Annotated in this window: 54 protein-coding genes and 2 tRNA genes; 45 read left to right on the forward strand and 11 right to left on the reverse strand. The window is 67.1% G+C overall.

Going from position 1 to position 57,671, the window contains the following annotated elements; translation table 11 throughout:
• Positions 1 to 132 precede the first annotated feature (132 nt).
• The 13 genes from rpmH to AB2385_RS05360 all read left to right on the forward strand — a co-directional run bounded on the left by rpmH (position 133) and on the right by AB2385_RS05360 (position 14,708).
• Positions 133 to 267: a 50S ribosomal protein L34 gene (gene rpmH, locus AB2385_RS05300; protein ID WP_367653905.1), complete on the forward strand. Its 135-nt coding sequence runs from the start codon at positions 133 to 135 to the stop codon at positions 265 to 267.
• A gap of 85 nt (positions 268 to 352) precedes the next feature.
• The gene (gene rnpA / locus AB2385_RS05305) at positions 353 to 706 is read left to right on the forward strand and encodes a ribonuclease P protein component (RefSeq protein WP_367653906.1); all 354 of its coding nucleotides are present in this window, start codon (positions 353 to 355) and stop codon (positions 704 to 706) included.
• A 6-nt stretch (positions 707 to 712) separates the two neighbouring features.
• Positions 713 to 925, forward strand: coding sequence for a membrane protein insertion efficiency factor YidD (gene yidD, locus AB2385_RS05310; protein WP_367653907.1), 213 nt, complete (start codon positions 713 to 715; stop codon positions 923 to 925).
• Positions 926 to 967: 42 nt separating this feature from the next.
• Positions 968 to 1,633 carry a YidC/Oxa1 family membrane protein insertase gene (locus tag AB2385_RS05315; RefSeq protein WP_367653908.1) on the forward strand — a complete coding sequence of 222 codons (666 nt, stop codon included), beginning with the start codon at positions 968 to 970 and terminating at the stop codon, positions 1,631 to 1,633.
• A gap of 5 nt (positions 1,634 to 1,638) precedes the next feature.
• Entirely contained in the window at positions 1,639 to 2,256 is a 618-nt protein-coding gene (jag, locus tag AB2385_RS05320; protein ID WP_367653909.1) for an RNA-binding cell elongation regulator Jag/EloR, read from the forward strand.
• A 64-nt stretch (positions 2,257 to 2,320) separates the two neighbouring features.
• Positions 2,321 to 3,694: a tRNA uridine-5-carboxymethylaminomethyl(34) synthesis GTPase MnmE gene (gene mnmE, locus AB2385_RS05325; protein ID WP_367653911.1), complete on the forward strand. Its 1,374-nt coding sequence runs from the start codon at positions 2,321 to 2,323 to the stop codon at positions 3,692 to 3,694.
• 5 nt (positions 3,695 to 3,699) lie between these two features.
• Entirely contained in the window at positions 3,700 to 5,604 is a 1,905-nt protein-coding gene (gene mnmG / locus AB2385_RS05330; RefSeq protein ID WP_367653912.1) for a tRNA uridine-5-carboxymethylaminomethyl(34) synthesis enzyme MnmG, read from the forward strand.
• A gap of 3 nt (positions 5,605 to 5,607) precedes the next feature.
• A complete protein-coding gene (gene rsmG, locus AB2385_RS05335; protein ID WP_367653913.1) occupies positions 5,608 to 6,348 on the forward strand; it encodes a 16S rRNA (guanine(527)-N(7))-methyltransferase RsmG in 741 nt (246 codons plus the stop codon).
• A gap of 349 nt (positions 6,349 to 6,697) precedes the next feature.
• Positions 6,698 to 7,474 carry a ParA family protein gene (locus AB2385_RS05340; protein ID WP_367653914.1) on the forward strand — a complete coding sequence of 259 codons (777 nt, stop codon included), beginning with the start codon at positions 6,698 to 6,700 and terminating at the stop codon, positions 7,472 to 7,474.
• On the forward strand, positions 7,452 to 8,348 hold the full coding sequence (locus AB2385_RS05345; RefSeq protein WP_367653915.1) for a ParB/RepB/Spo0J family partition protein: 897 nt from the start codon (positions 7,452 to 7,454) through the stop codon (positions 8,346 to 8,348). Before AB2385_RS05340 ends, AB2385_RS05345 begins: the two co-directional genes overlap by 23 nt.
• A gap of 4,257 nt (positions 8,349 to 12,605) precedes the next feature.
• Complete coding sequence (locus tag AB2385_RS05350; RefSeq protein WP_367653916.1) at positions 12,606 to 13,109, forward strand: DUF4446 family protein; 504 nt, start codon at positions 12,606 to 12,608, stop codon at positions 13,107 to 13,109.
• Between the two features lie 114 nt (positions 13,110 to 13,223).
• Positions 13,224 to 14,282, forward strand: coding sequence for a peptidoglycan DD-metalloendopeptidase family protein (locus AB2385_RS05355; RefSeq protein ID WP_367653917.1), 1,059 nt, complete (start codon positions 13,224 to 13,226; stop codon positions 14,280 to 14,282).
• A 21-nt stretch (positions 14,283 to 14,303) separates the two neighbouring features.
• Complete coding sequence (locus AB2385_RS05360) at positions 14,304 to 14,708, forward strand: polymer-forming cytoskeletal protein (RefSeq protein WP_367653918.1); 405 nt, start codon at positions 14,304 to 14,306, stop codon at positions 14,706 to 14,708.
• A 56-nt stretch (positions 14,709 to 14,764) separates the two neighbouring features.
• Here AB2385_RS05360 and yyaC read toward each other — a convergent pair whose 3' ends face one another.
• Positions 14,765 to 15,301: a spore protease YyaC gene (yyaC, locus tag AB2385_RS05365; RefSeq protein WP_367653919.1), complete on the reverse strand. Its 537-nt coding sequence runs from the start codon at positions 15,299 to 15,301 to the stop codon at positions 14,765 to 14,767.
• A gap of 165 nt (positions 15,302 to 15,466) precedes the next feature.
• On the opposite strand from yyaC, the gene AB2385_RS05370 reads away from it, so the two are divergent.
• The 22 genes from AB2385_RS05370 to rlmH all read left to right on the forward strand — a co-directional run bounded on the left by AB2385_RS05370 (position 15,467) and on the right by rlmH (position 34,854).
• Positions 15,467 to 16,015 (forward strand): tetratricopeptide repeat protein, encoded by a 549-nt coding sequence (locus AB2385_RS05370; protein WP_367653920.1) that lies wholly within the window; start codon positions 15,467 to 15,469, stop codon positions 16,013 to 16,015.
• A 46-nt stretch (positions 16,016 to 16,061) separates the two neighbouring features.
• Complete coding sequence (locus AB2385_RS05375; RefSeq protein ID WP_367653921.1) at positions 16,062 to 16,703, forward strand: CvpA family protein; 642 nt, start codon at positions 16,062 to 16,064, stop codon at positions 16,701 to 16,703.
• Complete coding sequence (locus tag AB2385_RS05380) at positions 16,691 to 16,891, forward strand: DUF951 domain-containing protein (protein WP_367653922.1); 201 nt, start codon at positions 16,691 to 16,693, stop codon at positions 16,889 to 16,891. Before AB2385_RS05375 ends, AB2385_RS05380 begins: the two co-directional genes overlap by 13 nt.
• 153 nt (positions 16,892 to 17,044) lie before the next feature.
• Positions 17,045 to 17,332 carry a 30S ribosomal protein S6 gene (rpsF, locus tag AB2385_RS05385; protein WP_367653923.1) on the forward strand — a complete coding sequence of 96 codons (288 nt, stop codon included), beginning with the start codon at positions 17,045 to 17,047 and terminating at the stop codon, positions 17,330 to 17,332.
• 21 nt (positions 17,333 to 17,353) lie between these two features.
• On the forward strand, positions 17,354 to 17,776 hold the full coding sequence (locus AB2385_RS05390; RefSeq protein ID WP_367653924.1) for a single-stranded DNA-binding protein: 423 nt from the start codon (positions 17,354 to 17,356) through the stop codon (positions 17,774 to 17,776).
• Positions 17,777 to 17,797: 21 nt separating this feature from the next.
• Entirely contained in the window at positions 17,798 to 18,028 is a 231-nt protein-coding gene (gene rpsR, locus AB2385_RS05395; protein ID WP_367653925.1) for a 30S ribosomal protein S18, read from the forward strand.
• A gap of 96 nt (positions 18,029 to 18,124) precedes the next feature.
• Positions 18,125 to 19,171 (forward strand): DUF2232 domain-containing protein, encoded by a 1,047-nt coding sequence (locus AB2385_RS05400; RefSeq protein ID WP_367653926.1) that lies wholly within the window; start codon positions 18,125 to 18,127, stop codon positions 19,169 to 19,171.
• A gap of 14 nt (positions 19,172 to 19,185) precedes the next feature.
• Positions 19,186 to 19,632 (forward strand): 50S ribosomal protein L9, encoded by a 447-nt coding sequence (gene rplI, locus AB2385_RS05405; protein ID WP_367653927.1) that lies wholly within the window; start codon positions 19,186 to 19,188, stop codon positions 19,630 to 19,632.
• A gap of 69 nt (positions 19,633 to 19,701) precedes the next feature.
• Positions 19,702 to 21,669: a Lon family ATP-dependent protease gene (lonC, locus tag AB2385_RS05410; RefSeq protein ID WP_367653928.1), complete on the forward strand. Its 1,968-nt coding sequence runs from the start codon at positions 19,702 to 19,704 to the stop codon at positions 21,667 to 21,669.
• Positions 21,670 to 21,781: 112 nt separating this feature from the next.
• On the forward strand, positions 21,782 to 23,122 hold the full coding sequence (gene dnaB, locus AB2385_RS05415) for a replicative DNA helicase (RefSeq protein ID WP_367653929.1): 1,341 nt from the start codon (positions 21,782 to 21,784) through the stop codon (positions 23,120 to 23,122).
• Positions 23,123 to 23,341: 219 nt separating this feature from the next.
• On the forward strand, positions 23,342 to 24,640 hold the full coding sequence (locus AB2385_RS05420; RefSeq protein WP_367653930.1) for an adenylosuccinate synthase: 1,299 nt from the start codon (positions 23,342 to 23,344) through the stop codon (positions 24,638 to 24,640).
• Positions 24,641 to 24,736: 96 nt separating this feature from the next.
• A tRNA-Gly gene (locus AB2385_RS05425) sits at positions 24,737 to 24,810 on the forward strand.
• Between the two features lie 36 nt (positions 24,811 to 24,846).
• Positions 24,847 to 24,922, forward strand: a tRNA-Thr gene (locus tag AB2385_RS05430).
• 132 nt (positions 24,923 to 25,054) lie between these two features.
• Entirely contained in the window at positions 25,055 to 25,780 is a 726-nt protein-coding gene (locus AB2385_RS05435) for a lytic transglycosylase domain-containing protein (RefSeq protein ID WP_367653931.1), read from the forward strand.
• A 143-nt stretch (positions 25,781 to 25,923) separates the two neighbouring features.
• Positions 25,924 to 27,234, forward strand: coding sequence for a peptidoglycan DD-metalloendopeptidase family protein (locus tag AB2385_RS05440; protein ID WP_367653932.1), 1,311 nt, complete (start codon positions 25,924 to 25,926; stop codon positions 27,232 to 27,234).
• A 209-nt stretch (positions 27,235 to 27,443) separates the two neighbouring features.
• Positions 27,444 to 27,947: a YpiB family protein gene (locus AB2385_RS05445; protein WP_367653933.1), complete on the forward strand. Its 504-nt coding sequence runs from the start codon at positions 27,444 to 27,446 to the stop codon at positions 27,945 to 27,947.
• Positions 27,948 to 28,212: 265 nt separating this feature from the next.
• Positions 28,213 to 28,920 (forward strand): winged helix-turn-helix domain-containing protein, encoded by a 708-nt coding sequence (locus AB2385_RS05450; RefSeq protein ID WP_367653934.1) that lies wholly within the window; start codon positions 28,213 to 28,215, stop codon positions 28,918 to 28,920.
• 18 nt (positions 28,921 to 28,938) lie between these two features.
• Positions 28,939 to 30,717 carry an ATP-binding protein gene (locus tag AB2385_RS05455; protein ID WP_367653935.1) on the forward strand — a complete coding sequence of 593 codons (1,779 nt, stop codon included), beginning with the start codon at positions 28,939 to 28,941 and terminating at the stop codon, positions 30,715 to 30,717.
• Positions 30,714 to 32,078 (forward strand): two-component system activity regulator YycH, encoded by a 1,365-nt coding sequence (yycH, locus tag AB2385_RS05460; RefSeq protein WP_367653936.1) that lies wholly within the window; start codon positions 30,714 to 30,716, stop codon positions 32,076 to 32,078. Before AB2385_RS05455 ends, yycH begins: the two co-directional genes overlap by 4 nt.
• Positions 32,079 to 32,131: 53 nt before the next feature.
• Entirely contained in the window at positions 32,132 to 32,989 is an 858-nt protein-coding gene (locus tag AB2385_RS05465; RefSeq protein WP_367653937.1) for a hypothetical protein, read from the forward strand.
• A 46-nt stretch (positions 32,990 to 33,035) separates the two neighbouring features.
• Positions 33,036 to 34,310: a UDP-N-acetylglucosamine 1-carboxyvinyltransferase gene (murA, locus tag AB2385_RS05470; RefSeq protein ID WP_367653938.1), complete on the forward strand. Its 1,275-nt coding sequence runs from the start codon at positions 33,036 to 33,038 to the stop codon at positions 34,308 to 34,310.
• 58 nt (positions 34,311 to 34,368) lie between these two features.
• The gene (rlmH, locus tag AB2385_RS05475) at positions 34,369 to 34,854 is read left to right on the forward strand and encodes a 23S rRNA (pseudouridine(1915)-N(3))-methyltransferase RlmH (protein ID WP_367653939.1); all 486 of its coding nucleotides are present in this window, start codon (positions 34,369 to 34,371) and stop codon (positions 34,852 to 34,854) included.
• A 206-nt stretch (positions 34,855 to 35,060) separates the two neighbouring features.
• On the opposite strand, the gene AB2385_RS05480 is transcribed toward rlmH, so the two are convergent.
• From AB2385_RS05480 to AB2385_RS05490, 3 genes are all read right to left on the reverse strand, one after another.
• On the reverse strand, positions 35,061 to 35,690 hold the full coding sequence (locus tag AB2385_RS05480) for a hypothetical protein (RefSeq protein WP_367653940.1): 630 nt from the start codon (positions 35,688 to 35,690) through the stop codon (positions 35,061 to 35,063).
• A gap of 198 nt (positions 35,691 to 35,888) precedes the next feature.
• On the reverse strand, positions 35,889 to 36,458 hold the full coding sequence (locus AB2385_RS05485) for an ATP-binding cassette domain-containing protein (RefSeq protein ID WP_367653941.1): 570 nt from the start codon (positions 36,456 to 36,458) through the stop codon (positions 35,889 to 35,891).
• Positions 36,415 to 37,272, reverse strand: coding sequence for an ABC transporter transmembrane domain-containing protein (locus tag AB2385_RS05490; RefSeq protein ID WP_367653942.1), 858 nt, complete (start codon positions 37,270 to 37,272; stop codon positions 36,415 to 36,417). The genes AB2385_RS05485 and AB2385_RS05490 overlap by 44 nt, the downstream gene beginning before the upstream one ends.
• A 449-nt stretch (positions 37,273 to 37,721) precedes the next feature.
• Between AB2385_RS05490 and AB2385_RS05495 the strand changes: the two genes are divergently transcribed.
• From AB2385_RS05495 to AB2385_RS05510, 4 genes are all read left to right on the forward strand, one after another.
• A complete protein-coding gene (locus AB2385_RS05495) occupies positions 37,722 to 38,351 on the forward strand; it encodes a metallophosphoesterase (protein WP_367653943.1) in 630 nt (209 codons plus the stop codon).
• A 101-nt stretch (positions 38,352 to 38,452) separates the two neighbouring features.
• Positions 38,453 to 39,277 (forward strand): crosslink repair DNA glycosylase YcaQ family protein, encoded by an 825-nt coding sequence (locus AB2385_RS05500; protein WP_367653944.1) that lies wholly within the window; start codon positions 38,453 to 38,455, stop codon positions 39,275 to 39,277.
• Complete coding sequence (locus tag AB2385_RS05505) at positions 39,234 to 39,485, forward strand: crosslink repair DNA glycosylase YcaQ family protein (protein WP_367653974.1); 252 nt, start codon at positions 39,234 to 39,236, stop codon at positions 39,483 to 39,485. The genes AB2385_RS05500 and AB2385_RS05505 overlap by 44 nt, the downstream gene beginning before the upstream one ends.
• 231 nt (positions 39,486 to 39,716) lie before the next feature.
• Positions 39,717 to 40,433, forward strand: a complete 717-nt coding sequence (locus AB2385_RS05510; RefSeq protein ID WP_367653945.1) for a TMEM165/GDT1 family protein — start codon at positions 39,717 to 39,719, stop codon at positions 40,431 to 40,433.
• 81 nt (positions 40,434 to 40,514) lie between these two features.
• On the opposite strand, the gene AB2385_RS05515 is transcribed toward AB2385_RS05510, so the two are convergent.
• Positions 40,515 to 40,664 (reverse strand): hypothetical protein, encoded by a 150-nt coding sequence (locus AB2385_RS05515; RefSeq protein WP_367653946.1) that lies wholly within the window; start codon positions 40,662 to 40,664, stop codon positions 40,515 to 40,517.
• A gap of 342 nt (positions 40,665 to 41,006) precedes the next feature.
• Between AB2385_RS05515 and AB2385_RS05520 the strand changes: the two genes are divergently transcribed.
• The 4 genes from AB2385_RS05520 (at position 41,007) to AB2385_RS05535 (ending at position 44,318) form a co-directional block, all read left to right on the forward strand.
• Positions 41,007 to 41,366, forward strand: coding sequence for a YojF family protein (locus tag AB2385_RS05520; protein WP_367653947.1), 360 nt, complete (start codon positions 41,007 to 41,009; stop codon positions 41,364 to 41,366).
• A 13-nt stretch (positions 41,367 to 41,379) separates the two neighbouring features.
• Complete coding sequence (gene bshB2, locus AB2385_RS05525) at positions 41,380 to 42,039, forward strand: bacillithiol biosynthesis deacetylase BshB2 (RefSeq protein WP_367653948.1); 660 nt, start codon at positions 41,380 to 41,382, stop codon at positions 42,037 to 42,039.
• A 182-nt stretch (positions 42,040 to 42,221) separates the two neighbouring features.
• Positions 42,222 to 44,036, forward strand: coding sequence for an aldehyde ferredoxin oxidoreductase family protein (locus AB2385_RS05530; RefSeq protein ID WP_367653949.1), 1,815 nt, complete (start codon positions 42,222 to 42,224; stop codon positions 44,034 to 44,036).
• A gap of 3 nt (positions 44,037 to 44,039) precedes the next feature.
• The gene (locus AB2385_RS05535) at positions 44,040 to 44,318 is read left to right on the forward strand and encodes a ubiquitin-like small modifier protein 1 (protein WP_367653950.1); all 279 of its coding nucleotides are present in this window, start codon (positions 44,040 to 44,042) and stop codon (positions 44,316 to 44,318) included.
• A 63-nt stretch (positions 44,319 to 44,381) separates the two neighbouring features.
• Here the strand turns inward: AB2385_RS05535 and AB2385_RS05540 are convergent, their stop codons facing one another.
• Positions 44,382 to 45,068, reverse strand: a complete 687-nt coding sequence (locus tag AB2385_RS05540) for a B3/4 domain-containing protein (RefSeq protein ID WP_367653951.1) — start codon at positions 45,066 to 45,068, stop codon at positions 44,382 to 44,384.
• Positions 45,069 to 45,196: 128 nt separating this feature from the next.
• Here AB2385_RS05540 and AB2385_RS05545 point away from each other — a divergent pair, with 128 nt between their 5' ends.
• Together AB2385_RS05545 and ptsP are read left to right on the forward strand one after the other, a co-directional pair.
• Positions 45,197 to 45,463 carry an HPr family phosphocarrier protein gene (locus AB2385_RS05545; RefSeq protein WP_367653952.1) on the forward strand — a complete coding sequence of 89 codons (267 nt, stop codon included), beginning with the start codon at positions 45,197 to 45,199 and terminating at the stop codon, positions 45,461 to 45,463.
• Positions 45,456 to 47,159 carry a phosphoenolpyruvate--protein phosphotransferase gene (gene ptsP, locus AB2385_RS05550; protein WP_367653953.1) on the forward strand — a complete coding sequence of 568 codons (1,704 nt, stop codon included), beginning with the start codon at positions 45,456 to 45,458 and terminating at the stop codon, positions 47,157 to 47,159. The genes AB2385_RS05545 and ptsP overlap by 8 nt, the downstream gene beginning before the upstream one ends.
• A gap of 184 nt (positions 47,160 to 47,343) precedes the next feature.
• Here ptsP and AB2385_RS05555 read toward each other — a convergent pair whose 3' ends face one another.
• The 5 genes from AB2385_RS05555 to AB2385_RS05575 form a co-directional block, all read right to left on the reverse strand.
• Positions 47,344 to 49,182: an ABC transporter ATP-binding protein gene (locus AB2385_RS05555; protein WP_367653954.1), complete on the reverse strand. Its 1,839-nt coding sequence runs from the start codon at positions 49,180 to 49,182 to the stop codon at positions 47,344 to 47,346.
• Between the two features lie 21 nt (positions 49,183 to 49,203).
• The gene (locus AB2385_RS05560) at positions 49,204 to 50,979 is read right to left on the reverse strand and encodes an ABC transporter ATP-binding protein (protein ID WP_367653955.1); all 1,776 of its coding nucleotides are present in this window, start codon (positions 50,977 to 50,979) and stop codon (positions 49,204 to 49,206) included.
• A gap of 173 nt (positions 50,980 to 51,152) precedes the next feature.
• Positions 51,153 to 54,239, reverse strand: coding sequence for an efflux RND transporter permease subunit (locus AB2385_RS05565; protein WP_367653956.1), 3,087 nt, complete (start codon positions 54,237 to 54,239; stop codon positions 51,153 to 51,155).
• Positions 54,236 to 55,315 (reverse strand): efflux RND transporter periplasmic adaptor subunit, encoded by a 1,080-nt coding sequence (locus AB2385_RS05570; RefSeq protein ID WP_367653957.1) that lies wholly within the window; start codon positions 55,313 to 55,315, stop codon positions 54,236 to 54,238. The genes AB2385_RS05565 and AB2385_RS05570 overlap by 4 nt, the downstream gene beginning before the upstream one ends.
• A 21-nt stretch (positions 55,316 to 55,336) precedes the next feature.
• The gene (locus tag AB2385_RS05575) at positions 55,337 to 57,667 is read right to left on the reverse strand and encodes a carboxypeptidase regulatory-like domain-containing protein (protein WP_367653958.1); all 2,331 of its coding nucleotides are present in this window, start codon (positions 57,665 to 57,667) and stop codon (positions 55,337 to 55,339) included.
• Between the last annotated feature and the right edge of the window lie 4 nt (positions 57,668 to 57,671).

Genomic DNA, 57,671 nt, shown 5'->3' on the forward strand with positions numbered 1-57,671 from the left:
CCTTTGTGCCCTTGGCTTGGCTGGCGACCGTTCCACACTTCTTGACGTAGAGCCGATCTGGCTTGACGGAGGGTGCCCTCTTCGGTATAATCCGCGTGTGTCTTTTGTCGGACTGGTTAGGGGGTGTTCCCGTTGAAGCGTACGTTCCAGCCGCACAATCGCCAGTACAAGAAGGTACACGGCTTTCGGAGCCGCATGAGCACCCGGGGTGGCCGTAGAGTACTGAAGGCCCGGCGCCTGAAGGGGCGGAAGCGCTTAGCTGTCTAGGCCACGACGCCATTCGTCGTGGCTCTTTTTCCATCAAATCGGGGGAAGGAGAGGGATGTGCCCATCCGCGGCGAATCCCCTCCTGATGGGAATGAAGAAGGCATATCGGCTGAAGTCTCGGCTTGCGTTTCAATCGGTGTATACACACGGTCGCTCGGTGGCCAACCGGGCAGCGGTGCTCCACGCCCTGAAGCAGGAGGCGGGGGCTCCGACGCGTGTGGGTTTCGCGGCCGGGCGGCGGCTGGGCAAGGCCGTCGTCCGGAACCGGGTGAAGCGCCGCTTGCGCGAGTGCGTGCGGCTTCTCTGGCCGCGCGTCCGGCCGGGCTATCACATCGTGGTGATTGGCCGGCAGGCGGCGGTGGAAATGCCGTTTCCCGAGCTTCGGCAGAAGGTTGAAGAATTGTTTGAACGAGCGGGTCTGTTGCAGCGGGAAGGGTAGGCTGCCATGGCAAGGGTGTTGATGGCTGCGGTGCGCTTCTACCAGCGTTACCTGTCACCGCTGAAGGGCCAGCCGACGTGCCGGTTTTACCCGACCTGTTCCCAGTACGCCTACGAGGCGCTGCGCAAGTACGGGGCCCTGAAGGGCTCCTGGCTGGCCCTGCGCCGGGTGCTGCGATGCCATCCGTTTCACCCGGGGGGATATGACCCCGTTCCGTGATTGGGCGGTCGATGCTGAAGCTTGTTTGGGAGGTTCCCGATATTGATCACCTCGTTGCTGGTTCCTGAATGGCTGGTCCATTCGATGACCCACGTGTTGGGCTGGCTGTTGGAGTTCACGGGGAACTACGGCCTGGCGATCATCCTGCTCACGCTGATCGTTCGCATCGTGATCTTGCCGCTGACGGTCTACCAGATGCGTTCGATGAAGAAGATGCAGGAAATTCAGCCCGTGCTGAAGTCGTTGCAGGAGAAGTACAAAGACAACCCGGAAAAGCTGAATCAGGAAATGATGGCGCTCTACCAGAAGGAGCGGGTCAACCCGTTCTCGGGATGCCTGCCCCTGCTGGTGCAGCTGCCCATTCTGTACGCGCTGTTCGCCGTCTTCCGGGAGTTCGACCCCGTGGCCTACGGCTATACCTATCAGTTCCTGTGGGCCGACCTGAGCCAGCGGGACATCCCGCTCGCGATCCTGACCGTGGTGTCGATGCTGCTTCAGCAGTACCTGTCGGGCGTGGCGACGGACCCGAACCAGCGGATGATGACGTGGCTGATGCCCATCATGTTCGGATGGATCGCCTTCACCATGCCCATGTCGAGTCTGGTGCTGTACTGGGTGGTTAGCACGTTCTTCGGGCTGATCCAGCAGGCGATCTACCCGGGGTTCCCCAGGCTCAAGGGCAGCCTCGGCTCGAAAGGGGAAGCGTGACGAATATGAAGAGCGTGGTACGGAGCGGTCGCACCGTCGATGAAGCGGTCATTGCTGCGCTCGAGGAACTGGGCGTTCCGTCTGACCGGGTGACCATTGAGGTGCTGGACGAGGGGAAAGGGGGCTTCCTCGGCATCGGCGCCCGTCCCGCAACGGTGCGGGTGACCCTCAAGGAGAACCGGGCCGAACTTGTGGAGGCCTTCCTCGGTGAGGTCTGCGAGGCGATGGGCGTCGCCGTGCGGATCAAGACCCGCGAGGAGGAAGACTATATCCACGTGGACATCAGCGGCGAGGAAGCCGGCATTCTCATCGGGCACCATGGCCAGACGCTGGACGCGCTGCAGTACCTCTGCAACCTGGTCGCCAGCCGGAGCGGGCGCCAGGGGCCCCGCATCATCCTGGATGTCGAGGGTTACCGGCAGCGCCGGGCCGAGACGCTGACCAGCCTGGCCACGCGGATGGCGGAGCGGGTGGTGAAGAGCGGCCAGCCCGCCGTCCTGGAGCCGATGAGCGCACAGGAACGCAGGGTGATCCACCTGGCCTTGCAGGATTACCCGGGAGTGACGACGAGCAGCGAGGGACAGGAGCCGTTCCGGCGCGTGGTCATACAGAAGAAGGGCTAGTTCTGACAGAGGTGGCCAGGTAGCGCAGCTGCCCGGCCATTTTTCTATTGGAGGTGAGGATGCCGTGGGGGAGGATACGATCGCCGCCATCGCCACGGGGGCGGGCGAGAGCGCGATCGGGATCGTGCGGCTTAGCGGCGCCACGGCACTGGCTGTGGCGGATCGCATCTTCCGGCCGCGGCGGGGCCGGCCGCTGAGAGACCGGCGGTCGCACACCGTGACGTACGGCTGGGTAACGACTCCGGCGGGCGAACGGGTGGACGAGGCGCTGGCCCTGGTGATGCGGGGGCCGCACTCCTATACGGGAGAGGACGTGGTGGAGCTGCAGTGCCACGGCGGCCAATTGGCCGTGCGGCGGGTGCTGGAGCAGGCGCTGCAGGCGGGCGCCCGCCTGGCGGAGCCCGGTGAGTTCACGCGCCGGGCCTTCCTCAACGGGCGCATGGACCTTTCGCAGGCGGAGGCCGTGATCGACCTCATCCGCGCCAAAACCGACAGGGCCATGGCTGCGGCGGTCGCACACCTGGGAGGCAGCCTGCGGGAGAGGGTGAGCGCGGTCCGGGAGCGTCTCCTGGAGATGATGGCCCACCTGGAGGCGGACATCGATTTCCCCGAACTGGAACTGGAGGTGCAGACCCGGGAGGAGGTCTCGGCCGGGTGTGCGGCCGCCCTGGCTGAAGTGGAGCGGCTGCTGGGCGGCGCACGGGCCGGCCGCATCCTGCGGGAGGGGCTGCGGGTGGTGCTGGCCGGACGGCCGAACGTGGGGAAGTCGAGCCTGCTCAACCGCCTGGTGCGGGAAAACCGGGCGATCGTGACCGCCGTCCCAGGCACCACGCGCGACGTGATCGCCGAGTGGGTGAACCTGGGCGGTGTGCCGGTACAGCTCTCGGATACGGCGGGGATCCGGCCCACCGACGATCCGGTGGAGCGGATTGGTGTGCAGCGGACGCGGGAGGCGCTCCGGCAGGCGCATCTGGTGCTGGTGGTGATCGACTGCGGAGCAGGACTCCTGCCGGAGGACGAGGAGTGGATCGCCGAACTGCCGCCGGGCGCGGCCCGCATCGGCGTGGCGAACAAGATCGACCTGAACCCCGGCTTCCCGCTGGAGCAGTTGGCCGGCGCGCTCGGCGGCGCGCCGGTGGTGGCCGTGTCGGCGGAGCAGGGAACGGGGATCGGCGAGCTCGAGATGGCCATCGCCCGGGAGGCGGGGGCCCTCGACGCCAGTGAAGAGCTGCTGGTAAACGCCCGGCAGGCCGACGCGGTCGGGCGGGCGGCCGCCCACCTGCGGGATGCCCAGCAGACGCTGGCCGCGGGGTTCGGCGACGAACTGGTGGCCATTGATCTGCGGGCGGCGTGGATGGCCCTGGGCGAGGTGACCGGGGACACGGCGGACGAGGCCCTGCTGGACGAGATCTTCGGGCGGTTCTGCATCGGGAAGTGAGCGCGATGGGCGTGACAAAGGCGTACGACGTGATCGTGGTGGGGGCGGGCCATGCTGGCATCGAGGCCGCCCTTGCGGCTGCGCGCATGGGCATGCGCACGGCGTGCTTCACGACGAACCTGGACAACATCGGGGCCATGAACTGCAACCCGTCCATCGGGGGTCCGGCCAAGGGCCACCTGGTGCGGGAGATTGACGCCCTGGGTGGGCAAATGGGGCTGACGGCGGACGCGACGTTCCTGCAGATGCGGCTCCTGAACAGCGGGAAGGGGCCGGCCGTGCAGGCCCTGCGGGCCCAGATCGACAAGCGGGCCTACGCGTGGCAGATGCGCCTCACGCTGGAGCAGACGAGGAACCTCGACCTGAAGCAGGGCATGGTGCAGGAGATCGTGGTGGAGGACGGGCGCGTGCGGGGGGTCGTCACCGCCACGGGCCTGTTCTTCGCGGCCGGCGCCGTGGTGCTGAGTACGGGGACCTATCTCCACGGCAAGACGATCATCGGCGAGGTGCAGCGCTCGTCGGGTCCGGGCGGGCTGGCGCCGGCGGTGGGGCTGACGGCCAGCCTCGTGAAGCTGGGCTTTGCCGTGGGGCGGTTCAAGACGGGCACCCCGCCCCGGGTGGACGGGCGGACGGTGGACTTCAGCCGGATGCAGCGACAGGACGGCGACCCCGAGCCTCTCCGATTCAGTTTCATGAGCCTGCGGGAGCCGCGGGAACAGTTGCCCTGCTGGCAGACGGGGACGACCCCGCAGAGCCACGAGCTGATCCGGCGGAACCTGCACCGGGCGCCGCTCTTCACCGGCGCGATCCAGGGCCGGGGGCCCCGGTACTGCCCGTCGGTGGAGGACAAGGTGGTGCGCTTTGCGGATAAGGAGTCGCACCAGGTTTTCCTGGAGCCGGAGTCGCGGGAATCGTGTGAGATGTACGTGCTCGGCCTTTCCACCAGCCTCCCGGAGGAAGTGCAGATCGAACTGGTGCACACGGTGCCGGGGCTGGAAGAGGCCGAGGTCATGCGGGCGGGCTACGCCATCGAGTACGACTACGTAGTCCCCACGCAGCTGAGGCATACGCTGGAAACGAAGTTGGTGCGCGGGCTGTTCTGCGGGGGGCAGATCAACGGCACCTCGGGTTACGAGGAGGCGGCTGCGCAGGGGCTGATCGCGGGCATCAACGCGGCGCTGTACGTGCAGGGGCGTGAGCCGCTGATCATCGACCGGTCCGAGGGCTACATCGGCGTGCTGATTGATGATCTGGTCACGAAGGGAACGCCCGAGCCGTACCGCATGCTGACGTCGCGGGCTGAGTTCCGCATGATGCTCCGGCAGGACAACGCCCATCTGCGGCTCACGGAGAAGGGCCGGCAGGTGGGGCTGGTGGACGATGCGCGCTGGGAAGCCTTCCTGGCCCTGCGGGAGGCGATCGCGGCGGAGCGGGAGCGGCTGCAGCGGACCGTGGTCGCCCCGTCGCCGCAGGTGCAGCAGGTGCTGGCGGCGGCGGGATCGACGCCCCTGCAGAGCGGCACGACCCTGGCGCAGCTGCTGCGGCGGCCGGAGGTGCGTTACCAGCACCTGGTGGCGATGGGCGAGGGCCGCGCGGACCTCGATCCGGCGGTTCGCCAGGAAGTGGAGACGCAGATCAAGTACGAGGGCTACATCGCCAAGGAGCAGCAGCAGGTGGAGCGGATGCGCCGGATGGAGGCGTGGCGCCTGCCGCCTGACCTGGACTACGCGGCGCTGACGGGGCTTTCCATGGAGGCCCGCGAGAAGCTTTCGGCGATCCGGCCGGAGACGTTGGGTCAGGCCAGCCGGATCTCCGGGGTGTCGCCGGCGGACATCGCGGTGCTGATGGTCTACCTGGAGCGGCGCAGGAGGGCCGGGCGCGACGCGAACTGCGGTGCCGGGGAGGCGTGACATGTGGATGCACTTGAAAAGCGAGAACGGCTGACGGGCGGGCTCGCCGCGCTGGGGCTCCTGGCCGAGCCCGCGGCGGTGGATGCGGTGCTGCGCCACCTGGAGATGGTGCGCGAGTGGAACGAGCGGATGAACCTCACGGCCATCACGGCAGATGCAGACATGATCATCAAGCACGCGGTGGACTCGGCGGCCGGCTTGACGGTGGTGAAGCTGGGGGTCGGGCAGCGGGTGCTGGACGTCGGCTCCGGAGCCGGGTTCCCGGGCGTGGTCTGGAAGTGCCTCGTTCCGGGGATCCACCTGGTGCTGCTCGAGAGCCTGAAGAAGCGGTGTGCCTTCCTCGAGGAGGTGGGTGCGGCGCTGTTCGGAGCCGCGGCGGGCGAGGAGGGCTATCAGGTGGTCTGGGGCCGGGCCGAGGACGTGGGCCGGCAACCGGGGCACCGGGAGTCGTACGACGTGGTGACGGCCCGGGCGGTGGCTGAACTGCGGGTGCTGGCCGAGTATTGCCTCCCCTTCGTGAAGGTGGGCGGGTTCTTCCTGGCGATGAAGGGGCCGGCTGTTGCGGAGGAGCTGGCCGCGGCGCAGAACGCGCTGACCAGGCTGGGGGGAGAGGTCGCGGAGGTGCGGCAACTGGAGTTGCCCCAGGATGGGGGGCGGCGGACGCTGGTGCTGGTGCGAAAGGCGCGCTCCACCCCTCCGGGTTACCCGCGCAAGGCGGGGGTTCCCGAACGGAGGCCGCTGTAAGACGGATCAGCGAGGCTCACAGGGGGCTTAGCAGGGATTTTCGCCGCGGGCGGCAGGCAGGTATGGGGTGGGGGCAAAGTCGGATCAGCGGGGCTGTAAGCGGTTCGGAATATTTCAACATAGGCCGGGTCTTCGGGCGTGCGGAGTGGGGGCACGCCCTTCTGGTTTTGTGGAGGGCGATGGGGTGGACGCGCCGGGCGGCGCGGCCGATGACGGGTTTGGAAGCGGTGCCTGGGGAGGGCGTTGCGGGGATGGGGCAGGAACGGTTGTCGCGGTGCCGAATCAGTTAGCAGTTGAAGGGCAGACGGCCCGGCGGCAAGCAGGCGGAGGTCGGGGAGGAGTGTCGGCAGTGAGTCGCGTCATCGCAATAGCCAACCAGAAGGGTGGCGTCGGGAAGACGACCACGGCGGTGAATCTGAGCGCCTGCCTGGCCGATTTGGGCAAGCGGGTCTTGCTGATCGACGTCGACCCGCAGGGAAATGCCACGTCCGGGATCGGCATCGATCGGCGCAAGCTGAAGGTGTCAATCTATGATGTACTGATGGACGATATGCCTCTACTGGACGCGGTGGTAGAGACGCGTGTTCGCGGGCTTTCCCTGCTTCCGGCCACCATCGACCTGGCGGGGGCCGAAATCGAGCTGGTGCCGCGGCTCTCGCGGGAGAGCCGGTTGAAGGTCGCACTGGATCCGGTTCGGGATCAGTTCGACTTCGTGCTGATGGACTGCCCGCCTTCGCTGGGGCTGCTGACGATCAACGCACTCACGGCCGCTGATTCGATTCTGATCCCGATTCAGTGCGAGTACTACGCGCTGGAGGGTCTGACCCAGTTGATGGACACCTTCCGGCTGGTGCGGGAGGCCCTGAACCCGCGGCTGGAGGTGGAAGGCGTGGTGCTCACGATGTTCGACGGACGCACCAACCTGAGCATTCAGGTGGTGGAAGACGTCAAGCGGTTCTTCAAGGGTCAGGTGTACCGTTCGATTATTACGCGGAACGTGCGCTTGAGCGAGGCGCCGAGCCACGGGCTTCCGATCACGCTGTACGACCCGCGGTCGAAGGGCGCAGAGGCTTACATGGAGTTGGCGAGGGAGGTGATCGAGCGTGTCGAAGAAAGGGCTGGGTAGAGGCCTGGGCGCCCTTATTCCGGAAGCGGATGTCAGTGAGCGGGGCCGCCACGGCGTGGTGGAGCTCGAGATCAACCAGATCGCGCCGAACCCGGAGCAGCCGCGCCGGGAATTCGACCAGGAGCGGCTGGAGGAACTGGCGGCGTCGATCCGGGAGCACGGAATCGTGCAACCGATTGTGGTCCGCCGCAAGGACCAGGGCTACGAGATCGTGGCGGGGGAACGGCGTTGGCGTGCGGCGCGGTTGGCCGGGCTTGACCGAGTTCCGGCTCTGGTGCGGGAGTTTACCGAGGCGGAGCGCATGGAGATCGCACTGATCGAGAACCTGCAGCGGGAAGACCTGAACCCGGTGGAGGAGGCGGAGGCGTACCGTTCCTTGATCGAGGCGCACGGGCTGACGCAGGAGGCGCTGGCGAAGCGCCTCGGCCGGAGCCGTTCGCAGGTGGCGAACACGCTTCGCCTGCTGCAGTTGGAGCCGTCGGTGCAGGAGGAAGTGCGCCAGGGCAGGATCTCGATGGGACACGCGAAGGTTCTGCTGGGTGTCGGCGATGCAGACCGGCAGAAGGCGCTGGCCGAGCGGGTGGTGCGGGAGCAGCTGTCCGTGCGGCAACTGGAGGAGTTGGTGGCAAGGCAGGAGCGGAGGGTGCCGCGGAAGCCGGCTGTGCGGCAGAAGCTGCCCCCTGACCTGATGGCGGTGGAGAAGAGGCTCCGGGAGCAGTTCGGCACCCCGGTTCGGCTGCGGTGGTCCGGGGACAGGGGGAAGGTCGAGATCACGTTCTTTGGCGAGGACGGCCTGAACCGGCTCCTGGAGGCGTTCGGAATGGGGGCGCGGGAGCCGCAGCCCAGGCCCCCGCGGGAGCCGTTCCGGGTGTAGTGTTCCACGTGGAACAGGAGGCGGGTCTTGAAGCATGGCGCCAGCCACAGGGCTGGCGCTTTTCTGTGTGATTGGGAAGTTGGTGTAGCCGGGAGGTGTTCCACGTGGAACAGTGGGGTGCCGTGGTGTGTGAGTATGGGAGCCGATGCTGTGGTGGGGGCCAGCTTGTCTCCTTCCACTTGCCGCTCCGCAACGCGCCTTGCCCGCGCTCGGCACGCGCGGCTTTCTCGCCGCAATTCAGGGAAACTCACCGTGTGCGGCCAGGCTCCCCCCAGAGGAACCGCAAAGTTCCACGTGGAACACGGCCTTACCCCGAGGGGCACGGGCCCGCGCATCGCGTTGGCCTGAGGAGTGGCGAAGCGTGAAGTGGGAGGGGGACATAGAGCGGCTGTGCGGTCAGCGTCAGCGGTGAAGGAGGGGGGCGGGTCTGTCTGGCTAGTGTGTAGGGAAGGAGAAGGTGCAGGGTGCATGCGGCGTTGCAGCGTTGCTCGCCCACTAAGTCGCATGGGCGGAGAGGGGGAGTGTTCCATGTGGAACAGTGGCGCTGTCTGGGGGACAGGTGTGGTGCGGCGGTGCTGGGGAGGAGTTGGGCAGGCTCTTCGCAAGGCGCTGTTCCACGTGGAAGAGAGGAGGGGTTCTTATCGGTTCGGGTGGGTTGAGTGGGTGAAGGACGGTCGAGTAGACCATGAAGCGATGCTGGCGCGGGGTCTGTGGCTTTGTGTCGAGTCTGAGGCCTGGTGTTCCACGTGGAACAGTGCGAGGGGCAGCCGCGTTCCGCGGGTAGATGAGAGATACCCCGGGGGAACCCGACACGTCGAGGGGAGGGTGTGGCGTGTCTGGCACGGGGGTCCTGGTGGATCTCGGGAGATTGTGGTGGATGTTCGCTTCCGGCGGCGGGGGCGGCGGGCTTGCCGCAACGTGGCTCACGGGTTTCCGAAGGTAGGCGGTGGCCGCGGGGTTGGCTGGCTGACGCGATTCGGACGGTGGTGTTCCACGTGGAACAGTGGTCGGGATCGATCTGTGCGCTGGCGTTCGGCGCTGCCCGCAGGAGAGTGCACGCGCCTGAGGAAGGTAGGAGGAGGACTGCTCTACGCGTGTTCCACGTGGAACGGAGGCGGACTGTCTGGCTGCTGTATGGTGGTGTGTACCTGGTCCTGCGGTGAGGTCAGACGTGACCTGGCGTGTCGAGGAGGATGGTAGGCCTGTCGCTCACGTACTCGTGTTCCACGTGGAACGGTGGTTGCAATTTCACCTGCACCGGAATGAGCGGGATCGGAATGGGAACTCAGCGATTGAACGGCGCGGTTACGCGTGGTCGGGGGGAGTGCTGTGCGGGAACGCACCATCGCTGCGTGTGGGCCCATGGGACAGCGAGAATGCGCAGAGGTGCCGAGAGCAGGGGGGAGGAGGCAAGGTAAGCAGGGGGACGGGTAAGCACTGTGCCGCGGCTGTTCCACGTGGAACGTTGGTTCTTCGGTACCAGCTTGGGCCGACTGCCTGACCGCGATCGACCTTCGCACACGCCCCGGCCACGTGTTCCACGTGGAACAGTGCACCACCAACCGCCCTCCAGCTGCCGTGCGGTGGGAGAAAGCGCCGGGTTAGGTGTGCGAGCAGTGGCAGCTAGTCCAGGCTGGCCGGCTAAGGCTGGTGGGCGTTCCTCCCGGGAGGAGGGTTCGTGTGTGCCAGATAGGGTGTTCCACGTGGAACAGTGGCGTTGTCGATGCGTCGACGGTCACCCGCAGGTACCGCAACACCAGCGACAAAGGAGTGTTTGTGACGTACAACGTTAGGGATCTGGTAGGTGGTGCCGTGGGCTTGGCGGGTTCAAGTTGGACCAGTCTGGGGCGCCTGGAGGCGGTGCGGGGGGGGGGACGCCTGAGCGGACGCGGGGTAGTTCACGCGTCGGGAATCGGCATGTTCTACGTGGAACAGTACGTTCAACCCCGTGAGGTGACGATGCACCCGTGGGGAACCGAGGAGCTCCGGAGCTCTAGACGGCCACTCACCAAGGGAGTGTGCCCCCGTCGGTTCCCTGCCTGCGCACAGCGTGAGACGAAGTCGGGAAATGGCGGCCGACGAAGGCCGAAATCCGGACGACCGCAGAAGTGTGACCAGGTGCAGCAACCATGCGTGCGACGCCGGGCCACAACTGGTAAAGGTCGGGCAGGAAGTCCGGAGAAGGTTAGGTGTTCCACGTGGAACAACGACGCAGCAGTGATGGGTCCAGCCGCTCGCCACACCTTTGCGCCACAGACGGTCGGAAGCACAGGACGGCCGGATCGCACCAGCCCTGACTGGTCCTCGCCGTGCGGACACTCGGTGTCAGTGAGCCGAGACGCTGGTTCGCGCGATCGCTTTGGTGCACAGGTGACACGGGGCACGGACCAGTGACGGCGTGTTCTACGTGGAACACTGTGTGTGCTCCACTCACTGTGCAGGCCGAAGGGAACGTCGGTGGGTTACGTGTCGCCAGGGATGGTTGGAAGCGTTCACCTCCAGGCTGCGGGCGGGTGTTCCACGTGGAACACTGAACGCCGTGTGGCGCGTGTTCGGCAGCAAGCCTGACCCATTGGGTCTCACAGGTGAGCGCGGCTCGGGACGGGGGCGGTGCCGCGGACGGCCGGTACGGACTCAGACGCCTGCCGGAACGAACCGGGGCTGGCAAGAGGTGGACCGTTCGGGGCATAGCCCGCCCGGTGACGGTCGGTTCTGGCGGGAGCACACGTGACTCGCAGTGTTCCACGTGGAACAGCAGCCAAGTATACCGGTGGTCAAGCCTGCTGCGACACGAGCCGTGAGCGCGGGCCACCCGTAGGGGTGAGGAGTCGAGGGCGGTCTCTGAGCGAGGTCACCAGACCACGAACCCCAGGTTGGAGCTCCCGTTCTACGTGGAACACGCTCCGCCCGATGCAGGGACATGACCTGCCTGTCGCCGTGGGCCGTGAACAACGGCCCCTGGTGTACGCAGGGGCACATGCGTCGCACCTGTGCCCGGGTGCAACCTGAAACTGCTTGCTGCCCGGGGGTGTTCCACGTGGAACACCGATGCCGGCACAATCGACACAGTGGCTGACAGACGCCATGGCGTCCATGGGGGGCAAGCAATGAGCGAGAGTAGTTCACCAGGGGTGCCCGCCGGTTTAAGAGCCGGGGAGCGTTCCACGTGAAACACGGACTAAGCCCCCGACTGCGGAGGAGGACCGCCTACACTTTCGGCACCGTCAGACGGGACCTTGCCCGCCGGCTGCTGCTGATTGAGAAGGCCGATGGGAGCTCCAGCCTGGCACCGACATCGGCGGCTTCCCCATCGGGCCAGCCTGCGAGTTACGCCCACATTCAGGGTGCCTACGCGCGTGGCGGCAGTCGGCACCTGACGGTTGGTGTTCCACGTGGAACATCGTGCGGATGACATGCCCTCAGGCACACCCCCGCGGAGGCCGCACCTGCACCGGGCACGGCCCCGCAACGGGTCGCGACGCGGTACCCACTCAGGTGACGTGCGGACCCCTGCATCCGCAAAGCCCCGACGCGCCCCTTCTGACTCCAGGGGCCAGTTCCACGTGGAACAGTACACGGGGAACGACACGACCAAGAGGGGAACGCCCATCACCTGCACCCACCCCGTGGCAGGGGAATCGGCTGTTCCAAACTCGCGCAGCGCGCCACCAGCCCTGCGGACAAGCACCTGTTCCACATGGAACACTGGGGCCGGATACGCCGTCAGGCTCGGCGAAAACGGGCGCAATGGGCCTTGATGCCTGCCCTGGGAATATCCGACACTGACTATCACTGTTCTACGTGGAACAGGAACACCACGACAGCCTATTGTTGTCCCTTGCGATTCTCACCCTGTGGACGAGACGTACCATTCAATGGAAGCCTCCATTCACGCGACTCGGAGACGAGCCAGCCGGGGCGGGCGACGCGGCCGCGGAACGGCCTACAGCGTTCCCGTCGACCTGAGCACGCTGCGCGTGTCCGACAGGAGGACATCGCCGTGGGCTGTTGAACAGTTTTAGTCCGTAACAACATCACCTGTTCTGAGTGAGCGCCTGCGCAACTGCAACCCTCTGAAAACAGGAAGGGAGTTCGCCGATCATTTCCTGGCCGACGAGCCCTATTCCGGCGGAACATGCCGCCGGGTTCCTCCATCTTAAAGAAGGGGCGCGTCCGCAGCCAGAACCGGAGCGGCTGCAACGGTCGCTGCAGGCCAACTCCGGAACCACCCCACACCGAAACAAGGAGGCCCATCTGGTGCCCGTCCTTCCAGAACTTGACCCCGTTACCGTGGCATTCGCCGCCGTGGGACTGTGCCTGGTTGCCCTCATCATCATGCTCGCTGTCGTGATCCGCCAGTCCCGCCTGCTCAGGCGCTACAGGGCGCTGCTCAACCGCAACCCCGACGTGAACGTGGAAGAGATGCTCCTGCAACAGCAGGATGCCCTGGCCGACCTCCGGGCCGCTCAGGATGCCCTGCGTCGCCGGATGGCCGACCTCGAGCGCTCCTCGCTCGACCACGTCCAGCGCGTCGGCATCGTACGGTACAACGCCTTTCCCGACACCGGCGCCGACCTCAGTTTCTCCATTGCACTGCTCGACGGCCGGGACAACGGCTTCGTCCTGACCTCCCTCTTCGGACGGAACGAGTGCCGCACTTACGCCAAACCCATCCGGGGCGGTGAGTCGACCTACGTTCTGAGCGACGAGGAGAAGCAGGCGCTGGCCCGGGCGCGCGAGAACATCCCAGGAAACGCATGATCAAAACATAATCAATCGGAAGGAAACTGGGAAACAGGAGTGGAACTCAACCTACTGCCTGTTTCCCCTTTTTCGCGCGCTGGCGTGCAACACCCACCGAGGAGGCGACACCGGGTGCCACGGAGGGCCAACCGCCTGACCATCGTCGTCGTGCCGCCGACCGATCGGCGGTGGTTTAGCTTTCAGCTCTCACCCAGCTGGGTGTGGGCTGCACTTGGCTTTGCCGCCCTGGTCGTGGTCGGGCTGTCCGCGGCCGTCTGGTACTTCCATGGTGAGGTGACCCGCCTTCAGGATCAGGTGGCGGAGGTCGAACGGCTGCGCCAGCAGGCCCGCCTGCAGCAGGCCGAGATCGACCAACTGAAGAGGGCCGCCGCACAGGTGGATGAGCAACTGGCCGAGATCCGCCAGCTCGAGCGGGAACTGGATGCCATGACCACAGACGAGGAGGCCATCCTGCCCTCCCGCTCGGGCGCGCGCAACTCCGGCACGTCCATGTACGCCGCACGGGGCGGTCCGGAGACCAGGCAGACCGATTCGGGCGTGGGCCTCACCCTGTCCACCGTGCTCCCCTCCGACGTGAGCCCCTACGTACTCGGCCCTCGCAACACACTCGCCCTGGACCTGAAGCTGAACCGCCCGCCGCAGCCCGCCGAGACCGTCCTGGCGACGGCCAGAAACACGAGGGCCACTCTGCAGGCCCAGCTGGCGGCACTCAGGAATTCGGCCCGGTCCTTGCGTGACGGCCAGGAGCGCCTTGCGGAGTGGTTGGACTACCTCGCACACCGGCCCAGCGGGTGGCCCGTGCAGGGCGCAGAGATCACTGACCGTTTCGGCATGCGCTGGAGCCCCTTCGGGTACGGGTTGCAGTTCCACGACGGCATCGACCTCGGTCAGGACTACGGCGCGCCCGTCACGGCCACTGGCGCAGGAACGGTGGTTTACGTGGGCTGGCTGGAGGGGGGCTACGGCAATACCGTGATCATTGAGCACGGGTACGGGTTCAGAACCCTCTACGCGCATCTGGATGACTGGAATGTGGAGTGGGGAGAGGAGGTCTCCCGCGGAGACCTGATCGGCTGGGTGGGCAGCACCGGACTCAGCACAGGGCCGCACCTGCACTACGAGGTGCTGGTGAACGGCGAGCCCACCGATCCTCTGCCCTACATGGAATAGAACCTTACCGGGGGAGTCGACGTGTTCGGCAGCGGCAAGAAGCAAGGCGCGCAGAGCCTCGTTCACGGCAAGGTGGAATCGCTGATTGGGGAAGGGACGGAGATTCGGGGGTCGATTCGCTCGTCGGGCGTCGTCCGCGTGGACGGATACCTGGAGGGTTCCATCGAGCACGACGGCGACCTGATCGTCGGACCCAAGGCCCGCCTTCAGGCGACCGTGAAGGCGAAAGGGCTGGCCATGGCCGGCGAAATCATCGGGGACGTGGAGGTCGAGGGCAAGCTGGAGCTGCTGCCCGGGGCCAACCTCCAGGGCGACATCCGGTGTGGACACCTCGTCATCCACGAGGGAGCTCGTTTCCACGGGCGCAGCCTCATGCCCGCCGGCGGCGGTAACGCGCTGGATCAAGCCGCCTCCGGCGAGGGCTGATCACAGAGAACGTCGCCCGCCCTGGGCCGCCAGGACGGGCGATCGCCTAGGTGCGCTCAGGCACCCCGCCTCTTGAGCAGCGACCGCAGCCCCTGTTCGAGACCGGCCGCGGCGACCTGGGCCATTCGCATCACGAGGCTGAGGCGGGTGTTCTGAAGTACGAAGTACTCCATGAAACCACCGACGTTGACCACGCCGGTGAGATAGAGGTCTCCCGCGGGCGGCAGCGTCTTACTCACGCCGGCGCCGGGGCGCAGGCTCCCAGGACCCACCGTCAGCATGCCCACCGACTCGGCCCGGCCGAGGCACGCGTCAACGGCCACCACCAGCGGGCGGCGAAACGTACGCCGGATCAGGGCGAGTGACTCCTCCAGGTTCCCCGCGTGAACAGGCTTGTCCAGCGTGCCAAGCACGGTTACGCCCCGCGTGAGGGCGTCGCAGAGGCGACTGCCCACCAACGGGCCCAGAGCGTCGCCGATGGAGCGGTCGGTGCCGATGCAGAGGGCGACGATGCCGTCGCACTGCTGGACCAGGCCCTCCGCGCAGCTTTCCACCGCAGCGGCAATCACGGCCGGCGCGCGGGTGTCGTCCATATGAATGCGCGTCTCCCCAGAAGCGGAGGCCGCGCGCCAAAGAGCCAGATGACCACCCTCACCCAAAGACCTTCCCTCCCCGGCTGGTCTGCCGACCGTGGTACAGGGAAGTATACGGCAGCCACCGGCGACCTATGTGTCTTCCGTGGCATCCAGGAGGCGCTTATGGAGAACGAAGTGCGGTCTGAGATCCTGAAGCAGGCAGACGCCGCGTACGCCAGCGGCCGCCTGGAGGAGGCGCTTGACCTTTATCGTCAGGTGCTGGCCGACGACGACAGCGTCGCGTGGGCGCACAGTCGCACCGGCGCCATCCTCGCACAGATGGGCGACCTGGAGGCCGCCGAGGCGCACCTGCGGCGCGCCATCGAACTGGACCCCAACCTGCCTCAAGCGCACAGCAATCTGGGCAACCTGCACTACCAGCGGGGGGACTTCGCCGCCGCCTTGGAGAAATATAAGCGGGCGGTCGAACTCGACCCGAACAACCCCACTTTCTACGAGAACCTTCATGCGGCTTACAAGAAGCTGGGTCGGATCGGAGAGGCCGTCGACGCCATCAAGCGGGCTCAGCGGCTGAAGCGACAGCAACTCCAGACCGGGGCGCGCGCGGAGGTGGCTTCAACGGGGACCCGCGTGAGTCGCCGCGCCGGTTGCCTCCCCGTCGGCCTGCTGGCGGCGCTGCTTGTGGCGCTGCTCGCTGCGGCCCTCAGCTGAGCGTCGGCGGCTGCGGCAGCCGAACCCCGCAAAGGCAGTGAGCGACGTGGACCTGAACGCATATACCGGCTTCGACTGGGCGGTTCTGGGCGTCCTCTTGGGGGCGCTCGTGGCAGGCTGGGTGCGGGGCATCGTCCGAACCATCGTGGGATTGCTGTCCTTCCTGGTGGCTGTGATGTTGGCCGGCCGGCTGACCGGCCCGGCGGTGCGCTGGCTCAACGACACCTTCGGCTTCCAGGAGCGGCTGGCCGAGAGCCTGCTCGACCGCACAGCCGTTCCCGCCGGGGACCTCCTGGTCTGGTCGGCGGAAGGGGGCCGCCTGGAGGCGGTGGAGCGCACCGCTGCACAGGCGGCATCCGGGGTGATCACCGGGATCACCTTCATCGTGCTGGTGATGCTGCTCACCATCGCCCTGCACCGGCTCGGCGGACTGTTTGCCGACGCCATCCAGGCGCTGCCCCTGGTCGGCACCGGCGACCGCCTGTTGGGTGCCGTGGCCACGGGCCTCACGGCGCTGCTCGCCCTCGGCGTACTCTTGATCTGGGTGATTCCCACGCTCTCCGTGTATGGCATGACGGACCTGGCTGAGGTCGTCTCGCGGTCGGTCACGCCGACCTACATTATCAAGGCCTTCGATTGGGTGCGCGGGCTACTGCTCGGAGGAGGGCTGCGGCTGTGGAGCGAGTGAAGTACGAGGTGGGCGACCAGGTGCGGCTCAAGAAGCCGCACCCGTGCGGTACCAACCGGTGGGAGATCTACCGCACGGGCATCGACTTTGGCCTGAAGTGCCTGGGGTGCGGCCACCGGGTCATGATTCCACGCCCGAAGTTCGAGAAAGCCGTGAGGGAGCGATTCCCCAGACAGGATTCGGAGTGACAACCCACTTTCCCGGTTGCGTGGGTTGTCCCTTCGTGCTATATTGAACTGGATGTGCACGCCAGATGTGCACATTCTGGGCGCAGCCGTACCGGCTGCTGCCTCCCTGCTCCACCGAGTGGAGCCATCAGTCCATAGGGAGGAGGTGCTACCATGAGGGGTTACGAGATGATGGTCATCGCCCGGCCTGACCTCGACGACGCTGGGCTGCAGGCCCTGTCGGACAAGATCGCCGGCCTGATCTCCGAGAACGGCGGCGCGGTCGAGTCGACGGACGCCTGGAAGAAGCAGCGCCTCGCATACGAGATCAACCACTTCCGGGAAGGCTTCTACAGCGTCGTAACCTTCAAGGGTGAGCCGAGGACCGCAGATGAGCTGAATCGCGTCCTGAAGTTCACCGACGGAGTGGTCCGGTTCCTCATCGTCCGCACCGATGCGTAACCAGCGGAAGGGGGTAAGGATGTGCTCAATTCTGTGATTCTGATTGGCCGCCTTACCAAAGATCCCGAACTGCGGTACACGCCGTCCGGGAAGGCTGTCGCGACCATGCGGCTGGCGGTGGACCGCAGCACGGTCAACCAACAGGGCGAGAGGGAGACGGACTTCATCGACGTCGTCGTGTGGGAGAAGCAGGCCGAAACCGTAGCCAACTACCTGCAGAAGGGCCGGCTCGTGGCCGTGCAGGGGCGCCTGCAGATCCGGCAGTACACGAACCAGGAGGGGCAGCGTCGGGAAAAGGCTGAAGTGGTTGCCAGCACGGTCAGGTTCCTCGACAGCGCCCGCGACCACGCCGGCGGCGACCGGGGCGGCACCGCGCCGACACCCGCGCAGGACGCCGGCCTGGGCAGTGAACTGACCATTGACGATGAAGATGTCCCCTTCTAGTGGAAAGGAGGACAGACACCCATGCGTCGTGAACGCGGCCGTCGGCAGAGGCGCCGTGTGTGCAGCTTCTGCGTCGACAAGATCGAGCACGTGGATTATAAGGACGCCGCCCGTCTGCGGCGGTACATCACCGAGCGCGGGAAGATCCTGCCCCGCCGTATCTCCGGGAACTGCGCGCGCCACCAGCGCCAGCTCACCGTCGCCATCAAGCGGGCCCGCATCATGGCCCTGCTGCCGTTTACCGTCGAATAGGCGGTCCTGCAACGGAATGAGGGGGGCACCGCTGGCTGCGGTGTCCCCCTGTTCAATCACCCCCGAACATGCCTGCCCAACCAAGGAGCGACCTGCATGCAGAGCCGATCTGAGCAAACTCGGGGCCTGGTGTTCGGCGGGCTGATGGCGGCGCTGGTGGTCGTCTTCAGCCTGATTCCGGGGCTTTCTGTCCTGATGCCCATCCCCCTGGTTCTGGCGTTCGTCCGGTACGGCGGCCGCACCGCCGTGCTGGTCGCGGTGGCCGCCACGCTCTTCAACATGATGTTCAACGGCCTCGTCTCCGGCATTCTGGTCATCCCGGCGGGCATCCTGCCAGGCCTCGCCTTCGGCCTCGGCTTCCGCCGGAAGTGGCGCCCGCTCAGCATCGGGATCGTTGCGGTGCTCACCTACTTCCTGGGCTTCGCCCTGACGTACGTGGTGACCCGGCTGGCGATGTTCGGCGGGCGCGACCCGTTCGTGGCCCTGCTGGAGGAGCCGGCGACGCGCACCCTGGTGGATCAGATGGTCGCCGTGATGGTGTCTCTGGCGGAGACCATCGAAAGCACGGCAACGCAGTCCGGCGGCACGCTCACCCCTGCCCAGACGCAGATGGTCGAGCAGTACCGGCAGATGGCGGAGATGCTGCAGCGCGATCCGGTCGGGGTCATCTGGACGCTGCTGCCAGCCTCGCTCTTCTTCAGCGGCGTGGTGAGCAGCGCCATCAACTACTTGCTGTGCCGCTTCACCCTGCCCCGCTTCGGCCATGAGGTGCCGGCGTGGACGCCGTTTGCGGAGTTCCGGCTGCCCACATGGTCGGTGTGGCTGTACATCGTCATGTCCCTGCTCGCTCCCTTCTTCCTCCGCGGCGACATGACGGCGCTCCCGTGGTGGGGCAAGCTCTTGCTCAATATATTCAGCCCGATGATGATGATCTTCATGCTCGCCGGTGCGGCGGTGGCCTACGGCTTCCTGCGCAAACACGGCCTCGGCGCCGGGGGCGCCGCCGCGATCGTCGTCGTGGGCACGCTGCTGCTGGGCCAGTTGGGCCCGCAGGTATTGGTGCTGCTCGCCCTGTGGGATACGGTCTTCGACGTACGCGGGCTCGGGCATGGGATCTGGAAGCGCCAGGAAAGAACCGGATGACGGGAGGGATGTTCGTGAAGGTGATCCTGAAGGCCGACGTGAAGGGCACGGGGAAGAAGGGCCAAACGGTCGAGGTTTCCGACGGCTACGCCCGCAACTACCTGCTGCCCCGGGGACTGGCCGTGCAGGCCTCGCCGGGGGCCCTTCGGTCCATCGAGGCGGAACGCCGGGCGCAGGCCGAGAAGCAGGAGCGGCGCATCGCCGAACTCCGGGCCCTGCGGGACCGGCTGGAGGGGCAGACCATTCGCCTGCCGGCCAAGTGCGGGGAGGCCGGCCGCCTGTTCGGGTCGGTGACCAGCAAGGACGTAGCGGAGGCCATCTCGAAGCACATCGGCAAGGAGTTTGACCGGAAGCTCGTCGACCTGGATGCGCCCATCAAGACCCTGGGCGTTCACCGGGTAGCCCTCAAGTTTGGTCACGACATCCACGGCACGGTCAACATCGAAGTCGTGCCTGAATGACAGTTGCGGCCCGGCCGGGGGTCCTCCGGTTAGGGCCGCAGCCTTTGCGGAAGGAGGTGCGGGCAAGCGATGAAGGAGATTCTGGACAGGCTGATGCGAGGAGCACGGCCCTCGGACTCGGAGACGCTCAGCCGGCGGCTCTCCCCGGAGGAACAGGTGGGGCGGCAGGTGGGGGCCCTGTTCGGCCTTCTCACCAACGTGTGGGGGCCTGAGCGCCTGGTGGTGAAGGCCGGCAAGATGGATGCCCTCGGCCTCATGAAGTCCGAACGGGTGGAGGAGCAGGTCCTGGCCTTGCAGCGGCTGGTCTATGATGACCCCACGCTCGACACTGTGCCGGAGGGGGAGGCGCTTCTCCAGGCGGTGGACGAGCTGGAGGACGCGATCGCCGACCTGGTCGCCCGCCGCACCGTCGAAGACAAGATTGAGAAGAAGATCCAGGCGCGCATGCAGGAGCGGCAGGAGGAGTACTACCGGGAGATCAAGCAGCAGGTGCTCCGGGAGGATGCGGGGCCCGAGACGACCTCCACGCTGAAGCGCCTGGAGCGGCTGGAGGCTCTGGAGAAGATCTCGCTGCACCGTTCCGCGGCAGAGCTCCTGCGGCCGCGGTCCCTGAGCGAGGTGGTCGGCCAGGACCGGGCGATCAAGGCGCTCCTCGCCAAGGTGGCCTCGCCCTTCCCGCAGCACGTGATCATCTACGGCCCGCCCGGAGTGGGCAAGACCACGGTGGCGCGGCTGGTGCTGGAGAAGGCCAAGCAGATGCCGCACACCCCGTTTGCCAAGGACGCGCCTTTCGTTGAGGTGGATGGGTCAACGCTGCGGTGGGACCCCCGGGAGGTGACGAACCCCCTCCTTGGGTCGGTGCACGATCCGATCTACCAGGGTGCGCGCCGGGACTTCGCAGAGACCGGCGTGCCCGAGCCGCGCCTCGGGTTGGTTACGGAGGCCCACGGCGGGGTGCTCTTCATCGACGAGATCGGCGAGATGGACCCGATGCTCCAGATCAAGCTTCTCAAGGTGCTGGAAGACCGGCGGGTCACCTTCGAGTCCAGCTATTACGACGCCAACGACCCCAACGTCCCGAAGTACGTCAAGAAGCTGTTTGAGGAGGGTGCCCCGGCTGACTTCATCCTGATCGGCGCCACCACCCGCGACCCCAGCGAGATCGACCCGGCGCTGCGCTCCCGCTGCGCTGAGGTCTTCTTCGAGCCGCTGGTGCCGGCTGACATCGTCCAGATCGTGGAGCAGGCGGCGCAGCGCCTGGGCGTGAAACTGGAGCCCGGGGTGGCCGGCATCGTGGCCGACTACACCATCGAGGGTCGCAAGGCGGTGGGCATTCTGGCCGACGCGTACGGCCTCGCCCTCTACCAGGCCAGCGAGGCCGGGCAGGCGGACGCCCCCCTCACGATTACCCAGGAGCATGTCTACGAGGTCATCCAGGCCAGCCGGCTCTCACCCAACGTGCTCAAGAAGGCCTCCTCCACCGCGGAGGTGGGACGCATCTTCGGGCTGGGCGTGCTGGGTTACGTCGGCTCGGTGCTGGAGATCGAGGCGGTGGCTTTCCCTGCGCACGAGAAGGGCAAGGGCGTGCTGCGCATAAACGACACGGCCGGCTCGATGACCAAGGACTCCCTTTTCAATGCAGCCGCGGTGGTGCGGCGGGTGACCGGGGAGGACCTTTCGAACTGGGACGTGCACGTGAACGTGGTGGGCGGCGGCCGCATCGACGGGCCCAGCGCCGGCACGGCCATTTACCTGGCGATGATTTCAGCCATCCAGGGTCGGCCGATCCGGCAGGACGTGGCCATCACCGGCGAGGTCTCCATCCGCGGCGCCGTGCGGGCCATAGGCGGCGTCTACGAGAAGATCTACGGCGCGCGGCAGGCCGGCATGAAGCGCATCGTGCTGCCCGAGGAGAACCGGAAGGACGTGCCGCAGGGCGTGACGGGGATCGAAATCTGCTTTGCCTCCACCATCGAGGAGGCCATGGCGCTGGTCCTGGCTGACGGCGGAGCGGTCAGCATGGCCTCCGCCGGTTGATGACGGGGGCAGCAGGTTTCACCGTTCCCCTTGTCGAACATACATTCACCGCGCTCAGGCGCGGGTCGGCGGTGCGCCGGCCCGCGCCTCTGTACGAGGGGGGTCTGCTGCGATGAGCGCCTTCAGCGAACGAGTACCACCCCAGAACCTCGAGGCGGAGCAATCGGTCCTGGGCGCGATGCTCATCGACCGCGAGGCCGTCATCGCCGTCGCCAACAAGCTGGTCCCCGAGGACTTCTACTCGGACAAGCACCAGCATCTGTACGCCGCAATGCTCTCCATCTACAACCGCGGCGAGCCCGTTGACCCCATCACCGTGCAGGACGAACTGGCGAAGACCGGCAAGCTGGAGGAAGTGGGCGGGCTCACCTACCTGACCAGCCTGATCAACCTGGTGCCCACCACCGCCAATGTGCTGCAGTACGCCGAGATCGTGGAGGCCAAGGCGACGCTCCGCCGCCTGCAGACCGTGGCCCGGCGCATCGTGGAGGACTGCTACACCTCCGACGACGTCGAGCGGACCCTTCAGGACGCCGAGAAGTCCATCTTCGCGGTGACGCAGCGCCGCTCCGAACGGGGCTACCAGCACATCCGGGACGCGCTGGTGACCGCGTACGGCCACCTGGAGCACCTCTACACCTCCAAGGGCAAGACCACGGGGGTGCCCTCGGGTTACCGGGACCTGGACGCCATGACGTCGGGTTTCCAGCCGTCGGACCTGATCATCATCGCCGCCCGGCCTTCTGTGGGCAAGACGGCGTTCACCCTGAACATCGCGCGCAACGCGGCCGTGCAGGCGAAGGCGCGGGTGCTCTTCTTCTCGCTGGAGATGTCCGCCGAACAGCTGGCCCTGCGCTTGCTCGCCGCCGAAGCGCTCGTGGACGGGCACAAACTGCGCACGGGTCAGCTGCAGGACGAGGACTGGCAGCGGCTGGGCACGGCGCTCTCGGTTCTCGGCGAGAGCGAAATCTACATCGATGACACCCCCAACATTCCGCTGCAGGAGCTGCGGGCCAAAGCGCGCCGCCTGCACCAGGAGCGGGGGCTTGATCTCATCATCGTCGACTACCTCCAGCTCATGTCGCTTCCGCAGCGCGCGGGCGTGCAGATGAACCGCCAGCAGGAAATCTCCGAGATCTCCCGCTCGCTGAAGGCCCTGGCCCGCGAGCTGAAGGTGCCGGTGATCGCCCTGTCGCAGCTCTCCCGGTCGGTGGAGCAGCGGCAGGACAAGCGGCCGATGCTGTCGGACCTGCGCGAATCCGGTGCGATTGAGCAGGACGCCGATCTGGTGGCCTTCCTGTACCGCGACGACTACTACAACCAGAACACGGACAAGAAGGATGTGGTCGAGGTCATCCTCGCCAAGCACCGCAACGGTCCGGTCGGAGCGGTGGAACTCCTGTTCATCAAGGAGATCCAGCGCATGTACGGGCAGGAGCACCGGCGACAATAGAGCCGTGGGGAAGTGCGGAGGTGCCGGGCGTTGGTACAAGCGCGCGAATTGTGCAGAGCGCGGAATACGAACATTCCTATCCACAGATGTGGATAATGTTCGTGCCACGCGTTGACATCACTGGCGCTCGGATGGTACATTGGGCGTGGAATTCGGCTAGCGCGGCGCCGGGGCTTCCGCTGCGGAGCCCCGGCGCCTTTCGTACGGGAGGTGGCCCGAATGCCAGTGGTAGTTGTCATGGGTGCCCAGTGGGGAGACGAAGGAAAGGGGAAGTTCGTGGACCTGCTGGCCGAGAAGGCTCACGTGGTGGTGCGGGCGACGGGGGGCTCCAACGCCGGCCACACCGTTTGGGCCGGCGGGAAGCAGTACAAGCTGCACCAGGTGCCCTCGGGCATTCTCTACCCGGGAACGCTCTGCGTGATCGGCCACGGGGTGGTGCTGGACCCGCCCAAACTGCTGGAGGAGATGGACCGGCTCGCGAGCCAGGGCGTTGACCTCTCGGGGCTGCGCATCAGCCCAGGAGCGCATATCGTCTTCCCGTACCACATCCGTCTGGACAACGCCGAGGAAGACCGCAAAGGGGCCAACAAGATCGGCACGACCCGCCGTGGCATCGGCCCGGCGTACATGGACAAGTTCGCCCGGACGGGCATCCGGCTCGTGGACATGCTCGACCCGGACGAGTTCCTGCCCAAGCTCCGGGCGCAGGTAGAGGCCAAGAACCAGCTCCTGGAGCGGCTCTACGGCCTGCCCGCCTTCACGGTGGAGGAGATTGCGACTCCCTACCTCGAGTATGCCGAGCGACTGCGGCCCTATGTCGCCAACACCGTGGAGCTGATCAACGACGCGATCGACGCGGGCAAGAACGTGCTGTTCGAGGGTGCGCAGGGGCACCTGCTGGATATCGATTACGGCACGTACCCGTACGTCACGGCGTCGCATCCGATCGCCGCCGGCTCGATCATCGGCGCCGGCGTTGGGCCCACGAAGGTGACGCGGGTGGTGGGCGTGGTGAAGGCGTACACCTCCCGGGTGGGCGAGGGCCCGTTCCCGACCGAGCTGCTCGATGAGACGGGCGCCCGGATCCGCGAGGAAGGGCACGAATACGGCACCACCACCGGCCGTCCGCGCCGCATCGGCTGGCTCGACCTGGTGATGGTCCGCTACGCCTGCCGGGTGAGCGGCATTACCGACCTGGCGGTGCCCCACCTCGACACGCTGGCCCGGACCGGGCTGCCGGCGTTGAAGGTCTGTGTGGGCTACCGCCTGCCGGACGGGACGGTGACCCGGGAGTTCCCGGTGAGCCTGAAGGCCCTCAGCCAGGTCACGCCGGTCTACGAGGAGCTGCCCAACTGGGAGTGGTCGGACGACCTCCGCTCCGCGCGCCGGATCGAGGAGCTGCCCGAAGGAGCCCAGCGATACGTCCGGCTCATCGAGGAGTACACGGGCGTGCCGGTGTCGATCCTGGGCGTGGGCAGCGAGCGGACCCAGGCCATCTACCGGAACCCCATCTTCTAGCGAGCGGCGGGGGCGGCTTTGGCAGCCGCCCCCTCGATTTCAATCGGTTCCACCTTGCATCCGTTCCGGCCCGCCGCTATAATATCCGGTGAGCACGCGGGTGTAGTTCAATGGTAGAACATCAGCTTCCCAAGCTGAGAACGCGGGTTCGATTCCCGTCACCCGCTCCAGTCCGGCGGAGACGACAGACCGTCTCCGTTTTCTCTGCCGATGTAGCTCAGCCGGTAGAGCAGCTGATTCGTAATCAGCAGGTCAAGGGTTCGAGTCCCTTCATCGGCTCCAGCTTTCCCCGAGGTCCGCGGGACCTCGGGGATTTTTCGTCTACCGCTGCGACAGTACTCGACAAAATTCGCACCGCGCGAGTGGTAAGATATGCCTGTCACGCCAATGTCTGTCATCTGGAGGCGGGTTAACATGCGCAAGGCGAGGCGTTTGGGGCGCGACCTGGCCGCGCTGATCGTATTCTTGCTCCTCTTCTCGTGGCAGGGGCCGCACGGGTGGGCAAAGGCCGTGGCGGCGACCGAAGGGGTCCAGGCGATGCCCTTCTCCCCGATCGAACCCGCGCTGCCGGAACAGGAGCTCATGCGGGCCCACCGGCTGGAGCAGGCGGCCGTCCGGGCGCAGCAGACCCGGGAGCGCGCACGGGCCGATGCGGCGAACGACCTCTCTGCAGAGCAGCTCCGTCAGATGCGGCGGGAGGAGGCGCTGCGGCGCCAGCAACTGGCCCGCATCGCTGACCTGGCACCGCCAGAGTACCGGCAGATGGTGCTCGACCTTTCCTACCAGTACGGGGTGGACCCGCGCCTGGTGGCGGCGGTGATCACGGTCGAGAGCCGCTGGAACCCCCGTACGGTGGGGAGCCACAGCGACACGGGCCTGATGCAGATCCTGCCCAGTACGGCGGCCTGGATTGCCGGCCGGCTGGGGTGGGAGGAATACGACCTGTTCGACCCGTGGACCAACATGAACATGGGAATCTGGTACCTTCACGTGCTCTACCAGGAGTACGGGTCGTGGGAGAAGGCGCTGGCGGCCTATAACGGCGGGCCGCGACATGCGCACCTGGGCGCAGCGCACCCATATGTAGGAAAGGTAATGCGATACTACCAGCACTCCGCAGCAGCCACTTCTGCGGGGTGAATGATGGCGGGCGGAATGCGCGGGGATCCCTGCTCATAAGAAGGGTGGAAGGGCCGGCTGCACAATCTTCCTACAGATGGGCAGGAAACGAACGATATTTGGCGAAACGTTTACCCCGTTGGACTAAAGGGAGGTGGACCCGCTTGCATCGCCGCCCGATCTTACTGGTGGTCATCGCAGCCGCGATGTGCTTGGGAGTTGTCGCCGACATGGGCTGGCGTCATCTGCAGAGTTCGCATCCGGCGATGGTGGAAAACGACCAGCAGGCGGGTTCTGACGGACAAGCCCTGGTGGATGCCGTACCCGACGATGCGGCGGGGTCCTACGAGCGCGACCGCGTGGAGGTGGCGTCGCGCACCACGACCGGCCCGAGGGTCGCACGGGAGTCGCTGGAGTCGCTCGCGGCGGGACAGGTCCCGGTCATGCAGAAAGCGATTGCCATCACCGTGGACGGTCAGGCTGTGGTCGCCGTGGCCGATGAGGCCGCCGCACAGCAAGTGCTGGACACCATCCTGCACCAGTATGAAGAAAACTACCTGGGCGACGCCACTGTGGTGGAAGAGCTGACGTTCAGCGAGTCGGTGAGCTGGCGGGAGACCGAGGTGGCGCAGGACGAGGTCAAGAGCGTGGAGGAGGCGGTGAACGTCCTCCTGCTGGGAACGGACAAGGTGGCCACCTATACCGTGGTGTCGGGCGACACGGCCTGGGACATCGCGATGGAGTACGACCTCACCACCGACCAGCTGGCCCGGGCGAACCCGGGAGTGGACCTTGAACTGCTCCAGCCGGGACAGCAGCTGACCATCACCTACAAGGAACCCTACGTGCACCTCCGCTCGGTTGCCCAGCGCCAGGTCGAGGAGGGCATCCCCTTTGTGGAGGAGACCGTGGAGGACAGCAGCCTCTGGCCGTGGGAGTCTGAGATCGTCACCCCGGGGAAGTGGGGCAGCCGGGTGAAGATGCTCCGGGAGTACCGGGAGGATGGCGAGCTGGTCTCGACCGAAGTGCTGAACGTAGAGGTGCTCTCGCAGCCGCAGCGGCAGGTGCGCAAGGTAGGCACCAAGCAGGTACCCGATATGGGTACGGGCTCGCTGATCCTGCCCGTGGTCGGCGACCTGACCTCGAAGTTCGGGCCTCGCTGGGGTTCGTGGCACAGCGGGATCGACCTGGCCACGTCGACGGGCACGCCCGTGAAGGCCGCAGACAGCGGCATCGTGACCTTTGTGGGCTGGGACGGCGGCTACGGCAAGCTCGTCAAGATTGACCACGGCGGCGGCAAGATGGTCACCTACTACGCCCATCTGTCTGGATACAACGTATCGGTGGGCCAGGCGGTGAACAAGGGAGACGTGATCGGGTACGTGGGGAACACAGGCAACTCCACCGGTCCGCACCTTCACTTCGAGATCCGCATTGACGGCCAGCCGGTCAACCCGCTGAACTACTATCCCTAACCGGCGTCTGCGCGGGCCGCGGGCACACCGCCCGTCGGCCCTTTTCGTATGGGGTTTGGAAGCGCTGCAAAGGCTATCCCTGGGCAGGGAAATCTCACAGGCGGAGGCGCATCTACCCAGGAGGAGATGCGGCGCGATTGGGCGAATCTTTCAAAAAGCCATCGCATGATGCTGCCCGTCTCGACATGCTCTCCAGGGGAGGGTGCGGAATGGAAAGGCCCAGGGGGACCAAGAGCAAGGCTGACCAGATCAAGGCTTTCCTGAGTCAGTACCAGCCGAAGCTGTCAGAGGCGCGCGGGTTCCTCCAGTTCATGCTGTCCAAAGAAGAGATCCTTCGCCGCACCGAGATCGTATCTGACCTGACGGGCGCCGACTGCGCCATTCTCGTTTCCGCCAAGGGTTCGGGCACGTGGCCCTTCCTGTTCCGCCTTGGCGACAAGGTTTATACGAAAACCTCGCAGGCGGTGGTCGAACTGATGAAGGCGGTGCCTGAGCGCATCGCCTTGTGCCTCTCCACCGCGCCGCCGGAGTGGAGCGAGGAGCGGCAGGAGTTCCTGGAGACGCTGGCCCGCTGGCACGACGAGGTCTTCCAGGAAGATCTGGAGCGGGTTACCCGCCGTCAGGAACTGCTGCGGCGCATCGACGAGGCCCTCGACGCCGGCGACCGGGAGACCTTCGCACAACTGGCTGCAGAGCTGCGCCGGCTGGGCTGATTCGCTCCGGTGCGCAGGCAACCGGGGTCCATCGGAAGATGGGCCCCGGTTCTGCGCGCCGCCGCATTCTGGCAGCCCTCCCAAGGGGCGCACATGGCCCTTTTGCGGGGCGCTGTTCTATACTCAGAGTGGCCCCGCATGTCCCGCCGGCAGGGCGCTGATCCACCCCGGTCCGCAACGTGACAATGGGTTACGGGTCCGGAAGGAACGGGCCGTGGGCTCAGCGAAATTGGCGCACTGTGAGGATTGTTAAGGAGAGGACACGATGGCAGATCGCATCCTGGTGGTGGACGACGAGCGGCCGATTGCGGAGATCTTGAAGTTCAGTTTCGAGCGAGAGGGCTTCGAGGTCGAGATGGCCTTTGACGGGGAGGAGGCCGTGGCGAAGGCCAGGGCCATTCCGTTTCAACTCGTCATCCTCGACATCATGCTTCCCAAGCTGGACGGGTTCTCCGTCTGCCGGGAGATTCGAAGCTTCTCCTCGGTTCCGATCCTGATGCTGACGGCCAAGGAGGCCGAGGTCGACAAGGTGCTGGGACTGGAACTGGGGGCCGACGACTACGTGACCAAGCCCTTCAGCCCGCGGGAGCTGATCGCGCGCGTGCGCGCGATTCTGCGGCGCACCCGGCAGAGTGAGGCGGTCGCCGGTCACAAGGGCGCGGCCGATGAGATCCTGCGGGAGGGCGACATCACCATCAACCTCACCAGCTACGAGGTGCGCAAGGGCGACCGGGTTCTGGAGCTGACGCCCCGGGAGTTCGAACTCCTCCGCTTCCTCATGTCGCACCCGGGGCAGGTGTTCTCACGCGAGGCCCTGCTCGAGGAAGTCTGGGGTTACGACTACTACGGTGACGTCCGCACGGTGGATGTGACGGTGGCCCGCCTCCGCGAGAAGCTGGAGGAGAACTCGGCGCGGCCAGAGTACATCAAGACCCGCCGGGGGGTTGGCTACTACTTTCAGCGCTTCAGCTGAGCAGGGAGGGGGGAGCGCGTGCTCCGTAGCATCCAGGGCAAGTTGGTCGTGGTCTACCTCCTGCTGATCGTGGTCGCAATGGAGCTCGCCAGCCTTTACCTCCTGCGAGAGCTGGAGCGCAGTTACATCGGCAAGGTGCAGGACGACCTGCACCAGAGTGCCCAGCTCCTGGCCGGCCAGTTGTCCAACTTCATCGTGGACGGCAGCCTCGACGCGGCGGCGGTCGACCAGTACATGGAGCGCTGGCCCGGCGAGGTGCTGGTGCTGGATGCCAACGGCGTGGTCATCGGGGCCACTGCGCGCCTTTCCAACCGGGAAGAGCTCCTGGGGCTCAAGTTCAGCCACGACGACGTCTCGCCCGCCTTCTTCGGCAACATCAACCGGCGGATCGGGCAGGAAGGCGAGCGGCGGATGGCCTACGAGGCCGTTCCGATCACGGTGGACGGCAACGTAATCGGCGTGATCTACCTGAAAGACTCCCTGGAAGAGGCTTACGCCCGCCTGAGCGACCTGCGCGACATCCTGCTGGTCGCAACGCTGCTGGCCATGGCTTCGACGGTGGTGCTGAGCTTCGCGCTGGCCCGCACCATTACCGGCCCGATCCGGGAGCTCACCCGCACCGCGGCGCAGATCGCCGGTGGCAACTTTGATCAGGTGATTCCCGTCCGCTCCAGCGACGAGATCGGCCAGCTGGGCGAGATGTTCAACCGGATGAGCCGGCAGCTCAAGGAGACCATGGATGAAATCCAGGAGGAAAAGAGCCAGGCTGAGGCCATCCTGACGCACATGGCCGACGGCCTGATGGCTCTGGATGGCAGCGGGCGCATCATCCGGCTCAACCCGGCGGCGGAGCGGATGTTCCAGGTTTCGCAGGCGCAGGCGGTCGGGCTCCACCCCCAGGAGCTGGCCGGGGGTTCGGGGCTGGAGGAAGCGCTCCTCGAGGCCTGGGGACAGAGCAGCGTGCTCTCGCGGCAGGTGCGCCTGAAGGACCGCGTCCTTCAGGCTTACATCACGCCGCTCAGGAGCGACGGGCAGCACCCGGCCGGCACGGTCATCGTTTTCCACGACATCACCGAGCTGGAGAAGGTGGAGCGGCTGCGGCGGGAGTTCGTGGCCAACGTCTCGCACGAACTGAAGACGCCGCTCACCACGGTGAAGAGTTACGTGGAGACGCTCCTGGACGGGGCCGCCGACGACCCGGAGGTGCGCACCCGCTTCCTCCAGGTGGTGGACAGCGAGACCGAGCGCATGGCTCGCCTGGTGCGGGACCTGCTCCAGCTCACGCACATGGACGAGGGCACCGGCACCTGGACATTCGGGCCGCAGGACATGGGCGAACTCGTGGCCGAGGCGGTGGCCCGCCTGCGGGTCCAGGCGGAGCAGAAGAGGCTCACCGTCACGTGTGCGGTCGCACCCGGGACCCCGGCGGCGTACTGCGACTATGAGAAGGTCCAGCAGGTGGTCATCAACCTGCTGGCGAATGCAATCGAGTTCACGCCCAGCGGGGGCCAGATCCGCATCACCATCGCCCCGGCAGGGGGCGAGGTGCGGGTGACCGTCGCCGACACGGGCATCGGCATTCCCCCGGAGGACCTGCCCCGCATCTTCGAGCGGTTCTACCGGGTGGAGAAGGCCCGTTCCCGCACCATGGGCGGAACCGGCCTCGGACTCTCGATCGCCAAGCAGATCGTGGAGCTCTCCGGGGGCAAGATCGACATCGAGTCTGAGGTAGGCAGGGGGACGGCCGTCACGTTCACCCTCCCCGCCGCCGGCGCTGCGGAGGTGAACGCCCCGTGAGACACGCCCCGGTTGGGCGGGAGGTACTGCTGAACCTCCTGCTGGTCGCCCTGGTGGGCTCCAGCCTGTTCCTGTCCGTGAAAATCTGGTATCCCGAGCCGCTCTTCGGCGGCCAGAGCACCACCGAGCCAAGCCTCCAGCTGCAGCCGCCGCCGACCATTCGGGAGATGCCCGAGGTGTTCCGCCCCACGCGGGTGACCATCCGGGACGGTCAGGGCCACGCCGCTGAACTGCACACAGGTTCCCCCACGTACGCCACGCTCTGGCGGCCGATTCGGGAGGCCGTGACGGGCCTGTACGTCGGGGGCGGTGCGGTGCTCATCGACGGGCTCCCGGAAGCGGCCGCCACGGGGCCATCGCTGCAGTTGCACCTCCCGGTGGCGCTCCTGGTGAGCGAGTGGGCCGAGCTCCTGCAGTGGGACGCCCCCTCGCTGCGCAACGGGGCGATCTGGGTGGACCGGCTCATCATCACGCTGGGCGAGCCGGCCTCCATCTACCTTTCGGGCCCGGCCGGCTTCGACCTCTACCTGGCCGACCTACCCGACGAGCGGTGCGAGACCCTGGCCGGCTACATTCGGCACATCGACGCCACGCTCTACCGGCCCTACCGCCAGGTGGAGGCGGAGGAACTGGGCGTGACCGTGCTGTCTGACGTGACGGTGCCCGACGTGCAGGTCATGCCGGCGGCGCGGGTCCTGGTATCGCTCCCGAACCAGCAGGAGGAGGAGGCGCGCTACTTCCCCGACCTGTCGGTGGTCCGGCAGATCGACGAGCGGGGCGCCCGCAGCCTGACGGACGGGCAGCGCGTGCTGCGGCTCACGAGCGCCGGCGTGCTCCAGTTCCGCACGGCCGACACGAGCGACGTGACCGAACCGCTGCAGATGGCGGAGGCGCTCGAGGTGGCCCGGGAATGGGTGGGCTCCCGCGGCGGCTGGCCCCAGGATCTGGTGGTGCGCCGGTACGTCCGGGATCAGGGGACGGGCCAGCTGGAGTTCGGAGTGCACACCGGGTGGTCCTACCCCGTGGAGTCCCTGCCGGGAGCCGTGCAGGTGCACGTCTCCGCAGCGGAACGGGTCGTCTACTTTGAACGTACCCCGACGGTGCAGAACGTGTTTTTCGACGGCGACCCGCTGCCGATCATCACCCCCGAAGCAGCCCTGGCCCATGCCCTGCCCGCGGCACCGGTGCTGCAGACCGAGCCGGTGAGGGCGATCTACCTCACCTACCTGCTCAAGCCCAGCACCAACACCCCGGGGGAATGGGTGGCCGATCCCACCTGGGTGATCCAGGCTGCCGACACCCTGGTGTATATCTACGCGGTGGACGGCGAGTACCCGCGGCCGCCTAAAGTTGTGCATTGAGGCGAACGGGGGCGTAACCTTTTTGGCCGTTCGTTCGTTACGGAGGTGGGGGAGTGGACTGGACGAGGGCCCGCGCCATTCTGATCGTGGCTTTCGCTTTGGTCAACCTGGTCCTGGCCGTCTCCCTGTGGATGCCTAAGGATGACCTGGCTTCTGCCGAGCCCACGGCCCGGTCGCAGCTGGCGCAGCTGCGGTCGCGGCTGGACGAACGGGGGTTGCTCCTGCCGAGCAGCGTTGTGATACCCGCGACGCCGGAACCCATGAATTTCCTGCGCGTGGAGTTCCGGCCCTACCCCGCAAATGATGGGGCGGCCGGCGAATCCTCTGGAGGAAGCGCGCCTGCCACGGATCTGCGCTACCGGAACGACGCCGCAACCCGGGAGACGGTATTCCTGCCCGCGTATCCGCAGGACTGGCCGGCTCCCGATCTCTCGGACCGCGCGGCGCTGCGCACGGCGGCGGAAGGATTCCTGCAGACCCACGGCCTGCTGCCTGACGACGCACAGCTGTCGGGCATCTTCAGTCGGCCATCCGGCGCCATGGTGGAGTTCGTGCCGGCGTACGAGGGGTTGCCGGTCTACTCTGGCTACCTGCGCGTCTACTTCAGCGAACGGGGCATCGAGCGGGTGGTCCGGCACTGGGTGCATCCAGTGGGCTTCAAGGAGGGCCCGCCCAAGGCGGTTCGGCCCGCGGCGGAGGCCCTGCTGCGGCTGGCGGGCCACCTGGAGCAGGAGAGCGACGAAGTGCTTACGATTGTGGACGTCCATCTCGGGTACTATTCGGGGCCTTCGGTGACGGTCTCTGTAGCTGACGAGGTCAGCGCCTGGGAAACGGTGCCTGTATGGCGGATCACGCTGGACAACGGGTTGATCTACTACGTGAACGCATTCAACGGCGAGTTGGAGTCCTGATCCTGGTATTCCAGTACTGCGCCAGACCGGCAAGGAGGAAGGGTTCTTGACCACGTTAACGATTCGCGGCGGTCGTCCTCTCAAGGGCACCATTCGAGTGAGCGGTCGCAAGAACGCGACGCTGCCGCTCATTGCCGCGTCCCTGCTCGCGGAAGGGACCAGCCGGCTCGAGAACGTGCCGCAGATTCACGACGTGCTGGTGTACCGGGACCTGCTGATCGGGCTGGGCGCTCGGGTGGACTGGGACCCGGTGCGCGGCGTGCTCACGATCCATACGGACGGCGTGCGGCCCGGCGAGCCGGACTACCACCTGGCCTCGTCGATCCGAGCCTCCTATTACTTATTGGGCGTGATGCTGACCCGGTACGGCGAGGCGAGCGTGCCGCTGCCCGGCGGCGACAAGATCGGCACGCGACCCGTGGACCAGCATTTTAAAGGGCTGAGGGCTCTGGGTGCGGAGGTCTGGCTGGACCGGGGCATGATCCGGGCCCGGGCCCGGCGGTTGCGGGGCGCGAGCGTGTACCTCGACGTGGTGAGCGTGGGGGCAACCATTCAGGTGATGCTGGCTGCCTCGCTGGCGGAGGGCACGACGGTGATTCAGAACTGTGCCCGGGAACCGCACGTGGTCGCGGTGGCCAACTTCATCAACGCCTGCGGCGGCAAGGTCTCTGGCGCGGGCACCGACACGATCCGGGTGCGGGGCGTGGACCGGCTCACGGGCACGGTGCAGACCGTGATCCCGGACGACATCGAGGCGGGCACCTGGATGATGGCGGCCGTGATGACCGGCGGGGACGTGACGCTGCAGAACGTGATTCCCACGCACCTCACGCCGATCATGGCGAAGCTCAGGGAGGCGGGAGCCGAGGTCTACGAGATGGGCGACGCCGTGCGGGTGGTCGGCACGGGCCGGCCCCGGGCGGTTAACGTGAAGACGCTGCCCTACCCCGGCTTCCCCACCGACGCGCAGAGCCAGATGACGGCCCTGCTGTCGCTGGCGGACGGGACAAGCTATGTCACCGAAACGCTCTACGAGGATCGGTTCCGCTTTGTGCCCGAACTGGTGCGGATGGGCGCCAACATCCGCGTGGAGGGCCGAACGGCCATCGTGAAGGGCGTCGAGCGGCTCTACGGCGCCCCGGTGGAGGCGACGGACATCCGGGCTGGCGCGGCCCTGATCCTGGCCGGCCTGGCCGCCGAGGGCGAGACGACCATCTATGGCCTGGAGCACGTGCAACGGGGCTACGAGAAGCTGGAGCAGAAGCTGCTGGCCCTCGGGGCGCAGGTACAGCTGGAACGACAGGGAGTCGCCGTGGGATAGCGAACACTAAGGGCGGTGCCATTCGGCACCGCCTTATTGGTTGGCAGGGGGTCTTACCGTGCACATTCGCCTGGTGACCGTCGGCAAGGTGAAGGAGCGCTACCTCCAGGAGGGGATACGGGAGTATCTCAAGCGGCTCGGCCCGTACGCCCGGGTGGAGGTGGTCTCCGTGCCGGACGAGCCGATTCCGGAAGGGGCCTCGCCGGCGCAGGAGGAGCAGGTGAAGCGGCGGGAGGGGGAGCGGATCCTGCGCGTCCTGGGCCAGGGCGGCCCGGAGCACGTGGTGGTGCTGGATGCGCGTGGGAAAAACCTCTCGTCGGAGGAGCTGGCGGCTTTCCTGGCGGAGCGCGCCCTCAGGGGGGACTCGAGCCTGGCCTTCGTGGTCGGCGGCTCGCTGGGCCTCGATCCCGCAGTGCTTGCCCGGGCGGACACCGTGCTGTCGCTGGGGCGGATGACGTTTCTGCATCAGATGGTGCCGTTGATCTTGTTGGAGCAGATCTATCGGGGGTTCAAGATAAACCGGGGGGAGAAGTACCATAAGTAGTTATCCGACCTCGGAATGACCAGTGACCTGAAAATCACCGGTCAACGGCCATGCAGAGTCCCTTGACGCTCACGTGGCTCGTTTGGCCACCGCTGCGTGCATTAGCATACTGGTATTTCAACAGTGTTCCCCACCGCTGCGAAGGTCTTCTAAGCGGCTGGACCAGGCGCACTCGCACCCGAAAAGATTGGGGCCCATGCCTGTGGCTAAGCCTCATCCGGCGTCCAGGGCTTGTTAAAATACAAATCTAGAGCCTTCTGGATGATCGTTGCTGGGGGATCACCCCTAAGAGAGCAGCCGGCAGAGTCAAAGTCGTCAGCACCCCGGTTAGCGACCAAGGCATCCTCCAGGATCGTACGGGCCCAGTCATTGCGAAGATAGTTGAAATTGTTCTGTCCGAAAGTCTTCCTTCTGGGCGCACCACTCTTGAGCAGAGGGCAGTGGCGCTGTATGTCCAAGGGCACCGGGACAGCAAACCGTGCGCTCAGCTCGAAATTGCCAGTGAACCAGCCCACCGATTCAAGGTCAAATTCGCACTCAGAGAAGAACCCGACTATGTAGTACCTACCATCACGGGGGTTCTTGGATGCTACAAACAGGAACCCCGCACCGTTGTGATCATCTACGTACTCACGAGGATTGACATTCAGTGGAACGTAGCCGCCATACTCCACCAACTCCGACCAGTTGAAGAGAAGGGCATCGGCATGATCATCGGGGTGCTCTTCAGTCCATCGAAACTGCGACTTGCCTGGCTGAGTTGGGTCAATCGTTGTCCAACCGTTGTCACTCCATAAGACGTTGGCCATCACGTGCCGGAAGGGCGAGGCTTTCACTGCATACGCCTCCTGAACGACTTTTTGCTTCTTGGGTACGATTTGGATAGAGAGCAATCCTGCTGACCGGTCAGGACGCAAATTGGGTCTAACTGCGAAGCCTAACAATTGTTGAACCGGGTCGAAGCCACATTTGCGTGGCTTCGACCCGTTCTCTGGAAGCGAGGGATCACACGCAGGTACAGGTGGTATGGCTTGTCAACGCGACCTGTCTACGTTAACCGTCTGCGCAGACCCTCCGCCCACGGCCGCTCCGGCTGCGCCACCGAACCCCGCCCTGGCCACGCCAGCCTCGTGAGCCTGCCAGCGGAAGATGCGGTGGTAGACGCCCCGGCGCTCCATGAGCTCCTGGTGGATGCCGGACTCGATATTGCGCCCCTTCTCGAGCACGTAAATCCGATCGCAGTTGAGCACGGTGGAGAGGCGGTGCGAGATGATCACCGTGGTCTTTCCGGCGCGCACCTGCCGGATGTTCTCCCACACGTGCGCCTCCGTGGCGGAGTCGAGGTTGCTGGTGGCCTCGTCCAGGATCAGGACCGGTGCGTCCCGGAAGAGGGCCCGGGCGATGCCCAGGCGCTGCGCCTGGCCGCCGGAGAGGTTCGCACCCCCGGCGGCCAGCTGACTCTCGTACTTCCGCGACAGGCGCTGGATAGACTCGTCCGCTACGGCGAGGGCGGCGGCCCTGCGCACCTCCTCGAGGGGGGCCGCCTTGCTCAGCGTGATGCTATCCAGCACCGATCCCTCGAACAGGTACGGTCTCTGAAACACGCTCAGGTGCTTTCGCAGGTGCTCGCGATCCAGTTCGAGGAGCGAGTGGCCGTCGAACCCCCACGATGGCCACGTGCTCACCAGGCCGGTCGATCACCACCAGGGAGTCCATCAGGAAGACCGCAAGCCGCGGCCCGTCCTCGGCGAGCGCAAGCAGGAACGTCAGCAGACCGAACACGAAGACGATCTCGCCTGTCGTCATGCCGCCGCCGACCACCTGGACCGCGGCGAGCCACAGCACGAGGGCCGTCGTGGCGGAGTTGATCAGCGTGACGGCCGCGGAGGCATACGCCTCGTACTCCTGCAGCCTGCGCCCGGTCAGGGAGGATTGCTCCACCTGCTCCAGGATCGACTGGCCGAGGGTTTCCTCTGCCTGGAAGACCTTCGCGGGCTTGATCGAGTCGATCGCATCCAGGAAGTAGTGGGACAGCATGCCCAGTTCGTCGCGATGGCGGGTGGCCATCCGGCGCACCGTCGGGGCAAACAGGGCGATCGTGGCGCCGGTGACCGCCAGGGAGAGCAGCACGAGCACGCCCACCCGCCGGGAGTGCGCCATCAGCAGAACGAAGGCCACGACCAGTGCGGTCGCGTTGCCGGCCACCAGGATGATTCCCTGCCCCAGTGCGCGCTGCAGGTCCTGCGTGTCGGTCAGGCGGTTGGCCAGCGCTCCCTGGCAGCGCGCCTCAACCGTATGGGCGGCGAGTCCCAGCAGGTGGAGCACGTATTCCCGCGCGTAGGCGACCTGGAGCCGGCTGCCCACGAGGGCCTCGGCCTTGGTCCGGATGATCTGCAGGACGGCTCTGAGCACCTGCACCGCGCTCACCCCCCTGTTCGTTTATCCTACAGCGAAAGTCTGAGTAATGCAGACATACGGAATACTTGTTTAAAACAGCAAGTCTTATCTCGTCCCCGCCCCGTGGGCCAGCCCGGAACCCGAGTCCTGTGCCGGGAGACGGACTGCCAATAGCAAGACCGGCTCCGTACCTCCAGGTAGGTATGCAGCCGGTCGCATCGGCCCGCCCCTTCAGGGGCGCGGTTCTGTTGTTGAAATCGCTTGACATAAATCGTCGCCTGTGGTTTTCATCCGAAGTAGGGCAGGCACAGCGTACGGAGGGAACCTGCGGCGCCGACCCGAACCGGGCAACCCCCGTCCGCCCGGCTGGCGCCGGGGCTGCCTGCTCGGTTGCGACCACCGAGGTTCACCGCTTCAACCCGCCCGGGCTCTTATGGCGAGTGCACGCGGCCAGAAAGGAGGCGGTCAGGTTGGCGCAGCGCAGACTTGTGGTTTCTGACATTCACGGCGAGAGCCAGCGGCTTGCGAAGGTGCTGGCGCTGGCCCACTACGATCCGGCGGCTGACCGTCTCTTCCTGCTGGGAGATTACATCGACCGGGGCCCCGATTCCAGAGGAACCCTGGAAATCGTGGAAGAGCTGGTCAGCAGGGGAGCCGTTGCCTTGCTCGGCAACCACGACCTGATGATGGTGAGCACCTATCACAACGCGGGTAACCTCCCGCTGTGGCTCTACAACGGCGGCTACACCACCCTGGCGGAGTTCGGCGGCGTGATCCCCGCACGATGGGTGCGCTTCCTGGAGGGGCTGCCCACCCATCACGAGGAACCGGACTGCATCATGGTCCATGCGGGACTGGTTCCGGGTGTGCCGCTAGATGAGCAGTCGGATCAGGACAAGGTATGGATTCGGGAGCCGTTCCTGAGCCAGTACCGCGGAAAGCTGGTCTACTTCGGCCACACTCCCACGTGTCTGCTGCACGGCGAGGAACGCTGGGAACCCTGGTACGGCGAGGACAAGGTGGGCATTGATACGGGAGCCGTTTACGGCGGAGTACTGACTTTGCTGGACATTGATTCCGGGCAGATGTGGACTGCTTGATGGCGTGCCGCCAGTAGGCAGGCGACAGCGCCATAGCCGTGGCCGAGGGTCCGGGTGCGGCGAGACCGGCCGCGGGAAGGGCGAGAGGAGGGCGAACCGGAATGAGTGACGCCAGGAAGGACCACTGTGCAACGTACGCCGCCCGCCAGTGGCTGGGGAGGGACCGACGGGCGTCCGGCGTGGTGGAACTGGCCCGCCACCTGGTGGGGATTCAGAGCCAGATTCCCACCACACCTGCGCTTGCAGCCAGAGCGCGGCTGCCCAGCGCTGGCCCGGACGACATGCGGCGGGAGCTGGAGCAGGCGCGGCGGCTCGTGCGGACGTGGACAGTGCGGGGCACCCTGCACGTCGTCCCGACTGACGATCTGCCGCTGTTCTGGCGGGCACTCCGGCCCGAATGGGAGACGCGGTGGAGCAAGTATCTGGACAACCACGTCTCGCGGGAGCAACGGGAACAGGCCGCGGCGGCCGCCCTGCAGGTCCTCGCCGGTGGGCCGGCCACCCGGACCGAAATCCTGGCCGGCGCGCAGGAGATTCTCGGCTGCCGGGAGGAGTGGCTGGCGTATCTCTTCTCCTCGTGGGGCGGCGTGCTGAAAGACCTGGCCTACGCCGGTCTGGTCGTCTATGGCCCCGAAAGGGAGGGGGAAGCCTGCTTCGTGCGGGTGGAAGACTGGCTGGACCTGCCTGCCGTGGACATGGACCCCGACGACGCCCTGGCCGTCCTCCTGGACCGGTACCTGAAGGCCTACAGCCCCGCCCGGCTGCAGGACTTCGTCCACTGGAGCGGCGTGACCGCGGGGCGGGCCCGGGAGGCCCTCGCCCGCCTGCAGGGGAGGGTGGCCGTGCGGGACGGATGGCTGGTCACGGAAGGAGAAGTTCTACCTGGACGAGGCCCATTACAAGGCGGTCTTCCGCGCCGCCGCTGACGTTGCCGCGGTGATCCTGAACGATGGCCGTGTGATCGGGACCTGGAAGGCCGAGGGGCACCGGGTCACGCCGGAGCTGTTCGCTCCCGTTGCCGCCTCTGTTGCCGCCGCACTCGACCAGGAGGTGCAGGCGCTCTCGGCGTGGCTCAGGCACGCGCGGAGAACGAGTTCGGTGGCACGAAAGACGGTGCCGCCGAACCCCGTGTAGACTCGCCCCTTACGATTTCACACCGAAAGGGCTATTGTGCCACCGAGCGATTCGCAATACCCTGTAGCTACCGCAAGAGGGAGTAGCTATTCAGGGCGGTATCAACAGGCTGACCTCAGGGTCTGGTGCCGCCAGCCAGCGATTGGCCAGGCGAGACTCTTGCACCGCTCCGGCGGTGTAAGAGTCTTTTTTCTGCTTCACCACACGCCGCAGCCAGGGGAGGAAGGTGCCTTGTCCACGCTGATCACGTCGTTCCTCATGGTCGCCCTGGGCGAGATGGGCGACAAGTCCCAGTTGCTCGCACTGGCGCTGACGGCGCGATACCCCGCCGGCCAGGTCATGTTCGGCGTGGTGCTGGCCGCCGCGCTGATTCAGGGCCTGGCCGTGTGCGTCGGCACCTGCCTGGCCGAGATCTTGCCCCTGACGGCGGTCAGCGTCGTGGCCGGGCTCTCCTTCCTGTTCTTCGCCCTGTGGACCCTGTGGGGCGAGGAGTCCGACGACGAGGGGCGCAAGGCGTACCGGTTCTGCCCCCTCCTGACCGTTGTACTCACCTTCTGCCTCGCCGAGATGGGCGACAAGACCCAGTTGGCCACCGTCGCCCTGGCCGCCGGCTTCCGCGACCCGTGGCCCGTGCTGGTGGGGGCGACGGCCGGTATGGTGGTGGCGGACGGCCTGGGCGTGTTCGTGGGCGACCTCCTCCTGCGCCGGATGTCGCCGCGCCTGGTCAGTTACGTCACGGCCGGCATTTTCGCCGCGTTTGGCTTTCTCACGCTGTACCGGGCGATGGGAGCGTCGCCGGCGTCGCTGGCCATTCTGGGAGGGCTGGCCCTCGCCATGGCTGTCGCCTCCCGCCGGCTGGTGCGTGGCGGGAAGCCGCAGACACCCGCGGCAGGAACCGCCTGTGGCGGTGCGGAGGAGTGTGACGCGGGGAGCGAGCGGCTCTGCTGAGCCCGAGAAGCCCAGCGAAACAGAAAGAGCCGGGCCAGGGATGCTTCCCAGGCTCGGCTCTGCTTCCGCTGTGGGCCGTGCTCAGTCCGCCGCGTCCACCAGGTCAGCCTCCGTGACGTTTTGGGTGGACTCCCGAACGTCCTCGAGCTCCAGCTCCATGGCGAACCCGAAGCCGTGGACCGCTTCAGCCGTCACCAGCCCCACTTCCCAGTTCAACTCAAAGGTCGACACCGAAACAGTCCCCTCCTCGCGGCGCCTCTGCCGGCCCGTGTTCTTTGTTCCCAGAATAGCAGGGATCGGTTGCGGTTTCGGCAAATTGGCGGTGAAATGTCGCTCTTTCCGCACAGGCGGCAGGGGAGCGGGCGGTCACGAGGAATGATACCAATTATCGGCGGCGGGTGACCGTTCATCGGGCGAAACGCGCACCTGACCGGTGTGCGACCCTGAAGCAAAGCCAGCGGGGCCGGTGGCAGCGGCGTATCGCCGCACCCCCGGAGGCTGTCTAAAACCAAGGACATTCTCGTTCCGGCCGGCCGACGGTCGGCATCGGACTTTCACCTGGAGGCCAATCAGATGAAGCCCATCGATCGCGCAGCGGTGCAGGAGAAACTGCAGGCATTCGTGGACCGCGACGTTTATATTCACCTGGAGACCACCAATGGCGCGTACGCAGCGGAGTCGGCCGGGGTGAACTCCATGGCCGTCTGCGCCTTCATCCGCAACGCGCGGATCCGCTTCAGCCGGGCGCTCATCACCGGCAACGGCCCCTACCGCGTGGGGCTGCAGATGAAGGAAAACAGAGGCTGGACCTATGCCGAGGGGCTCACCGACTACGAAATCGACGAAGAGGGTCGGCTCCTGCTGGCGGGGCACGACGCTGAGGGGCGCCTGGCCATCGCGCTGGAACTGAGCCACACGCCATTCCCCGGGTAGGAGGCAGACTGGGATGAAGGAACACCTGCTGGTCATCATGCCGCACCCCGACGATGAAACCTTCGCGGTGGGCGGGACGATCGCCCTCTACTCCCGGCGCGGGGTTCCCGTGACGTACGTCTGCGCCACCCTCGGCGAGATGGGCCGGAACATGGGCCGGCCGCCCTTCGCCAACCGCGAGACCCTGCCGCGGCTCCGGGAGAAGGAGCTGCGGGAGGCCTGCCGCATCCTCGGCATCACGGACCTGCGCCTCCTCGGCCTGCGTGACAAGACCGTGGAGTTCGTCGATCCCGGCGAACTGGCCGCGCGCCTGCGCGCCATCATCGAGGAGATCCGGCCCTCGCTGATCATCACGTACCATCCCGACTACAGCGTGCACCCGGACCACATGGCCCTGGGGCGTGCGACGGTAGAGGCGGTGAGGCAGCTTCCGCCGGCGGAGCGGCCCCCGGTGCACACCCGCGCCTTCGGCAAGGCCTCGGCGGTTTTGGGCGAGCCTGACCTCGTGGTGGACGTGAGTCCCGTGTGGGAAACCAAGCTGGCCGCCATCCGCGCCCACCGGTCGCAGAGCCAGCTGATGCTCTCCCGGGCGGAGGCCAACCCCGAGGAGCAGGAGCGTCTCAAGCGGGATCGGGAGCAGGAGCGCTTCTACATCTGGAAGTTCGAGGATTGAGCGAGACCGACCGGGCGAGGCGGGCCCCTTTTCACGGGGACTCGCCTCGATTTGCCTCCCCTGATAGGTCGGGGCGAGACCACCCGTTCTCAGCGCATCAAGCGCATTCTTTCACAAAGAGGAAATACACCGATTAGAGCGAACAATGCGCGCACCACATACGCTGAGAGGGGTGGCTCAGCATGACGCTGACGGGGTATGCCAACAGGATTGCCCGCATCGACCTGACCACAGGCGAAATCCGGTACGAGGCCATCGACCCGGAGGCAGCGCGCAAGTACATCGGCGGCCGCGGCCTCGGGGTCAAGTACGTGTTCGATAACGGGCCGGAAGTCGATCCCCTGTCGCCGGAGAACCTGCTCTGCTTCATGACCGGGCCGGCGACGGGCAGCGCCATCAACATGTCCGGCCGGCTGGCGGTCTGCACGAAGTCGCCGCTGACCGGCGGCGTCACCGACTCCCACATGGGCGGCTGGTCCGCGGCTCGGCTGCGGTGGTCCGGGTTCGACGGGCTGCTCTTCCGCGGCGCGTCTCCCAAACCGGTCTACGCCGTTTGTGAGGGCGGCACGGTGCGGCTGGAGGACGCCTCCGACCTGTGGGGCAAGGGGGTTCGCGAGACCGTCCGCATCCTGCTGGAGCGGCACGGGGGCAGCAACGTGTCGGTGATGGCCATCGGGCCCGCCGGCGAGAACCAGGTGCGCTTCGCCTGCATCCTGAACGAGAACGACCGGGCCTCCGGCCGGGGCGGCACCGGCGCCGTGATGGGCTCCAAGAAGCTGAAGGCCGTCGTGGCCATCGGGGACATCAAGGCGCAGTGGAAGCCCGCCGAGGACCGGAAAGCGGCGTTCGAAGCGGCGCGGAAGACCAGCCTCAAGGCGATCATGGAAGGCGCCCTCACCGCGCCCCGCAAGGGCGGCCTGTCGCTCTACGGCACCAACGTGCTCATGAACATCATCAACGAGGTGGGCGCCCTGCCGGCCTTCAACGGCAAGGAGACCTACCACCCGAACGCCGAGGCGATCTCGGGCGAAGCCATCCGGGCGAACTACCTGGCCGAGGAGCCCACCTGCCACGCCTGCCCGGTCGCCTGCAAGAAGCTGGTGGAGATCAAGGAGGGACCGTACGCCGGCGTGCGCACGGAGTCCTTCGAGTACGAGACGGCCTGGGCGCTGGGCGTCAACTGCGGCCTCACCGATCCAGGCGCCATCGCGAAGCTCCTCGACCTCTGCAACGACCTCGGGATGGACACGATCGAACTGGGCAACGTGCTCTCCACCACGATGGAGGCCACGGAACTCGGGCTGGTGGCGGACGGCATCGCCTGGGGCGACGCGGCGCGCATGGTCGAAGTGACGGAGCAGATCGCCCGGGCGGAGGGGCCGATGGGCCAGGCGCTGGGGCGCGGCGCCTACGGTGCCGCCCAGTGGTTCGGCCGGCCCGACCTGGCCAACTCCGTGAAGGGGCAGGCCATTCCGGCCTACGACCCCCGCGGCATCAAGGGCATCGGCCTCGGCTACGCCACTTCCAATCGCGGCGCCTGCCACCTGCGGGGCTACACCGTGGCCTCGGAGATCGCAGGCATCCCCATGCAAACAGACCGCCTGAGCTCCGAGGGCAAGGGTGCATTGCTGAAGACCTTCCAGGACCTCCACGCCTTCTCCGATTCCTTGGATCTCTGCAAGTTCTCGGCCTTCTCAATGGGGGCGGAGGAGTACGCCCAGATCTACAGCGCCGTCACCGGCGTCCCGTTCACGGCGGAGGACGTGATGCGCACCGGCGAGCGTATCTACAACCTGGAGCGCTACTACAACAACCTCGCCGGGCTGGGCGAGGGCAGCGACTACCTGCCGAAGCGGTTCCTCACCGACCCGGCCACCGGCGGCAGCGCGGGCCAGGTCTCGGAACTCGACCAGATGCTCCAGGAGTACTACGCTGTCCGCGGCTGGAGGAACGGGGTCGTCCCCGTGGAGAAGCTGCGGGAACTGGAGATCGTCTGAGCCGTGCAAATCCGGCTTTACGCCACGCTGCGCGACCTGGCGGGAGCGGCGCGGGTGGAGGTTCCCGCTGCACCGGGCGAACCCACCGGTGCGGTGCTCCGGCGCCTGGTGGAGCGGTGCCCCGGGCTGGACGGCCACGTGCTGACGCCGGATGGTACGGCGCTGCTGCCGCATGTGCAGGTGTTCATCGCCGGCCGCTCGATCCGCGATCTGCAGGGGCTGGCGACGCCGGTGCCTCCAGGAGTCGATATCGCCGTGTTTCCCCCCGTGGCCGGGGGATGAGCGAGGGCTCGCCCGCTGCCCGCCTGCGAGCCCTCCGCATAAAGACGGTGCGGGCGACGAAGGTTATGAACCAGTGCGCGTCCGCTCCGTTACCCGGCCCGTGGTAAAGTGGTGCACCCAGTCGCAGAGGAGGTCCACGTGCCGCTGAAGCTCCTCCGCGTCGTACAGCGGCGGACTGAACACCACCGCGACGCAGCGGCGGGAGCCCTCATGAGTGGCGGTGCGGACCGAGTCGGTGAGCGGCGACCCGCAGGGGCCGGCCGCGTCCCGGAGCACCGGCTTGCCTCGGGTTTCGAGTTCGGTGCCGGCCAGCGTGAGGTAGCGCTCGCCCTCCCGGCCCACACCCAGGCTGAGGGCGGGGCCCTCGAGCCGGTCGGCGTCATACAGGCCGATCGGCAGTCCCGAGACGGCCGACCAGACGTTGACCAGGTCGACGATCAGGCTCACCTGCGGCAGCCCGTCTCCCTTCACGATGCGCCGGAGCAGTCGTTCCGAGGAGACCCGATAGCGGGAGGGATCGGTGCCCAGCGCCTTGAGCACCTTGCGCCAGCCGGCCACGGCGGGCAGCTGGCTGATCTCCTCCAGTTTCAGGACCGCCCGGGTCTGGGCGACCGTGGCGTCGATGAGGGACTGCAACGCGGGCGTGGCGGGCCCGTTCTCCAGGCCCTCGATATTGACGGCCTCCAGGGTAAGGAATGGCACCTGGTGTGCGAGGGCCGGATCGATGGTGACCTGTGGCAGTTCAAGCACCCCCCTTTTCCCATGTTGCGCTATGACGTACTTCGGAAGTACGAAGGAATCCTGCTGGACAGGCCTGCGCGGATTTCAGATACTACTAGTAGTATCGCCCTTACATGGAGCAGAAGGAGTGACACGGCATGGTGGAGCGCACGTTCACGCTGACTAACCCCACCGGGCTTCACGCCCGGCCCGCTGCGATATTCGTGAAGGAAGTGCAGAAGTTTGCCGGAACCGAGATTCTCGTACGCAAGGGCGAACGCGAGGTCTCGGCGCGCTCGCTGCTGTCGCTGCTGAGCCTCGGCATCGGTCAGGGGGAGACCATCGTTATCCGCTGCGAGGGCCCGCAGGAGAAGGAGGCGATGGAGGCCCTCGCGGCACTCATTGAAGGTGGTTTCGGTGAGTGAACGCGTCTTGCGCGGGGTCGCCGCCTCGGCAGGCGTGGCGATGGGCCCTGCGGTAGTCTACAGGGAGGCGCAGCCTGACCGGCCGGCAGCGGCGGCTGGCACGCCGGCGGAGGAGCAGGCCCGGTACGAGGCAGCGTGCCGCCAGGCCGAGGCGGAGCTCTCCCAGCTGGCCGAGCGGGCGGACAGCCAGAGCCGGGAGATTCTGAGCGCGCACCAGCTGATGCTTCAGGACCCGGAGCTCCACGGCCGGGTTGCGCAGGCGATTCAGGCGGGGCAGCCCGCCGAGGAGGCGGTGCGCGCCGCAGTGGAGCAGTTCGCCGGCATGCTGGAGGCGCTGGACGACCAGTACCTGCGGGAACGGGCTGCCGACGTGCGCGACGTGGGCCGGCGCCTGGTGGCAGCCCTGAGCGGCCGCACCGTCGGAATCCGGCTGGAGCGGCCGGCGGTGGTGATCGCCCGCGATCTGGCCCCCACCGATACCATCGGGCTGGAGCGGTCGCTGCTCCTGGGTTTCGTCACCGAGCAGGGCGGGCCGACGTCCCACACCTCGATCCTGGCCCGCTCCTGGGGGATCCCGGCGGTGGTGGCGGCCCACGGGGTGCTGGAGGCGGCCCGGGACGGCATGACCGTTGCGCTGGACGGCGACGCCGGCGAGGTCGTCCTCGAACCAGACGCCGGGACCCGGCAGCGCTACGAGGCGGCCATCGCCCGCGCCCGGCAGCAGGCGGAGCGTGACCGGGCCGAGGCCTCGCTGCCCGGGGAGACGCCGGACGGGGTGCGGGTGGAGCTGGCCGGCAACGCCGGCTCGCCGGCCGAGGTGGCCCTGGCGATGGCGAAGGGTGCCGAGGGCGTCGGCCTCCTGCGGTCGGAGTTCCTCTTCATGGGGCGGGATACCGCTCCCACCGAGGAGGAGCAGTACCAGGCCTACGCAGAGGCGCTGCGGAATGCCCAGGGCAAGCGCGTGATCATCCGCACCCTGGATGTCGGCGGCGACAAGGACATCCCCTACCTGGGGCTGCCGAAGGAGCAGAACCCCTTCCTGGGAGTGCGGGCGCTCCGGCTCTGCTTCCGCAGGCCCGAGCTCTTCCGGACGCAGCTCAGGGCGCTCCTGCGGGCGTCGGTGCACGGCCGGCTGGCCATCATGTTCCCCATGGTCAGCGGCCTGGACGACTTGCGCCGGGCCAAGGCGGCCCTGGCGGACGTGCGCCGGGCGCTGGAGGCGGAGGGCCACCCCGTGGCCGATTACGAGGTGGGCATCATGGTCGAGATCCCCTCCGCGGCGCTGCTGGCCGAACACCTGGCACCGGAGGTGGACTTCTTCTCCATTGGCACCAACGACCTGGTACAGTACACGCTGGCCGTGGACCGGGGCAACCCGGAGCTGGCCAGCATGTACCAGCCCTGCCATCCTGCGGTGCTGCGCCTGATCGACCGGGTGGTGCGGGCGGCCCACGACCACTCCAAGTGGGTGGGCGTGTGCGGCGAGATGGGCGGGCTGCCGGAAGGGGCGCTTCTGCTCCTGGGACTGGGCGTAGACGAGCTCTCCATGGCGCCGGCGCTGCTGCCGCGCATCCGGCGGCTGGTGCGGGCGACGCCCTTCGCCAAGGCCCGGGCCGTGGCCGAGCGGAGCCTCGCACTGGGCACGCCGGAGGAGGTTCTGACGCTGGTGGAGCCGCTGCTGCGCCGGGGCGAGTAGTGCGCTCAGGAGAAACGCCTGGTGGCGCGAGAAGCATGTGCACAGAAGCGCGCGCGGTGCGGCCGCCCCCCCGCCCGCTTCTCTTGTGCCCCACGCCGAACGCACCAGTCCTGACGGGAGCCCCGTGGCACCGGAGGACCGGGACGGACGCTGCCGGGCGTGGCGCGGCGGGCCGGATGACCGGCTACACGGAAGGGTTCGGCGCGACCTGAACCGCCGGGTCGGCCTGTTCCTCCTCCTCCCGTTCGGCGAACTGCAGCCGCCAGAGCTTGTAGTACAGGCCCCGCTTCGCGATGAGCTCCTCGTGGGTGCCCTGTTCGTGGATGCGTCCCTTGTGGAGCACGATGATCTTGTCGGCGTGCTGGATGGTGGAGAGCCGGTGGGCCACGATGAAGGTGGTGCGACCGGCCGTGAGCCGCTTCAGGGCCCGCTGGATGAGGGCCTCGGTCTCGGAGTCGACGGAGGCGGTGGCCTCGTCGAGCACCAGGATGGGCGGGTCGAAGGCGAGCGCCCGGGCGAAGGAGAGCAGCTGCCGCTGGCCGGCCGAGAGCGTGGCCCCCCGCTCGGCGACGGGCTCGTCGTAGCCCAGGCGCAGCTCCCGGATGAACTCGTCGGCTCCGACCGCCCGGGCGGCCTCCCGGATGCGCTCGTCGCTGATCTCCCTGTTGCCGAGCCGGATGTTGGAGGCGATGTCGCCGCTGAAGAGGAAGACGTCCTGCGCCACCAGGCCGATGGCCCGGCGCAGCTCGGCGGTGGAGACCTCCCGCACGTCGATGCCGTTCACCAGCACCCGGCCCTTCTGCACATCGTAGAAACGGCAGAGCAGGCTGATGATGGAGGACTTGCCCGCACCGGTGTGGCCGACGAAGGCGATGGTCTGCCCGGGTTCGGCCCGGAAGGAGACGTCTTTGAGCACCCACTCGCCCTCGTTGTACGCGAACCAGACGCCCTGGAACTCCACCTCGCCGGAGACCCGGCCCAGCGGTTTGGGATTGGGCGGGTCCACGATGGCGGGCTTCGTGTCCAGCAGCATGAAAATACGCTCGGCTGAGGCCATCGCGCTCTGCAGGATGTTGAACTTCTCGGCCAACTGCATGAGTGGCTCAAAGAAGCGGCGGGCGAGGGTGACGAAGAGCAGGAGCACGCCGGGCGTGAGGTTGCCCGCCAGGGCCTGCAGGCCGCCGTACCAGAGCACCAGGGCGATGGTGATGTTGGCCAGCAGGTCGAGGATCGGACGGAAGACCGCCCACACCATGAGCTGCCGCCAGGAGGCCTGGTTGTAGGCCTCGTTCTCCTGTGCGAACTCGGCGAAGGTCTTCGCCTCCCGGGCGAAGAGCTGCACGATGCGCATGCCGTTCACGTGCTCGGCGACGAAGGCGTTGATGCGGGCCAGCCGCACGCGCACTTCCCGCCACGCATCGCGCGCCTTGGTGGCAAAGAAGCGGGTGTAGTAGGCAACCGCCGGGATGAGCACGAGACTGACACCGGCCAGCTTGGGGTGCGTGCTGATCATCATGATGGCGACGCCGATCAGCATGAACACGTCGCGGAACAGGTTGACCAGCACGCTGGTGTACATCTCGTTGAGCGTCTCGGTGTCGTTGGTCACCCGTGTGACCAGCCGTCCCGCCGGGGTCGTGTCGAAGAACTGCAGGTGCAGCCGCTGCAGGTGGCCGAAGAGCTGCTTGCGGATGGCGTAGATGATCTTCTGCCCGGTGTACTGCAGCAGGAGTACCTCGCCGTACGAGACGACGAAGCCCAGCACGAGGATCACGGTCAGCCAGAGGGCGATCCGGGTGAGCCCTTCCACCGCTACCGGATCGTCGATGCCGAGGACCAGGTAGTTGTCGATGGCCAGCTGCACCAGCTTGGGCAGGAGCAGGTCCAGGCCCACGGAGACGCCCAGCATGAGAATACAGAGGAGCAGGGCCTTCCAGTGGGGCCGGGCGTAAGAGAGCAGCCGGGCCATGAGACGAGCGTCGTAGACCTTGCCCAGGGCCTCTTCTTCGCGGAAGTCCGCCATAAGTTCCTCCTACATTAGGGCTTAGTCGAGACTGGCGATGGCCTCCTCGAGCTGTTGGCGCTGGTAGGTGCGGAAGTAGCGCCCGCGCAGGGCCAGCAACTCCTCGTGGGTTCCGGCCTCAGCGATGCGCCCCCGCTCCAGGACGATGATCTGGTCGGCGTCTTTCACCGCTGCCACCCGGTGGGAGATGATGATGGTCGTGCGCTCCCGCATCACCGGGCGCAAACCGTTCAGGATGCGCTGCTCGGTGGCGGTGTCGACGGCGGAGAGGCAGTCGTCCAGCACGAGGATCGGGGCGTTTTTCAGCAGGGCCCGGGAGAGGCCGACCCGCTGCCGCTGGCCGCCGGAGAGGGTGACGCCCCGCTCGCCGACCATCGTTTCGTAGCCGTGGGGCAGAAACTCCAGGATGTCCTGCTCCACCTGGGCGGTGCGGGCCGCCTGCCGGATTTGCTCCTCCGTCCAGTCCCCCGGTGCGAAGCCGATGTTCTCGGCCACCGTCCGGGAGAAGAGGAAGGACTCCTGCGGCACCGCGGCGATGGAGCGGCGGAGCAACTCCAGCGGCAGGTCGAGCACGTCGATGCCGTCGATGAAGACGGTGCCCCGGGGCGGGTTGAAGACCCGGGCCAGGAGGGCCGCCAGCGTGGATTTACCGCTGCCCGTCCGGCCCAGGATGCCCAGGGTCTGCCCCGGTGCGACGTGCAGGTTGATGCCGTCCAGAACGGGGGGCCCGTCGGGATCATAGCGGAAGGTGAGGTCGCGGATGTCGATCTCGCCGCGAATCTTTCCGTCGGGCGGGGTCACGGTCACCGGGGCGTCCTTCACCTCGGGCTCGGTGAGCAGCACTTCCCGGATGCGGGCGAAACCGGCGAAGCCCCGCTGGATGATGTGTACCACCCAGCCCATGGCGATCATCGGCCAGATGAGCATGCCGATGTAGATCGTGAGGGAGGCGAAGTCGCCCACCGAGATCTCGCCCCGGAGCACCGCCCGGCCGGGGATGGCGATCGCGACCACGTAGCAGAGCCCGGCGAAGAGGTTGACCACCGGGTCGAACAGGCCGTCGATTCGCATCAGGGCCATGAACCGCCGGATGTAATCCCGGTTGGCCCGGTCGAACTTGGCCTCTTCGGCCGCCTCCTGGTTGTAGGCCTTGACCACCCGGACGCCCTCGATGTTCTCCTGCACCACCTCGGAGAGGTGGGCGAAGCTGTCCTGCACCGCCCGGGAGCGGGCGAAGATCGCGCGACCCACGACGGCGATGAGCAGGGCGAGGGCGGGCAGCGGCAGGAGGGCCCAGAGCGAGAGCCTCAGGCCGATGGTGGAGACCATCGCCACGAGGGTCAGAATGGTCATCGCCAGTGAATCGGCGACCATCAGCACGCCCTCGCCGGCGATGCCGCGCACGGCCTGCAGGTCGTTGGTGGCCATCGCCATCAGGTCGCCCGTCTTGTGCCTGTGGAAAAACGAAGCCGGGAGCCGCACCAGGTGCGCGAAGAGGTCGGCCCTCAGGTCGCGCTCCACCAGGCGGGCGGTGCCGAAGACGAAGATGCGCCAGACGAAGCGCAGGAACGCGACCAGCAGGGCCGTGCCCACGATGAGCGCCAGGTAGCGGTAGATGCCGGGCCTGTCCAGGCGGCCCGCCTCGAGGTCGTCCACGAACAGGCCGATCAGCCGTGGTGTCACCAGCTGGAAGAAATCCGTGCCGGTGAGAGCTACCACCCCGAGCAGGTAACGCCACTTGTAGCGGGCCAGGAACCGGAGCAGCGACTGATGGGAAGAAGAGCCGGAAGAGGACATACGCACCTCGCCGTGTACACGAATAGTCGGGGGTTAAGGGCTCGCAACAAAATTAGACGCCACCCCGGAGTGCGGTGTTCCCTCTGATTGGTGGGAGAAAACGGGTTGGCAAGATGAAAAGAGCCACCCCCCTGGCGCGCCAGGGGGGTGGCTCTTCGTGCCAGGCGCCGGGGCTATACGGCGGCAGCCTTGCTGGGGGCGGCCCGGCGGCCCCGCACGCGTACCAGCAGATCGTCGAAGAGCGTGTAGACGACCGGGATCACCACCAGCGTGAGCAGGGTGGAAAGCGTAAGGCCGCCGATGACGACCGTGGCCAGCGGCGCCTCCAGATCCGACCCCTCGGAGAGGCCGAGGGCCAGGGGCAGGAGGCCGAGCACCGTGGTCAGGGTGGTCATCAGCACCGGGCGCAGGCGGCGCGGCCCGGTGACGCGTACGGCCTCGTCCCGCTCCATGACCAGTCGGCGCAGCTGGATTAAGTAGTCCACCAGCACGATGGCGTTGTTGACGACCACGCCCGCCAGCAGAATGAGGCCGATCATGGCCGAGATGTCCATGCTCCGGCCGGTCACCACCAGCGCCAGCACCGCGCCTACCATCGCCAGCGGGATCGAGAACAGGATGACGAAGGGGTGGAGGAACGATTCAAACTGGGCGGCCATGACCAGGTAGACCAGCACCACCGAGTAGACCAGGGTCTTCAGGAGGCCGTCGAGCGCTTCCTCCATCATCTCGTAGTCGCCACCGTAGGCGATCTCGTAACCCGGCGGCAGGGGGAACTCGGCCAGCCGGTCTTTGATGTCGTTGATCACGCTGCCCAGGTCGCGGCCGTAGATCTGGCCGGTGATCTTGACCACCCGCATCTGATCCTCGCGGTCCACGGAGACCGGGCCCACGCCGCGGGTCAGGTCGGCCACCTCGCCCAGGAAGACGGTCCGCCCGACGGGGGTCGCGATGGGGAGCTGCTCAAGGGCGGCGATGTTCTCCCGGATGCTCTCGTGGGCCTGGAGGCGGATATCCACCTCGTCGCCGCCCACCCGGTACTGGGTGACCACCTGGCCGCGGACCGCCGCCTGGACGGCAGCGGCCACCTGACTGGCGGTCAGGCCGTAGCTCGCGGCCCGGGCGCGGTCGACGCGGATCTGCACCTCGGGCAGGCCCTCGCTCACCGAGGTGTCGAGGTCGCGGGCCCCCGGCACCTGGGCGATGATGGTCATCGCCTGCTGTGCCAGTTCTTCCAGCTCCTGCAGATCGTCGCCCTTGATCTGGACCTCGATGCCGTTCCCGCCAGTCTCGATGGTTCCGGTGGCCTGGACGGTCACTTTGGCGCCCGGCAGGAAAATGCGGGTGCGCACGTCTTCCACGACCTCGTCGAGGCTGCGCTTCCGTTCGTCCGGCGAGGAGAGCGTAGCGGTGATGTAAGCCTGATGGGATTGGCCGCCGATGCTGTACGCTCCGCCGGTGGTGCCCACCGACACGAGCATGCTCCGCAGTTCGGGCAGGTCCTCGATCTGGGCCACCACCTGTTCCACCGCGGCCTGGGTCTCCTCGAGGCGGGTACCCGGTGCGAGCTCGATGGTCACGCGGAACTCGCTGGTGTCGCTGACGGGGATGAAGTCCAGGCCCATGCGGGTGAGCAGCACCACGATCAGGGCGAGGCAGGAGACACCGATGGCCACCACCTGCCACCGGTGGCGCAGGGCCCAGTCCAGCAGGCGGCCGTAGGCGGCCTGCAGCCTCTCCAACCACACGCCGATCCGCTCCGAGAGGCGCGCCACCCACGGGATCTGCCGCTTGTGCGCCCGCTCCCGGAGGAGCCAGGGGGCCATCATCGGCACGAGGGTGATGGCGGTGAGCAGCGACATCATCAGGGAAAAGGTGATGGTGAGGGCCAGCTCTCGGAAGAACAGCTGGGCAAGGCCGGTCACCCAGACCACAGGGAGAAAGACGACCACCGAAGTGAGCGTGGACGCGGTGATGGCGAGGCTCACCTCAGCGGCGCCATCCTCGGCTGCCTGTGCGACCTCCTTCCCCATCTGCCGGTGACGGACGATGTTCTCCAGCACCACGATGGAGTTGTCCACCATCATGCCCACGCCCAGGGAGAGGCCGCCCAGGGAGATGATGTTCAGCGTGATGCCTGCAAAATAGACGGGGCCGAAGGCGGAGATGATCGCCACGGGGATGGAGATGGCGATGGCGAAGGTGGCGGGCAGGTTCCGGAGGAAGAAGAGCAGCACCAGAATGGCCAGGACGGCGCCCTGTACGCCGGACGAGGCCACCGACTCCAGCGAGGTGACGATCATGCGGGAGCTGTCGGAAAGGATTCGGGTCTCCACCTTCCCGGGCAGTTCGGCCTCGATCTTCGCCAGTTCCGCCTTGACGGCGTTGGCCACGGCCACGGCGTTGCCGCCGCTCTGCTTCTGGATTTCGAGCGAGACGGCGGGCCGGCCGTCCAGCCAGACCTTCGTCTCCGGGTCGGCGAAGGTGTCGACCACTTCGGCCACATCGCCGAGGCGCACCGTGCCCAGGCGAATGTCCCGGATCTCATCCACGGACTGGTACTGGCCGACGGTGCGGACCAATAGGTTGAGGCTGCCGTCGCCCACCTGGCCGCCGGGCAGGTTCAGGTTCTCGTAGGCCAGCACCTGCGCCACGTCGGTCATGGAGAGGCCGTAGGTCTGCAGCCGCGCCGGGTCGACGATCACCTGGATCTCCCGCTCCAGGCCGCCGTTCACCGTGACGGAGGCGACGCCCTCCAGCCGCTCCAGCCGGGGCTTGATGTTATCCTCGGCCAGTGCCTTCAGCTCGCTCAGGTCATCGGAGCCGGTCAGGCCGATCACCAGCACCGGCAGGGCGGTGGGGTCGATCTTGTAAACCATGGGGGTGCCTACCCCATCCGGCAGGTAACCCTTCACCTGGTCGACCTTCTCCCGGATGGAGAGGGTGGCCTGGTCCATGTCGGTGCCGTAATCGAACTCGACGATCACGATCGACCGCCCCTCGGAGCTGGAGGAACGGACCTTGGTGACGCCGGGGACGGTGCCGACGACCTCCTCCATGGGGCGGGAGACGTGGTTCTCCACCTCTTCCGGCCCGGCGCCCTCGTAGCTGGTGACCACCACCGCCAGGGGAAACTCCATGGCGGGGTAGAGGTCCAGGGGAAGCCGGGAGAGCGACACGAGGCCGATCACGGCCGTGAACAGGTAGAGGACGACGGTGGGGACGGGATGGCGGATGGAGAAGCGGATGAGGCCCCTCACTGTGCAGGACCTCCTCCCACCTTCACGGGTGCGCCGTCGTAGAGCCGGTTCTGACCGGCGACCACCACCTGGTCACCGGCGGCAATGCCTGCCACCAGGAGCTTCTCGTCGCCCCGGACCAGGATGGTGACGGGCGTGCGGTGGGCCACACCGTCCACGACTAGGTAGACGTGTGGCTGGCTGCTCCCCTCCACCACGGCGTCGACGGGCACAAGCACGCCCTCCCGCTCCGCAAGGGGGAACTCGACTTCGGCGTACATCCCGCCCTTGAGCACGCCATCGGGATTGGGGAGGACGACCCGCGCCTTGTAGGAACGGGTCTGCACGTCGATCTGCGGGCTAACGGCCTCCACCTGGCCGGTGAAGGTCTGGCCCAGGGCCGGAACGGAGACGACCACCGAATCACCCGGGTGCACCTGGTTGATGGCCGTCTCCGCCACCCGCGCGTTCACGACCACGGTGGAGAGGTCCACCAGCTGAAACAGCGGCGTGCCCGAGCCGACCATGTTGCCCGGATCCACGTAGCGGGCGGCGATCACCCCGTCGGCCGGGGCGGTGATGCGGGTGCCCTCGTAGCTGGAGGAGGCCAGCTCCACCTGGGCGCGGGCCGCCGCCACCTGGGCCGTGGCGAGATCGAGCTGGGTGCGGATCTGTTCGGCCTGCTGCTGGGACACGGCGCCCTGCTCAAGCAGCGCCTCCAGGCGGGAGGCCTGGCGCGCCGCCTCGGCCCGCTGCGCCTCCGCCTGTTGGAGTTGGGCCCTGGCCGCGGCCAGCTGGTTGGCCAGATCCTCGTCGTCCAACTCCACCAGCAGGTCGCCCTCTGCCACGGTGTCGCCCATCTGACGGTGGACGGCCACCACCTTGCCGGGAACCTTGGCGGTGACGGTGACCGAAAGAACGGGCTCCAACTGGCCCGACGACCGGCTGACGTCGGTGAGCGTGCCGGCCTCGGCCGTGACGACCGAGACGGCAATGGACTGCGTCTCGGGTGTGTTGCTCTGCCCCGATGCGCTGCCGCAGCCGGCGAGGAGCACAGCCAGCAGTGGCACGGCGGCCGCGCGGATGAATCGCTTCATGGTGCTCGTACCTCCAGGGGGCTAGGGTGTGGCCGGGATGTCCAGCCGGATGTCAGTCCAGACGGTCTCGCCCGACGGCAGGCTGACCAGCGGGGTGATGACCACCTCGCCCGGCGCCGTGGCGCTTCGCCCGGCGCGCGGGTCGGTGGCGATCGGAGCGTAGCGCCGACCGGGAACCAGGTTACTGAAGCGGTAGATGCCGTCGTTGTTGGTGGCGGTGGTGCGGATGTGGGCAGCGCTGCCCTCGGCGTAAAGCTGGACCGTGACGCCGCTCAGGGGCTTGCCGCTGCTGTCGACCACCCGGCCGACAATCTCCGCGGCGACGTGCGTGGTCAGGTTAGCCTGCACGCCCAGGTCCGTGTCCGGGCGGAAGACGCCGGCGGCCGCGGCGACGGCGGACTTCTCCGCCTCGGCCCGCACCAGGTAAGCCTCGCCCGGCATGGCGGGGACCAGGATCTGGTAGCTTCCGTCCGCACCGACCACCCCGGTGAACTGCTCGCCGTCGCTTGAGCGGAGCACCGTCACCTGGGCGCCAGCCGCAGGCCGGTCATCGCCCGCCTGCACGATCCCGAGGAAGCGCGTGCTGCTGGGGCGTGCCACCAGGACCAGGTGGTTGGGGCCGGCGGGGTTGAGGGGCTGCGGCTCCCACGGCGTGCCGTCGGGCGCCACGGCGCCGTTCACGTAAGCCGTGTCCGATATGACCGGCAGGTAGCGGCTCTGGCGGGCGACGGGCAGGTTGGCGAACTGGTAACGGCCGCTGCCGTCGGTAACCGCCTCTGCCACCTTGCTCCGCCCCTCCTCGCGCAGGGTGACCTTCACGCCGGCGAGGGGCTGGCCCAGGTCATCCACCACCCGGCCAGCGAGGATGGCCCGTTCCGGCTGGAGGACGAAGTTGGCCACGTTGTTGGTGCCCTTGCGCACGTCCACCAGGCTGGGCGGGTTCTCGCCTTCCCTCACCGGCTGGTCGGTGTAGAGGTACCCCTCCACCTGCACACTCACGTGATAGCCGGTGCCCGGCTCGTCACCCGGCCGGTCGGGGACGTTGGCCTGCAGGCTGATGTCGTACCGCCCCTCCTCGTCCGTCCGGGCGGTCCAGTTCTGGGAGCCCCGGTTAATGCGGACGATGGCGTCGGCGACTGGCTCCCCCAGGTGATTCTTCACGGTGCCCGACAGGATGGCGAGCCCGTAGCCGTAGGTGTCGGGTGAGGTCGCGACGACGTTGGCCACGACCCGCTCCCCGCCGGCCACCTCGATCCAGCCGCTGTCGGCCCGCACCAGCGTGCCCCCGGGGAAGGCGCGCACCCGGTAGGTGCCGCCCGTGACCTCCTTGAACGTGAAGCGGCCCTCCTCGTCTGTGCGGGCGACCTGCACGGTACCCAGGCCGGCACGCTGCAGGTGCACCTCAATATTCTTGAGCGGCTCGGCGTTGCCGTCGAAGACCCGGCCGGCCACCTCGGCGTAGAGCTTGTTCAGCACCAGCCGGTCCTCGCCGCTGAAGTCGAGCCAGCCCCCGTCCTCCAGGGCGAACGCGGCGGTGGTCACGGTTTCGTGGTCATAACGGGAGAGGCGGAGCTGATAGACCTCGCCCTCGACCGGGGGCGCGGCGAGGCTGAAGTAGCCGGAGCGGTCGGTGCGCACCGAGGCCACCGGCCCCCAGCCGGCGAGCAGGAGTTCAACGGTCGCGTCCGACACCGGGGTGCCGTTGGCCCCGGAGACCACCTCGCCGGTGATGCGGCCGAGCGCCGTCGTCAGGGTGATGTCTACCTGGTTGATGCGCTGCGGGTCCAGGCTGCCGACTTCCTGGGAGACCGGCCGGTGCCCGTCCGCGTATGCCTGCAGCGTGTAGTCGCCGCCTGCGCGGGCGGTGGTGAGCCGGTAGACGCCCAACTCGTTGGTGCGGGCCGTCGCCTCGAGGCCGTAGCCGTCACGGAAGAGCTGGACGGTGGCCTGCGGCACCGGCAGCCCCCGCTGATCGCGGACGATGCCGGTGATGACGGCGGTGAAGGGTTCAGCGGTGAGGGTGATGGCGTAGCCGTCGCTGGCGGGCACGTAAGCCCGCTCGACCAGGGCGCGGCCCTCGGCCCAGGCTCGCAGCCAGAAGGTGTGGCCGGACGGCAGGGTGATGGTGGCCTGGCCTCGCTGGTCCGTGCGCACTGCGGTGATGCCGGGCTGGCCAGGCGTGAGGACCTGCACCTCCGCGTCGGGCAGCGGCGTGCCGTCGCTGCCGACGACGGTGACCCGCAGGGGCGGCGACGAGGCCGGTTCCAGGAACGACAGGTCTGCGGCCAGCGCCGCCGGAGCCGAAACGAGCAGGAGCATCAGGCTTAGCAATAGGGCAATAGGCTTACGCATACTT

Origin of the sequence: Symbiobacterium sp., assembly GCF_040797425.1 — a bacterium.
Classification (GTDB): domain Bacteria; phylum Bacillota; class Sulfobacillia; order Symbiobacteriales; family Symbiobacteriaceae; genus Symbiobacterium.

Excerpts from the sequence above, each read along its gene's own strand:
- dnaB (WP_367653929.1), top strand. The coding sequence starts at position 21,782 with ATGAGCGCCTTCAGCGAACGAGTACCACCCCAGAACCTCGAGGCGGAG.
- AB2385_RS05435 (WP_367653931.1), top strand. The coding sequence starts at position 25,055 with ATGCGCAAGGCGAGGCGTTTGGGGCGCGACCTGGCCGCGCTGATCGTA.
- AB2385_RS05450 (WP_367653934.1), top strand. The coding sequence starts at position 28,213 with ATGGCAGATCGCATCCTGGTGGTGGACGACGAGCGGCCGATTGCGGAG.
- bshB2 (WP_367653948.1), top strand. The coding sequence starts at position 41,380 with ATGAAGGAACACCTGCTGGTCATCATGCCGCACCCCGACGATGAAACC.
- lonC (WP_367653928.1), top strand. The coding sequence starts at position 19,702 with ATGAAGGAGATTCTGGACAGGCTGATGCGAGGAGCACGGCCCTCGGAC.
- jag (WP_367653909.1), top strand. The coding sequence starts at position 1,639 with ATGAAGAGCGTGGTACGGAGCGGTCGCACCGTCGATGAAGCGGTCATT.
- AB2385_RS05555 (WP_367653954.1), bottom strand. The coding sequence starts at position 49,182 with ATGGCGGACTTCCGCGAAGAAGAGGCCCTGGGCAAGGTCTACGACGCT.
- AB2385_RS05500 (WP_367653944.1), top strand. The coding sequence starts at position 38,453 with ATGAGTGACGCCAGGAAGGACCACTGTGCAACGTACGCCGCCCGCCAG.
- AB2385_RS05575 (WP_367653958.1), bottom strand. The coding sequence starts at position 57,667 with ATGCGTAAGCCTATTGCCCTATTGCTAAGCCTGATGCTCCTGCTCGTT.
- AB2385_RS05545 (WP_367653952.1), top strand. The coding sequence starts at position 45,197 with ATGGTGGAGCGCACGTTCACGCTGACTAACCCCACCGGGCTTCACGCC.
- rpsR (WP_367653925.1), top strand. The coding sequence starts at position 17,798 with ATGCGTCGTGAACGCGGCCGTCGGCAGAGGCGCCGTGTGTGCAGCTTC.
- AB2385_RS05445 (WP_367653933.1), top strand. The coding sequence starts at position 27,444 with ATGGAAAGGCCCAGGGGGACCAAGAGCAAGGCTGACCAGATCAAGGCT.
- AB2385_RS05570 (WP_367653957.1), bottom strand. The coding sequence starts at position 55,315 with ATGAAGCGATTCATCCGCGCGGCCGCCGTGCCACTGCTGGCTGTGCTC.
- AB2385_RS05520 (WP_367653947.1), top strand. The coding sequence starts at position 41,007 with ATGAAGCCCATCGATCGCGCAGCGGTGCAGGAGAAACTGCAGGCATTC.
- AB2385_RS05400 (WP_367653926.1), top strand. The coding sequence starts at position 18,125 with ATGCAGAGCCGATCTGAGCAAACTCGGGGCCTGGTGTTCGGCGGGCTG.
- AB2385_RS05370 (WP_367653920.1), top strand. The coding sequence starts at position 15,467 with ATGGAGAACGAAGTGCGGTCTGAGATCCTGAAGCAGGCAGACGCCGCG.
- yidD (WP_367653907.1), top strand. The coding sequence starts at position 713 with ATGGCAAGGGTGTTGATGGCTGCGGTGCGCTTCTACCAGCGTTACCTG.
- mnmG (WP_367653912.1), top strand. The coding sequence starts at position 3,700 with ATGGGCGTGACAAAGGCGTACGACGTGATCGTGGTGGGGGCGGGCCAT.
- AB2385_RS05560 (WP_367653955.1), bottom strand. The coding sequence starts at position 50,979 with ATGTCCTCTTCCGGCTCTTCTTCCCATCAGTCGCTGCTCCGGTTCCTG.
- AB2385_RS05420 (WP_367653930.1), top strand. The coding sequence starts at position 23,342 with ATGCCAGTGGTAGTTGTCATGGGTGCCCAGTGGGGAGACGAAGGAAAG.
- rpsF (WP_367653923.1), top strand. The coding sequence starts at position 17,045 with ATGAGGGGTTACGAGATGATGGTCATCGCCCGGCCTGACCTCGACGAC.
- AB2385_RS05530 (WP_367653949.1), top strand. The coding sequence starts at position 42,222 with ATGACGCTGACGGGGTATGCCAACAGGATTGCCCGCATCGACCTGACC.
- yyaC (WP_367653919.1), bottom strand. The coding sequence starts at position 15,301 with ATGGACGACACCCGCGCGCCGGCCGTGATTGCCGCTGCGGTGGAAAGC.
- rnpA (WP_367653906.1), top strand. The coding sequence starts at position 353 with ATGGGAATGAAGAAGGCATATCGGCTGAAGTCTCGGCTTGCGTTTCAA.